41 protein-coding genes, 3 pseudogenes and 1 riboswitch are annotated in these 46,397 nt (G+C 65.4%); of the genes and pseudogenes, 30 read left to right on the top strand and 14 right to left on the bottom strand.

What is annotated here, in order from left to right; genetic code table 11:
* Nucleotides 1-800, top strand: an 800-nt coding sequence (locus B3T59_RS09095; RefSeq protein ID WP_287002055.1) for a 3-deoxy-7-phosphoheptulonate synthase, incomplete at its 5' end; no start/stop codon positions are given.
* An 89-nt stretch (nt 801-889) separates the two neighbouring features.
* A complete protein-coding gene (locus B3T59_RS09090; protein WP_287002054.1) occupies nt 890-1,321 on the top strand; it encodes a helix-turn-helix domain-containing protein in 432 nt (143 codons plus the stop codon).
* Between the two features lie 92 nt (nt 1,322-1,413).
* On the opposite strand, the gene B3T59_RS09085 is transcribed toward B3T59_RS09090, so the two are convergent.
* The 3 genes from B3T59_RS09085 to B3T59_RS09075 all read right to left on the bottom strand — a co-directional run bounded on the left by B3T59_RS09085 (nt 1,414) and on the right by B3T59_RS09075 (nt 4,368).
* Nucleotides 1,414-2,016: a ClpP family protease gene (locus B3T59_RS09085; protein WP_064862427.1), complete on the bottom strand. Its 603-nt coding sequence runs from the start codon at nt 2,014-2,016 to the stop codon at nt 1,414-1,416.
* Complete coding sequence (locus B3T59_RS09080; RefSeq protein WP_064862426.1) at nt 2,013-2,630, bottom strand: ClpP family protease; 618 nt, start codon at nt 2,628-2,630, stop codon at nt 2,013-2,015. Before B3T59_RS09080 ends, B3T59_RS09085 begins: the two co-directional genes overlap by 4 nt.
* A gap of 85 nt (nt 2,631-2,715) precedes the next feature.
* Nucleotides 2,716-4,368, bottom strand: a complete 1,653-nt coding sequence (locus tag B3T59_RS09075; RefSeq protein WP_287002056.1) for an alkaline phosphatase D family protein — start codon at nt 4,366-4,368, stop codon at nt 2,716-2,718.
* Between the two features lie 115 nt (nt 4,369-4,483).
* Nucleotides 4,484-4,692: riboswitch (cobalamin riboswitch) on the top strand.
* 114 nt (nt 4,693-4,806) lie between these two features.
* On the opposite strand from B3T59_RS09075, the gene B3T59_RS09070 reads away from it, so the two are divergent.
* From B3T59_RS09070 to B3T59_RS09060, 4 genes and pseudogenes are all read left to right on the top strand, one after another.
* Entirely contained in the window at nt 4,807-5,868 is a 1,062-nt protein-coding gene (locus tag B3T59_RS09070) for a FecCD family ABC transporter permease (RefSeq protein WP_287002053.1), read from the top strand.
* 80 nt (nt 5,869-5,948) lie between these two features.
* Nucleotides 5,949-6,356, top strand: a pseudogene (locus tag B3T59_RS24585) (ABC transporter ATP-binding protein); the annotation flags it as partial.
* Complete coding sequence (locus B3T59_RS24580) at nt 6,268-6,663, top strand: hypothetical protein (RefSeq protein ID WP_414652083.1); 396 nt, start codon at nt 6,268-6,270, stop codon at nt 6,661-6,663. The pseudogene B3T59_RS24585 and the gene B3T59_RS24580, both read left to right, overlap by 89 nt.
* Nucleotides 6,664-6,728: 65 nt before the next feature.
* Nucleotides 6,729-7,690 (top strand): annotated as a pseudogene (locus B3T59_RS09060) (ABC transporter substrate-binding protein).
* 40 nt (nt 7,691-7,730) lie between these two features.
* On the opposite strand, the gene trhA reads toward B3T59_RS09060, so the two are convergent.
* The 3 genes from trhA to B3T59_RS09045 are packed head-to-tail and all read right to left on the bottom strand — an operon-like array spanning nt 7,731 to nt 9,884.
* Complete coding sequence (gene trhA, locus B3T59_RS09055) at nt 7,731-8,399, bottom strand: PAQR family membrane homeostasis protein TrhA (protein ID WP_287002052.1); 669 nt, start codon at nt 8,397-8,399, stop codon at nt 7,731-7,733.
* A gap of 37 nt (nt 8,400-8,436) precedes the next feature.
* Entirely contained in the window at nt 8,437-9,447 is a 1,011-nt protein-coding gene (locus B3T59_RS09050) for a TIGR03617 family F420-dependent LLM class oxidoreductase (RefSeq protein WP_287002051.1), read from the bottom strand.
* Nucleotides 9,444-9,884, bottom strand: coding sequence for a MarR family winged helix-turn-helix transcriptional regulator (locus tag B3T59_RS09045; RefSeq protein ID WP_049699657.1), 441 nt, complete (start codon nt 9,882-9,884; stop codon nt 9,444-9,446). The genes B3T59_RS09050 and B3T59_RS09045 overlap by 4 nt, the downstream gene beginning before the upstream one ends.
* Nucleotides 9,885-9,970: 86 nt before the next feature.
* On the opposite strand from B3T59_RS09045, the gene B3T59_RS09040 reads away from it, so the two are divergent.
* Both B3T59_RS09040 and B3T59_RS09035 read left to right on the top strand, forming a co-directional pair.
* Nucleotides 9,971-11,050, top strand: a complete 1,080-nt coding sequence (locus tag B3T59_RS09040) for a hypothetical protein (RefSeq protein WP_064865294.1) — start codon at nt 9,971-9,973, stop codon at nt 11,048-11,050.
* 40 nt (nt 11,051-11,090) lie between these two features.
* Nucleotides 11,091-11,873: an isoprenyl transferase gene (locus tag B3T59_RS09035; protein ID WP_005202034.1), complete on the top strand. Its 783-nt coding sequence runs from the start codon at nt 11,091-11,093 to the stop codon at nt 11,871-11,873.
* On the opposite strand, the gene B3T59_RS24500 is transcribed toward B3T59_RS09035, so the two are convergent.
* Both B3T59_RS24500 and B3T59_RS09030 read right to left on the bottom strand, forming a co-directional pair.
* Nucleotides 11,840-12,118: a hypothetical protein gene (locus B3T59_RS24500; protein WP_313318137.1), complete on the bottom strand. Its 279-nt coding sequence runs from the start codon at nt 12,116-12,118 to the stop codon at nt 11,840-11,842. The genes B3T59_RS09035 and B3T59_RS24500 overlap by 34 nt on opposite strands.
* Nucleotides 12,119-12,205: 87 nt before the next feature.
* Entirely contained in the window at nt 12,206-13,327 is a 1,122-nt protein-coding gene (locus B3T59_RS09030) for a PLP-dependent aminotransferase family protein (RefSeq protein ID WP_313318134.1), read from the bottom strand.
* 131 nt (nt 13,328-13,458) lie between these two features.
* Here B3T59_RS09030 and B3T59_RS09025 point away from each other — a divergent pair, with 131 nt between their 5' ends.
* Both B3T59_RS09025 and B3T59_RS09020 read left to right on the top strand, forming a co-directional pair.
* A complete protein-coding gene (locus tag B3T59_RS09025; RefSeq protein ID WP_287002050.1) occupies nt 13,459-14,232 on the top strand; it encodes an SDR family oxidoreductase in 774 nt (257 codons plus the stop codon).
* Entirely contained in the window at nt 14,229-14,708 is a 480-nt protein-coding gene (locus B3T59_RS09020) for a carboxymuconolactone decarboxylase family protein (RefSeq protein WP_287002049.1), read from the top strand. The genes B3T59_RS09025 and B3T59_RS09020 overlap by 4 nt, the downstream gene beginning before the upstream one ends.
* 119 nt (nt 14,709-14,827) lie before the next feature.
* Here the strand turns inward: B3T59_RS09020 and coaA are convergent, their stop codons facing one another.
* Nucleotides 14,828-15,769: a type I pantothenate kinase gene (gene coaA / locus B3T59_RS09015; RefSeq protein ID WP_005202029.1), complete on the bottom strand. Its 942-nt coding sequence runs from the start codon at nt 15,767-15,769 to the stop codon at nt 14,828-14,830.
* A gap of 98 nt (nt 15,770-15,867) precedes the next feature.
* Here coaA and B3T59_RS09010 point away from each other — a divergent pair, with 98 nt between their 5' ends.
* The 4 genes from B3T59_RS09010 to B3T59_RS08995 all read left to right on the top strand — a co-directional run bounded on the left by B3T59_RS09010 (nt 15,868) and on the right by B3T59_RS08995 (nt 21,020).
* Nucleotides 15,868-17,106 carry a DUF885 domain-containing protein gene (locus B3T59_RS09010; RefSeq protein WP_287002048.1) on the top strand — a complete coding sequence of 413 codons (1,239 nt, stop codon included), beginning with the start codon at nt 15,868-15,870 and terminating at the stop codon, nt 17,104-17,106.
* 55 nt (nt 17,107-17,161) lie between these two features.
* Nucleotides 17,162-18,439 carry a serine hydroxymethyltransferase gene (gene glyA / locus B3T59_RS09005; protein WP_039854270.1) on the top strand — a complete coding sequence of 426 codons (1,278 nt, stop codon included), beginning with the start codon at nt 17,162-17,164 and terminating at the stop codon, nt 18,437-18,439.
* A gap of 74 nt (nt 18,440-18,513) precedes the next feature.
* Entirely contained in the window at nt 18,514-19,386 is an 873-nt protein-coding gene (locus B3T59_RS09000) for an acyl-ACP desaturase (RefSeq protein ID WP_064865311.1), read from the top strand.
* A gap of 326 nt (nt 19,387-19,712) precedes the next feature.
* Nucleotides 19,713-21,020, top strand: a complete 1,308-nt coding sequence (locus B3T59_RS08995) for a PhoH family protein (protein WP_005202022.1) — start codon at nt 19,713-19,715, stop codon at nt 21,018-21,020.
* Nucleotides 21,021-21,181: 161 nt separating this feature from the next.
* Here B3T59_RS08995 and B3T59_RS08990 read toward each other — a convergent pair whose 3' ends face one another.
* Complete coding sequence (locus B3T59_RS08990) at nt 21,182-22,573, bottom strand: NAD(P)/FAD-dependent oxidoreductase (RefSeq protein ID WP_251723130.1); 1,392 nt, start codon at nt 22,571-22,573, stop codon at nt 21,182-21,184.
* A 200-nt stretch (nt 22,574-22,773) separates the two neighbouring features.
* Between B3T59_RS08990 and B3T59_RS08985 the strand changes: the two genes are divergently transcribed.
* The 8 genes from B3T59_RS08985 to B3T59_RS08950 all read left to right on the top strand — a co-directional run bounded on the left by B3T59_RS08985 (nt 22,774) and on the right by B3T59_RS08950 (nt 32,631).
* Nucleotides 22,774-24,444 carry an amidohydrolase gene (locus tag B3T59_RS08985; protein ID WP_287002047.1) on the top strand — a complete coding sequence of 557 codons (1,671 nt, stop codon included), beginning with the start codon at nt 22,774-22,776 and terminating at the stop codon, nt 24,442-24,444.
* Nucleotides 24,441-25,556 carry an ABC transporter ATP-binding protein gene (locus B3T59_RS08980; RefSeq protein WP_287002046.1) on the top strand — a complete coding sequence of 372 codons (1,116 nt, stop codon included), beginning with the start codon at nt 24,441-24,443 and terminating at the stop codon, nt 25,554-25,556. Before B3T59_RS08985 ends, B3T59_RS08980 begins: the two co-directional genes overlap by 4 nt.
* Nucleotides 25,553-26,737: a polyamine ABC transporter substrate-binding protein gene (locus tag B3T59_RS08975; protein ID WP_064862236.1), complete on the top strand. Its 1,185-nt coding sequence runs from the start codon at nt 25,553-25,555 to the stop codon at nt 26,735-26,737. The genes B3T59_RS08980 and B3T59_RS08975 overlap by 4 nt, the downstream gene beginning before the upstream one ends.
* Entirely contained in the window at nt 26,734-28,587 is a 1,854-nt protein-coding gene (locus tag B3T59_RS08970; protein WP_064862237.1) for an ABC transporter permease subunit, read from the top strand. Before B3T59_RS08975 ends, B3T59_RS08970 begins: the two co-directional genes overlap by 4 nt.
* Before the next feature lie 84 nt (nt 28,588-28,671).
* On the top strand, nt 28,672-29,496 hold the full coding sequence (locus B3T59_RS08965) for an SDR family oxidoreductase (RefSeq protein ID WP_064862238.1): 825 nt from the start codon (nt 28,672-28,674) through the stop codon (nt 29,494-29,496).
* Between the two features lie 43 nt (nt 29,497-29,539).
* On the top strand, nt 29,540-30,805 hold the full coding sequence (locus B3T59_RS08960) for an acyl-CoA dehydrogenase family protein (RefSeq protein WP_005202013.1): 1,266 nt from the start codon (nt 29,540-29,542) through the stop codon (nt 30,803-30,805).
* A gap of 8 nt (nt 30,806-30,813) precedes the next feature.
* Nucleotides 30,814-31,851 (top strand): phosphotransferase family protein, encoded by a 1,038-nt coding sequence (locus tag B3T59_RS08955; RefSeq protein WP_231894984.1) that lies wholly within the window; start codon nt 30,814-30,816, stop codon nt 31,849-31,851.
* Between the two features lie 72 nt (nt 31,852-31,923).
* Nucleotides 31,924-32,631 (top strand): TetR/AcrR family transcriptional regulator, encoded by a 708-nt coding sequence (locus tag B3T59_RS08950; protein WP_064862240.1) that lies wholly within the window; start codon nt 31,924-31,926, stop codon nt 32,629-32,631.
* Between the two features lie 62 nt (nt 32,632-32,693).
* Here the strand turns inward: B3T59_RS08950 and B3T59_RS08945 are convergent, their stop codons facing one another.
* On the bottom strand, nt 32,694-34,226 hold the full coding sequence (locus B3T59_RS08945) for an AMP-binding protein (RefSeq protein WP_251723127.1): 1,533 nt from the start codon (nt 34,224-34,226) through the stop codon (nt 32,694-32,696).
* Between the two features lie 73 nt (nt 34,227-34,299).
* Nucleotides 34,300-35,259 (bottom strand): phosphotriesterase family protein, encoded by a 960-nt coding sequence (locus tag B3T59_RS08940; protein ID WP_251723126.1) that lies wholly within the window; start codon nt 35,257-35,259, stop codon nt 34,300-34,302.
* A gap of 210 nt (nt 35,260-35,469) precedes the next feature.
* Here B3T59_RS08940 and B3T59_RS08935 point away from each other — a divergent pair, with 210 nt between their 5' ends.
* From B3T59_RS08935 to B3T59_RS08900, 8 genes are all read left to right on the top strand, one after another.
* The gene (locus B3T59_RS08935; protein WP_064862242.1) at nt 35,470-36,426 is read left to right on the top strand and encodes a L,D-transpeptidase family protein; all 957 of its coding nucleotides are present in this window, start codon (nt 35,470-35,472) and stop codon (nt 36,424-36,426) included.
* Nucleotides 36,427-36,626: 200 nt separating this feature from the next.
* Nucleotides 36,627-37,427: an alpha/beta fold hydrolase gene (locus B3T59_RS08930; RefSeq protein WP_287002045.1), complete on the top strand. Its 801-nt coding sequence runs from the start codon at nt 36,627-36,629 to the stop codon at nt 37,425-37,427.
* Nucleotides 37,428-37,433: 6 nt separating this feature from the next.
* A complete protein-coding gene (locus B3T59_RS08925) occupies nt 37,434-38,738 on the top strand; it encodes a hypothetical protein (RefSeq protein ID WP_376782650.1) in 1,305 nt (434 codons plus the stop codon).
* Nucleotides 38,735-39,940, top strand: coding sequence for a GNAT family N-acetyltransferase (locus B3T59_RS08920; RefSeq protein ID WP_287002043.1), 1,206 nt, complete (start codon nt 38,735-38,737; stop codon nt 39,938-39,940). Before B3T59_RS08925 ends, B3T59_RS08920 begins: the two co-directional genes overlap by 4 nt.
* A gap of 79 nt (nt 39,941-40,019) precedes the next feature.
* Nucleotides 40,020-41,297, top strand: a complete 1,278-nt coding sequence (locus B3T59_RS08915) for an acyl-CoA dehydrogenase family protein (protein WP_251723121.1) — start codon at nt 40,020-40,022, stop codon at nt 41,295-41,297.
* Nucleotides 41,298-41,310: 13 nt separating this feature from the next.
* On the top strand, nt 41,311-42,207 hold the full coding sequence (locus tag B3T59_RS08910; protein ID WP_287002042.1) for a N5,N10-methylene tetrahydromethanopterin reductase: 897 nt from the start codon (nt 41,311-41,313) through the stop codon (nt 42,205-42,207).
* Between the two features lie 24 nt (nt 42,208-42,231).
* A complete protein-coding gene (locus B3T59_RS08905; RefSeq protein WP_287002041.1) occupies nt 42,232-43,518 on the top strand; it encodes an LLM class flavin-dependent oxidoreductase in 1,287 nt (428 codons plus the stop codon).
* A gap of 159 nt (nt 43,519-43,677) precedes the next feature.
* The gene (locus tag B3T59_RS08900; protein ID WP_313318110.1) at nt 43,678-45,255 is read left to right on the top strand and encodes an APC family permease; all 1,578 of its coding nucleotides are present in this window, start codon (nt 43,678-43,680) and stop codon (nt 45,253-45,255) included.
* Here the strand turns inward: B3T59_RS08900 and B3T59_RS08895 are convergent.
* Nucleotides 45,242-45,937: a PIG-L deacetylase family protein gene (locus B3T59_RS08895; RefSeq protein WP_287002040.1), complete on the bottom strand. Its 696-nt coding sequence runs from the start codon at nt 45,935-45,937 to the stop codon at nt 45,242-45,244. The genes B3T59_RS08900 and B3T59_RS08895 overlap by 14 nt on opposite strands.
* Before the next feature lie 3 nt (nt 45,938-45,940).
* Nucleotides 45,941-46,397: pseudogene (locus tag B3T59_RS08890) on the bottom strand (lyase family protein); the annotation flags it as partial.

Here is a 46,397-nt window from a genome sequence, read left to right as displayed (position 1 = left end):
TCGTCATGCGCGTCTACTTCGAGAAGCCGCGCACCACGGTCGGTTGGAAGGGACTCATCAACGATCCCGGCATGGACGGCACCTACGACGTCGAGCGCGGTCTGCGTACGGCACGGTCGCTACTGCTCGACATCATCGACCTCGGTCTCCCGGTCGGGTGTGAGTTCCTCGAGCCGACGAGCCCGCAGTACATCGCCGACGCCGTCGCATGGGGTGCCATCGGTGCACGGACGACGGAATCGCAGGTGCACCGCCAGCTCGCATCCGGACTGTCGATGCCCATCGGGTTCAAGAACGGTACCGACGGCAACGTCCAGGTCGCCATCGACGGAGTGAATGCCGCTGCCGCGCAACACGTCTTCTTCGGTATCGACGACTTCGGTCACGGTGCGCTCGTCGAGTCGGCGGGCAACGAGGACTGCCACATCATCCTGCGTGGCGGGACTGCCGGACCCAACTTCGACGACGAGTCCGTGGCATCCGCGGTCGCCGCACTCGACAAGGCGGGTCTGCCCGCACGGGTCATGATCGACTGCAGCCACGCCAACTCCGGCAAGGACCACATCCGGCAGGCGCAGGTCGCCGCCGAGATCGCGGCGTCGGTCCGGACGCGTCGCGCTGCGGGAGACACACCGTTGATCAGCGGTGTGATGCTGGAGAGCTTCCTCGAAGGCGGTGCCCAAACTCTCGATACCCAGTCGCCCGACGCCCAGCCGCTCATCTACGGCAAGTCGGTCACCGACAAGTGCATGGACTGGGAGTCGAGCGCGCGCGTCCTCGCCGACCTCGCACGCAGCTGACGGGCAGGGTCGCGTTCTGCTGTTGTCGCCGTTCTGCCCAGAGCAGAAGGGACGGCTGCCCGCAGCAGCGGTGACCTACGCTCGATGGCATGGCATCGAGGAACGACTCGCACACGCAGCCGGCGCCTGAGCCGCTCTGGCGTGAGGTCACCGGGCGCGTGCTGCGTCGACACCGCCACGAGCGCGGCGAGCGACTCGTCGAGACCGCGCGTCGCGCGGGCGTCTCGAGCCAGTACCTGTCGGAGATCGAACGCGGACGCAAGGACGCATCGTCGGAGTTGCTTGCGGCCGTCGCGGGAGCTGTCGACCTGAGCCTGCTCGACCTGGCTCGCGAGGCTGCCGCCGAACTCGCCCGCGTCGAGAGTGTTCTCGGCGCCGCACGCAGGCCGGGCGCGTCCCGCGGCCCGGTCACGCTGCGTTCGATTCCCGCCGGTTCGATTCCCACCGCTTCCATTCCCGCCACCGCGCAACCGCTGCGGCCGCTCTCGCGCATGCGTGGCCCGGTCGCGCTGGCGGCGTGACCGACGTCGGCCGAGCGGGCGTTCAATACCGTCGACTGGGCGCTCCGTTCAGCCGATTGGGCGCTCCCTGGCGTCGAGCGTGCGCCTGACGATCACCGGGCCGCTTTGGCCCTGGTGTCGATGACCTGATCGGCGAGTCCGTACTCGACGATCTCCTCTGCCCGCAGCACGCGGTCACGGTCGGTGTCGTGACGCAGCGTTTCGATGTCGCGGCCGGTGTGCCGACTCAGTGCCTGTTCTATTTCCTCACGGATGCGCAGGATCTCCTCGGCGGCGAGGATCAGATCCGGTATCGTACCGCGACCCTGACCCGACGGCTGGTGGAGCAGAACCCTGGCGTGGGGGAGTACCGACCTCTGGCCCGGCGAGCCCGCGGCCAGCAGGAGTGCCGTCGACGAGAGTGCTTGTCCCACACAGGTGGTGGCGATCGGCGCATGGCAGTACTGCATGGTGTCGTAGAGCGCGAAGGTCGCGGTCACCGACGCTCCCGGCGAGTTGATGTACAGCTCGATCGGGATGTCGGGGTTCTCGGAGTCGAGATGCAGGATCTGCGCGATGAGCGCATTGGCGACGCCGTCGTCGAGTTCGGTTCCGAGGTAGAGGATTCGGTCGTCGAGCAGCCGACTGTAGACATCCATGACTCGCTCGCCCTGCGGAGTGCGGGTGATGACGTTGGGAATGGTGTACGTGCTCATGCGTGACTCACCTCGAAACCCGTCACGGCAGGCGACAACGGTCGTATCTGTGCGATGTCGGTGACGATGTGGTCGACGAATCCGTAGTCGACCGACTCGGAGGCGGTGAAGACGTGATCGCGTAGCGAGTCGTCGAAGATCTTCTCGCGGGTTTGTCCGGTTTGCTCGGCGATGATGGTGAGTACGGTGTCGCGGACGTGTCGCAGGTCGTCGGCCTGCAGTTCGATATCGGGTGCGTAGCCGCCGATGCCCGCCGATCCCTGGTGCAGCAGGACTTTGGCATGCGGCGTGATGAACCGCTTACCCCGGGTGCCATTACATAGCAGGAATTGTCCTGCACTGTAAGCCATTCCGAGGTTGACGGTGATCACGTCGTTCGGAACAAGGCGCATGATGTCGGTGATTGCGAGCATCGCGGGCACCGAACCGCCCGGTGAGTTGATCCAGAGCGCGATGTCGGCGACGGGATCGTCGTCGGAGAGCATGACGAGTTGCGAGCACAGTTGCGTGCCGATCTCGTCGTCGAGCGCGGAGTCGAGTGTCAGGATGCGTTGCCCGAAAAGGCTTTCCGCAGTGCGCTTGCGTAGTGGCAGTGGTCGTTGTTCATCGGTCATGCACTGATCGTCGGTGGTCGTTGTGCATCGGTCACGTCGGTTCCGCCCAGAGCGGCACGATTCCGCACAGAGCAGAGAAGCCGGGTCAGAGCACGTCGATGTCGGGCCGACCGGACGGGATGGTGATCTGCGCCCGGCGGTGCAGCGAAACATCCGGCGCGGCAATCGAATCGCTCACCCGATAGTCTGCTTCCCAGCGGTCGGCCGACAGTCTGTTGAGGACGTAGCCGCGCTGAGCGTTGCCGAAGCGGATGTGGGGTGATGCGGCCTTGAGTTGTTTGTCGCTGCTGTCGCTGTCCTCGCCGTCTGCGCCAGACGCGATCGAGGTGCCCGCGAGTTCGACGCCGACGGTCGGGGACGGTCGTGAATAGGTGGAACGCAACTCAGAGACCACGTTGCGGTGGATGTCGCCGACGATCGAGACGAGGTTGTGCACGCCGCGCTCACGCGCGCCGTCGAGAATCCTTGCGCGAGAGGCTTCGTAGCCGCTCCACCCGTCCATGCTGACCGCCCGCTCGCCGTTCTTTCGGCGGGCGAGATCAGCGATGGTGGTCTGATGCGCGAGAACATTCCAGCGGGCACGGCTGGCGGCCAGTCCGTCGAGCACCCACTTCTCCTGTGTGGCACCGGTGATGGTGCGCCGGGGGTCGGCGGTCGCGGCATTTTGTGCGGTGTCGTTGTCGCCGTTGGCCTGATCGCTGCGGAAGGTCCTGGTGTCGAGGACGCTGAACTCGACGAGGTCGCCATAGCTGAACCGACGATAGGCGCGCAGGTCGTAGAGGTCCGCTGTCGGTGCGGGGCGAGGCCGCTGCGCGACACGCACCGGTGTGTTTTCCCACCACGCTCGCATCGCCTGGGCACGGCGAGCGAGGAACTCGGGGATCGGTTGATCATCTTCGGGAATCCGTGCGGCCCAGTTGTTGTCGACCTCGTGGTCGTCGAAGATCGTGATGAACGGACTCGCCCGGTGCGCGGCCTGCAGTTGGGGGTCGAGTTTGTAGAGCGCATATCGATCGCGATAGTCGTCGAGCGTCGCGCACTCCCGGTGCGCCGACACCGGTGTTGCGGCGGTCTTGCGTCGGCCGCCGTCGACCGGGATCGGCTTTTCATAGATGTAGTCGCCGAGATGGAACACGACGTCGGGTGCGTGTGCCGCCATGTCTGCGTACGCGGGATAGTGGCCGTCAGCCCACGATTGGCACGAGGCGAATGCGAAAGTCAATGCACTCAGCCGACTTCCGTGCGACGGAGCGGTACGTGTGCGCCCGATCGCCGACATGCAACCGCCCGCACGGAATCGGTAGAAGTAGTCCGCCGCCGGCCGTAGGCCACGTACGTCGGCGTGCACGCTGTGTCCGTTCTCCGGTGTCGCCACTTCGACGCCGCGCGCGACGACGTGGCGCATCGCATGGTCGGTGGCGATCTCCCACTCGACCGGCACCGGAAGCAGACCCATCCCTCCGCCGCGGGCGAGCGGATCGGCGGCCAGCCGTGTCCACAGGACCACGCCGTCGGGAAGCGGATCGCCTGATGCCACACCGAGCGTGAACAGGTCACTGCCACGGCGTGGCGGGGGAGCCGACGCCGCGTCGGTCGTGAAAAGTGCGGGGACGGTTGCGATACCGGCCGCGACGCCCGCCCAGGTGAGAAAGCGTCGGCGGGTGGTGCCGGCGTGCAGGGTCTTGTCCCGATCGATCCGGAGGTCGGCCAGTGACGGGCGAGGTGAGATGTTCGGCATGCCGCCACCCGACCAAGAGAGGATGGACGTCGACCTACCCGCCGTCGGCATCGCGGTGATGGGATGGTGAAGTTCGTGAAACCGCATGCGCCATATGTCCGATTCGAGACCGTTGTTACACTGCAGCGGCGTCGGTTCTCCAGCCGAGATCGTCGGTGAGAGCCAAGAGGGAATCTGGTGAGAATCCAGAGCTGCCCCGCAGCGGTAACGGAAACGAAGGCGTTCAACAGCACTGGGCCTGCGGCTCGGGAAGCGATCGTCGGTAGGTGGCACATCACGTGCCGTGTCCGAAGTCCGAAGACCTGCCGACGTGGCCGCCGGGCGTAGGCGGTCCCATCGACTTCGCGGGACATGGTCGGTGTTGAACTCGCGTGGTCTTCGTCGACCCCGCGTGGCGACATCTGCTGTACCCGCTCCGGGCTGATCAGGAGGGCGGACATGTCGGCGCGCAGTGCGAACCCTCGGGATACCTGGGCGCGACCGGTCTCCGTGGTCATCGGCTGCGGTGTGGCGCTCGTCGTGGCCGCCGCGTGCGGCGTCGCATACGGAACCGTGGGGATCGGTTGGTCCTTATCGCTGCGGATGGTGTGGGCAGCTATCACCGGGGGACCGGTCTCGTCGGTCGACGCCGCGTCGTACTGGATCGTCGTGGACTCGCGTGTGCCACGGGTGCTGACGGGAGCGCTGGTGGGTGCCGGTTTGGCGGTGGTCGGCGTGATCGTGCAGGCGATGGTGCGCAATCCACTGGCGGATCCCTATGTGCTCGGGATCTCGTCGGGTGCGTCGGTCGGAGCCACCGCCGTCGTGCTGTTCGGGGTCTTCTCGGGTCTCGGCCTGTATGCGTTGCCGACCGCGGCATTCCTCGGCGCACTGGTGGCGACGTTGCTCGTCTTCGGAATTGCACAGCGTGGCGGAGGTCTCACACCACTGCGGCTCGTGTTGACGGGAACCGCTCTGGGATACGGGTTCTCGGCTCTGACCACTGTGCTCATCTTCTTACGTCCGGTGGGTGATGCCGCACGGAGTGTCATGTTCTGGCTGCTCGGCAGTCTTGCTGCGGCAACATGGCATTCGGTTGCGCTGGTCGCGGTCGTGGTGGTCATCGGGATAGGTGTGGTCGCAGCGAGAGCACGACAACTCAACGCGCTGGCGATGGGCGACGAGGTCGCCGCGTCGCTCGGCATACGGGCGTCACGGTTTCGGCTCGAGCTCTTCGTCATCGCCGCGCTGATGACCGGGTTCATCGTCTCTGTCTGCGGCGCAATCGGATTCGTCGGTCTCATCGTGCCGCACGTGACCCGTATGGTTGTCGGTGCGGATCACCGCAAGATCATTCTCGTCGCCCCGGTGCTGGGGGCGCTGTTCCTTGTCGTCGCCGACCTGATGGCGCGGATTGTCGTTCCACCGCAGGAGATTCCGCTCGGGGCGATCACGGCTGCGGTGGGTGTGCCGGTGTTCCTCGGGCTGATGCAACGTCGACGTACCCGGATCGACTCATGAGTGCCGTCGAGTACGACGCGGTCACAGTCGATATCGATGGCACCGTCATCGTTCGCGACGCATCGTTTTCGGTCGACTCCGGGGAGTTCCTCGGGGTGATCGGACCGAACGGCAGCGGTAAATCGACCCTGCTTCGATGCGTTTACCGCGCGCTGGCACCGTCGGGTGGCAGTGTGCGAGTCGACGGCCGCGACGTGCGTGCGGTGAGTATGCGGGAGAACGCACGACGAGTCGCCGCGCTCACCCAATCAACCTCGCTCGACTTCGATTTCACCGCGTCAGAGGTTGTCGCGACGGGACGGCTGCCGCACCGCGAACTGGGTGCGGCGGCCCGTGCCCGCGACCGCCAGGTGTGCGAGGCGGCGATGTCCACGGCCGGCGTCGAGATGTTCGCGGATCGTGTGTTCACCACGCTCTCCGGCGGAGAGGCGCAGCGCGTACTCATCGCGCGCATTCGCGCAGGAGCCCAACGTACTGATCCTCGATGAGCCGACCAATCACCTTGATATCCGCCACCAGTTCGACATCCTCGGTGCGGCGCGCGGACGCGGGGTCACCGTCATTGCGGCGCTGCACGACCTCAACATGGCGGCACAGTACTGCAGCACGCTCGCTGTTGTGCTCGACGGGACGATCGCATGCATCGGGCCACCGGACGAACTCCTCACCACGACGAACATCGCCAAGTGGTACGGCGTTGGTGCGTACGTCGTCGCCCACCCCCGCACGGGCGTTCCGCAGATCATCTTCGACGACCAAGTCCCACAAGCCATCTCCGAGGAAGAGCACTCATGACAGCGCCTACGACCAGGACAACACTCAGCAGACCGCGCGCACTCGTCGTGTCTGCGCTTGCCGCGATGACCGTGGTCTCCGGTTGCGGCGCTGACGTCGAGTCGTCGACTCCGGAATCGTTGGGAGAGCAGGTCACGGTAACCAATTGTGGTGCACCGCTTAGGGTTAGCGGTGTACCGGATCGTGCGGTGACGAACGACACGGGGATCACAGAGCTGATGTTCGCGCTCGGATTGGGCGACCGGATGGTCGGCTACACCACGTACGAGGGCAAAGAGCGAGATATCGAATCATCTCCGTGGCGAGCGGATTTCGAGAAGACAAGGTCACTGGGCACGGCGTTCTCCCGGGAGATCATCGCCGCTGCGCGGCCCGACTTCGTCTTTGCGGGCTGGAACTACGGGTTCAAGGAATCGACCGGCGTCACCCCCGACTGGGTGCGTTCGACCGGTGCCGTGCCATACCAGCTGACCGAAGCCTGTCGCCAGGCAGGCACCACCAAGCGCGGCGTCTTACGACCCCTCGATGCGTTGTACGCGGACCTGTCGAATCTGGGGCAGATCTTCGGCGTTAGTGGTCGGGCCGCGGCGCTGACTATCGCAAGCAAGTCGAGGCTGCGCGTGTGGGGGCGCCTGCCGAGTCCGCAGCAGCGCGGGTCTTCCTCTTCGACAGCGCCGATCCGACGCCGTACACCTCGGGTCGGAATGCGGCACCGGATCAGATCATCGCCGAAGCCGGTGGACGCAACATCTTCGGCGATATCGACGACTCCTGGACGTCGGCATCATGGGAGGCGGCTGCGCAGCGCGATCCGCAGGTCATCGTGATCGTCGATTACGGGGCGGGGCCGCAGAACATCGTCGAGGCCAAGATCCGACAACTCGAGTCGCAACCGTTGATGGCGCAGACAACCGCAGTGCGAGAGCGCCGCTACATCTCGTTTCCGTATGCGGCGCTCGTCGAGGGGCCGCGTAACCCGCAGACCATCACGGCGCTTGCCGAGTACTTGCGATCGCAGTCGCTCTGACCAGGCCGTCGGCAGACGGTGGCTCGGAGGTGAGGTGCGCTCAGGCCGCGACGACCAGCCAGACCGCGATGTAGTGCAGTAGCGCGGCGATGGCTGTGCAGACGTGGAACACCTCGTGATGGCCGAACGTCGTCGGCCAGGGATTGGGCCAGCGCAGTGCGTAGAGCACTCCGCCGACGCTGTAGAAGACCCCGCCGACCGCGAGGAGGATCAGTACGAGCCAACCGACATGTGCGACGAGCGTCGGGGCGACGACGATGATGACCCACCCGAGCAGAATGTAGAACGTGACTCCGAGCCAGCGGGGCGCGCCAGGCCACGCGATCTTCAGTGCGACCCCGGCGAGCGCGCCGACCCAGACGATGCCGAGCACCCACCACCGCATCGGACTCGGCAGACCCATCAGACAGAACGGCGTGTAGGTACCAGCGATGAACACGAAGATCATCGAGTGGTCGGCACGCTTCATGTGTACCTGCGCGCTCGGCGATTTCCACGCGATCCGGTGATACGACGCCGAGGTCGCGAAGAGTCCCACGACGGTTGCCGCGTAGACGGCGCAGGCCACCGCGGCTCCCGATCCACGTAGCCAGCCTGCGCCGATGACAAGGGCGATGCCCGCGACCACTGAGACGTAGGCCGACCACTGATGAATGACGCCGCGGAGGCGAGGTCTGTCGGCGACAGCGGTCACCAGGGCTGAGTTCACGTAAGCTACGGTACCGTAACTTTGTGTGAGAACGCTGTCAGCCGAGTGCGGCGATGATCGCTGTGAGCTGGTCGACGTCGATAGGCGTCGGCTGATAGATGCACACCTCGTCGACGCGGACGTCGAGATCGCGTAGCGCGTCGAATGCGTCGACGCGGGCCCGGATCTGCTGTGCGACGTCTGCGGGACCACCGACAGCGGCGATCGTGTGCAGTAGCTCGTCGTCGATGAGATCGGCCATCTCAGCCCACCGCCCCTGCTTCGACAGCGCATTGAGTTCTGGCTGCAGCCGCTCGGCGCCATGCGCTGCGAGGACGGGCCGGTAGGCGGGCGTCGAGCCGTAGAAGGCGAGGAGTCGTCGCGCGGCGCTGTGGTCGGTGCCCACCGACACGATCACCTCGGGGATCACGGTAAAGCCGCGGCTGTGATCGCGTGCGGCGAGACCGCGTCGAATGTTCGGGACGGTCGTCGATGCCAGAAAGTCGGCGGTGGAAAACGGCATCACCAACACCCCGTCGGCGTGCTTTGCCGCGGCGCGGGTCATCAACGGTCCGAGTGCGCCGACGAATACCGGCGGCCGACCGAACGGGTTGGGTCCGGGGTTGAAGGTCGGCGTCATCAAGGTGTGACGGTGATAGGCCCCTTCATGGCGCAGCGGAGCTCCGGTCTCCCACGTATCGAAGATGGCGTTGATGGCGCCGACCTTGTCGGCCATGCGGCCCACCGGGTCGTCGAAATCAGCGCCGAACCGCTTCTCGATCTGCGGGCGTATCTGCGTACCCAAGCCGAGTCGAAATCTGCCGCCGGAGAGCAACTGAAGGTCGTTGGCCGCGTGTGCGAGGTGAATCGGGTTGCGCGGGAACGCAATTGCGACGTTGGTCAGCAGGGTCAATTCCGGCACCGACGCCGCAACGACGAGCGGCGTGAACACATCGTGTGGACCCTCGAAGGTGAACACCCCCGCTGCACCCGCGCGGGCGAGATCGGTGGCACGCTGTGCTGCGCCCGTCGGCTCGAACAGGGCGGTCGTCACGGCTATCGAAGTCATGTCGCGTCGGCGTCGTTGTAGCGGCGCAACAGCGTTGCGAACAGTTCGAGATCATCCTGCGTCCACGCGTCGAGCCTGCGTGCGATGGCGTCTCCACTGCGTCGGCGGATCTCGCCCAGGGTGTCGAGAGCCTCCTGCGTCACCTCCAACGACTGCGACCTCGACGACGTCGCGTCCTGCGTGCGGCGCAGCAGGCCACGGCGACGGAGTTCGCCGAGTTGGCGGCTGGCCGTCGACTTGTCGATGTTCGCTGCCCGAGCCAGCGATGCCGCGTTGATTCCCGGGTTGTCCGAGATCAGCGCGAGGAGGGAGAACTCGACGAAGGTCAGGCCGCCCTCGGCGTAGATGTCGCGGGCGCCGTTGCGCAGCCGCCGCGACAGCGTGACCAATTCCTGCCCGACCACTTCGGCGGCATCGGGTTGCTCGGGTGAAGCCATAGTTGTATATTACAACCTATCTAAGTTGCATTCTGCAACCATCCCTGATGAACGATCGTGTTCCCGACTAGCCCAGAAGGTAATCGATGTCTGCTGCTCCCACCCATGCGTTGTCGGTCAAGACCATCGCGTCGCACGTCGCCGTTCCGCTCGTCATCGGTGCCGTGATGGCACTCGCCTATCTCGGCGGATTCCACAAGCCCGATCCGCACGATCTGCGCATCGATGTGGTCGGTGCCGGTACATCGACCCAGGTGACCGCACAGACTCTCCAGCAACAACTCGGCGACCGCGTCTCGATCCGGACCGTTGCCACCGCCGATGAGGCGCGCGGGGCCATCGAGCGCCGGGAGATCGCGGCGGCTTTCGAGCCGAAGGCCGACACTCCGGTCCTCTACGTGTCGACAGCGGCGTCGGATCCCACAGCGGTCACGGTCGAACGGATCTTCAACGGCATCACGATCGCCAAGGACCAACCGCTGAAGATCGTCGACGTCGTGCAGGCCGATCCGCAGCGCGATCCATCCGGACAGAGCATCTTCTTCTTCCTGGTGGCACTCACCGTCGGCTCGTACGGATGTGGAATCGCGATCGCCGTCGCCGCAGGTGGACGCAGGATTCGCGTGCGTCTCGGATTCGCGGCGGTCTGCTCGGTGATCTCCGCCGCGGTGACCACGGCGATTGCCGTGTGGGTGTTCGACGCCCTGCCGGGTGCACAGTGGCAGATCTTCGGGCTTTCGATCCTCTACGCGCTGGCCACCATGCTGTTCGCGATCGGATTGCACCCATTCATCGGTCGATTCACGACGCTGGCGATGGTCACGATCTTCGTCGGGTTGAACTTCACGACCAGCGGCGGGGTGTTCGCGCCTGCCTTGCAACCGAAGTTCTTCGCCGTCCTCCATGACTTCTGGATCGGTGCGGGTCTGAACGAGGCATCGCGCAACCTGGCCTATTTCCCCGAGGTCTCCAGCGCGGGCGACATCGCGAAGATCATCGGCTGGCTCGTCGTCGGTGCCGCGCTGGTCGGCATTGTCGCGCTGCGGGACCGTCGAAACGTCGGAGATGGCGCGGTAGAAGCGAGTCCGGCCGCTGCCGGGCGGCACGAGGGCGACCAGCTCACCGAGGAGGAGGCCGAAGAACTCGCCGAGGATGTCGTGGCCTGATTCAGTGTGCCCTTACAGGTGAGGTCTAATCTGGTTCGCGATGAAACTCCTACCCGATCGTCTGCGTCGGCCGATGCTCTCCGTGTACGAGCGGCGGCTGATCCAGTTGACGGACGAGAACCGCTTGCCCCAGCATGTGGCGATCATCTGCGACGGCAATCGACGATGGGCCCGCGAGGCGGGCTTCGAAGATGTCAGTCACGGACATCGGGTGGGCGCACAGCGCATCGCCGAGATGCTCGAGTGGTGCGCCGAGCTGGGCATCGAGACGGTCACCATCTATCTGCTGTCCACTGAGAATCTGCAGCGCGCCTCCGACGAACTCGACGCGCTGATGGAGATAGTGCCCGACATCGTCGACGAGATCGCCACCCCCGACGGGCACTGGCGGGTTCGCATCGTCGGAACCCTCGATCAGCTCCCCGATACCGCGGCCCAGCGTCTGCGCAACGCCGCTGAACGCACTCTCGACAGGTCGGGCATGAACGTCAACGTGGCGGTCGGATACGGGGGCCGGCAGGAGATCGCCGACGCCGTGCGCGCGGTCCTCGTGGAGAAGGCCGAGGCGGGTGCGACCGTCGACGAACTCGTCGACGCGGTCACCGTCGAGGCGATCGACCGCAACCTGTACACCAAGGGACAGCCCGACCCCGATCTGGTCATCAGGACGTCGGGGGAGCAGCGGCTGTCCGGATTCCTGCTGTGGCAGAGCGCGTACTCGGAGATCTGGTTCACCGACGCCTATTGGCCCGAGTTCCGTCGGGTCGATTTCCTGCGTGCGCTGCGCGACTACTCCGCGCGCAGTCGGCGATTCGGCAAGTGATCTTCGAGTAGCTCGATGAGCGCTGTCACGTCGGCGTCGAATGTCGAGACCGGCGGCGTGCCGAAGCCGACGAGGATTCCTCCGGTCGGCTCACCATGGGCGTCGTGAAGTCGCGGGGCATCCGGATGGCGCAGCACGTCGAGTCCACCGAGCGAGAATCCCCGTTCGTAGGTTGCCGCGAGTACCGACGCCTCCACATCGACGGGAACGGGTATCACCGCATGGAGCCCGGCGGAGATGCCCATCGTCGCGATCCCGTGCGCGCCCAGCCGCTCGATCAGTGCCTGCCTGCGGCGTCGATAAAACTGTCGACTGCTTCGGATGTGCTTGTCCTAGGAGCCGGTCTCGATCATGTCGGCCAGGGCAAGCTGATCGACGATGCTCGCATCCGGTTCGCGCATTCCCTTGGCCCACATCACAGTTGAGACCAGCGCCGGTGGTAGGACCAGCCAGCCGATGCGTACCGAGGGTGACAAGCTCTTGCTGACCGACCCCGTGTAGATGATGTGGTCGGGAGCCAGTGCCTGCATCGCGCCGACGGGTTCGCGGTCGTAGCGCAGTTCGCCGTCGTAGTCGTCCTCGATCAGGAATGTGTCTGTCGTCCTTGCCCACTCGGTTACAGCCGCACGTCGATGTGGAGCAAGCGACACCCCGATCGGGGACTGGTGGCTGGGGGTGACGAGGACGGCCTGAGGCTTCACCGCGAGGTCGGTCAGCGCTGTCACGTCTGCGCCGTTGTGGTCGACCGGAATGGGTGACACGACCGCGCCGTACTGTGTGAACGCGTCTCGAAAGAAGGGCAGACCGTACGCCTCGGTCGCGACGGAGTCACGAAAAAGACTGCGTCCCAGTAGCTCCAACGCCGAGAGTACCGATGTGGTCAACACGATCTGGTCGGGATGTGCACGAACGCCACGCGCTCGGGCGAGATAGCCGGCGAGCGCGACGCGTAGCCGTTCACTGCCGTTGGGCAGCGTCGGACCGAAGGCGGAGTCGTCGGCGCTCGAGATCGCTCGTCGCATCGACCTGATCCATGCGGTGCGCGGGAACTGCGACGCGTTGGGCTGGCCGAGGGAGAAGTCATGTGCGACGCGCGGTGCGGACACTACGGTCGTGAACGATGCGCCTGCGGAACTCGGCGAACCGAAACCCGTTGCGACCGTGGTGCCTGCGCCCTGGCGCGCGGTCAGCCAACCTTCTGCGATCAGTTCGGAGTACACCGTCGAGACGGTTCCGCGAGCCAGGCCGAGATCGGCGGCGAGTGACCGGTAGGGAGGTAGGCGCGTGCCGGGTGCGAGGCGGCCATCCGCGATGGCGCTGCGCAGTTCGTCTGCGAGCCGAGATCGGAGTTGCGCACTGCGGCCTCGAGTGGGTGCGTCGGGATCGGGCTGCAGATCGAGATAGAGGTCGGTCCCGAGTCGCTCGGCGAGCGCAGACCATCGATCACCTGTCATCACGCCTCCCGAATTGACGCAGAACACTACGTGTTGATTGAACCTCATTTCTGGATCAATCTGCCACTAGCGTTGACGGTGTTGCCCTTGGAGAAGGCAGGCACACAGACGATCCGCGAGAGGTAGGACTGATGACGACGGTGGTATTCGGCGCTAGCGGTGAGATCGGTGCGCTTCTCGCCCACGACCTCGAACGGCGAGGCGAGAAAGTGGTTCGCGCGCAACGGTCGTCGGGAGTCGACGCGTATGCGGGAACCGGCGTGCGGGAGGCGTGCGCGGGTGCCGACACGGTGATCGACTGCACCAACGTGATGACGACGCGCGGTTCGACAGCCGTCGACTTCTTCTCGACCGTTGCGCGCACGATCGCCGAGGCGGCCGTGGCGGCGGGTGTGCAACGAGTCGTGTGCGTGTCGATCATCAATGCCGCAGATCCGGCGGTGAACGCGAACTTCGGGTATTACCAGGGCAAAGTTGCCCAGGAGCAGACCTACGCCGACAACGTCGACGCCGGGCATCTGCAGATCATCCGGTCGGCCCAGTGGTACGAACTAGCCGATCAGATGCTCACCCGCGCACGACTCGGTCCGATCGCCATGGTTCCGCGCATGGTGTGTGGCCCACTGGCCGCCGTCGACGCCGCCGGACTGATCGCAGACGCTGCGCTGTCCGACGACGCGTCGGACCGGCAGATCGCAGGACCCGAGGAGCACGACCTCGCCGATCTTGCTCGCGCCGTCGCCCAGCGCGCCGGATCGCCCCGATGGGTTGTGGCGATCCCGTTCGGCGGGAAAGCATTTCGCGACGGCGGACTGATGCCGCGCGGGGAGTTCGAGAAGGGCAAGACCACGTTCGACGAGTGGCTCGAGGCAACTCCACCCACTACAGAAAGGGTCAACCGATGATCACCACGGCAGAAGGAACCGCCACCACGCGCAGGCTCTGGATGCCCGCGCGAAATCCGAACGTCTACAAGGCGCTCGTCGCGTTGCAGCGTGCGTCGTCGGAGGGTCTGGACCCCGAGCTGATCGAGCTCATCAAGATCCGAGCCTCACAGCTCAACGGGTGTGCATACTGCCTGCGTATGCACGTCTCCGATGCACTGGAGATGGGAATCGACCCGATGGTCATCGGTCTGATCCCGGTCTGGCACGAGGCCGTCAATCATTTCGACGAGCGGCAGCGATCGGCGCTGGAGCTGACCGAATACGTGACCCGGATCGGCGAAGAGGGAGTTCCCGACGCCGCGTTCGACCGTGCGCGCGCAGTGTTCGACGAGGTGCAGCTCGGTCAGGTCGTCGCGTCGATCGTGATGATCAATGCCTGGAACCGCGTCGCCATCGCGTCGAAGTATCCGTACGAGCTGGACGAACGGAAGTAGCGCCGCTGACTCGACGCTGAATGTGTGTCGAACGTAAGGATGTGGGTGCTGCAGCACCCACTTCTTTCGATTCGACACACATCTTCGCGCGGCCCACAGCTTCGCGCAGCCGTGCGAACTCACAACTTGCGCAGCCGGACCCGGTTGATGGAGTGGTCAGAATCCTTGCGCAGCACCAGAGTTGCGCGCGGGCGGGTGGGGAGTATGTTCTCCCGGAGGTTCGGCAGGTTGATCGACGTCCAGATGTCGCGGGCAGCGGCCCGCGCCTGGTCGTCGGTCAGTGACGAGTAGTGGTGGAAGTGCGAGTTGGGGTCGGCGAACGACGTCGACCGCATCTGCAGGAACCGCGAGATGTACCAGTTCTCGATGTCGGTGGTCTTCGCGTCGACGTAGATGGAGAAATCAAACAGGTCCGACACCATCAGCGTCGGACCTGTTTGCAGCACGTTGAGGCCTTCGAGGATCAGAATGTCGGGCTGGTGCACGTAGTGCATGACATCGGGGACGATGTCGTAGGTGAGGTGCGAATAGACCGGCGCTGTCACCTCACGCGCCCCCGACTTGACCTCGGTGACGAAGCGAAGCAGTCCCCTGCGATCGTAGGATTCGGGAAATCCCTTGCGGTGCATGATGCCTCGACGTTCGAGCTCACGCGTGGGCAACAGGAAGCCGTCGGTGGTGACGAGGTCGACCTTCGGGTGCGACTCCCAGCGGGCCAGGAGCGCTGCCATGATGCGGGCGGTCGTCGACTTTCCGACGGCGACGCTACCCGCGATCCCGATGACGAACGGAACCTGCTTGGTGGTCTGCCGATCACCGAGGAAGGTCGACGTCGCTGCAAACAAGCGCTGCCTCGCGGCGACCTGTAGGTGGATGAGTCGCGACAGCGGGAGATACACCTCGGCGACTTCTTGGAGGTCGACGTTCTCGCCCATACCGACGAGCTGGTCGAGCTCGTTCTCATTGAGCACCATCGGCATGGATTCACGCAGGTCACGCCATTGCTTGCGATCGAGTTCCAGATAAAGACTGGGATCGCGGCCGGTGGTGTCGCGCGCCATCAGAGGGCTCGTCCCATCGGCGATCGCGGGTCGCACCTCGTCGTCATGGCCTACAGCTTAGAAGGACGCGTCGACGCCGCTGTCGGTAGCCTTCCACCATGGCAACGGCGTACAGCGGTTCGGCAACCCCCGATACGGATCTGGTCACCGACTATTTGCGGCTCGGCCTCGCCTTCGACCGTCTCGAAGAGGGCTTCGTCGACGCCTACACCGGCGACCCCGCACTGCGCGCCGAGGTCGCGGGAGGCCCGGCCCCCGACCCCGCCGCACTGGCCGACCGTGCGCGCGGACTGCGATCCGAACTCCCTGCGGGTCTGGCCCCCGACCGGGCGGCGTTCGTCGATGCACATCTGCGCGCACTGGAATGTTCGGCACGCAAGTTCGCGGGCGAGCCCATCGGATTCGTCGACGAGGTGCGCGCCTACTTCGACGTCGACATCGCACCCGCCGACACCGACGATTATCGAAAGGCGCACGGCGAGTTGGCTTCTGCGCTCGGCACGCCCGATACGAGCGGGCCGGTGCTCGCTGACGCCTACGCCGCCTACCGTCGCGCCGACGAGATTCCGCCCGAGCGCGTCGACGAATGCGTCCGCGCCTTCAGTGGTGCGCTGCGGGAAAGGGTTCGCGACGTTTTCCCGTTGGCGGACAACGAGATCGTCGAATTCGAGGTGGTGACCGACAAGCCGTGGTCGGGCTTCAACTACTACCTCGGCAACTATCGGTCGCGGGTGGCGATCAATGCCGATTTCACGCAGTACATGTCGTCGTTGCCGCACCTCATCGCGCACGAGGCGTATCCCGGTCACCACACCGAGCACTGCAGAAAAGAGCAGATCCTCGTCGGCGGTGGGCAGACCGAGCAGACCATCTTCCTGGTCAACACGCCGCAATGTCTGATGGCCGAGGGCCTTGCCGACCACGCGCTGCACGCGGCCGTCGGCGACAACTGGGGACTCTGGGCGCAGGAGATCTACGCCGACCTCGGACTGCGATTCGACGGCGAGCGCGCGCAGCGGGTCGGCGCGGCGTCGTCGGGTCTGCTGACCGTACGCCAAGACGCCGCGCTGATGCTGCACGATCAGCACCTCGACGTCGACGTCGTCGCGGGCTTTCTGCAGCGGTGGCTGCTCGCGCCGTCGGAGCGGGCGCGACAGATGCTGCGGTTCCTGACGTCGCCGTTGTGGCGCGCATACATCTCGACCTACGTCGAGGGCTATCGGCTCCTGGGCGAGTGGCTCGAGCAGGTGCCGCAGGATGCGCGGCTCGCGCGATTCGGACGCCTTCTCGACGAACCCCTGACCCCAGCTCTGCTGCGTGCCGAACTGGGCCAATAGACTGGTCGCCATGAGCGAGAATCCCATCTCCGCGAACACCGCGAGCCTGAACTCGATGTCCCTGGCAGAGGTCGATCCCGACGTGGCGGCCGCGATGAACGGCGAACTGAGCCGCCAGCGCGACACACTCGAGATGATCGCCTCGGAAAACTTCGTTCCGCGTGCCGTGCTGCAGGCACAGGGCAGCGTCCTGACCAACAAGTACGCCGAGGGATATCCGGGTCGCCGCTACTACGGTGGCTGCGAGTACGTCGACGTCGTCGAGGACATCGCGCGCAACCGCGCGAAGGAACTCTTCGGAGCCGACTTCGCCAACGTTCAGCCGCATTCGGGAGCGCAGGCCAACGCCGCGGTCCTCATGGCACTCATGAACCCGGGGGAGCGGCTCCTGGGCCTCGACCTCGCGCACGGCGGTCACCTCACCCACGGCATGCGTCTGAACTTCTCGGGCAAGCTCTACGAGAACCACTTCTACGGCGTCAGCAAAGAAGACTTCCGCATCGACATGGACGAGGTGCGCAAGATCGCCCTCGACGTTCAGCCCAAGGTGATCGTGGCCGGCTGGTCGGCATACCCGCGCACCCTGGACTTCGACGCCTTCCGGTCGATCGCCGACGAGGTCGGGGCGTATCTGTGGACCGACATGGCTCACTTCGCCGGACTCGTCGCGGCCGGCCTGCACCCCAACCCGGTGCCTGCGTCGGATGTCGTCTCGTCGACGGTGCACAAGACTCTCGGCGGCCCGCGTTCGGGCATCATCCTGGCCAAGCAGGAGTGGGCCAAGAAGCTCAACTCGGCGGTGTTCCCCGGGCAGCAGGGCGGACCGCTCATGCACGCCATCGCGGGTAAGGCCGTCGCACTCAAGATCGCGGGCACCGAAGAGTTCGCCGATCGGCAGCGTCGTACGCTCTCGGGCGCCAAGATCCTCGCCGAGCGGTTGACCGGCTCCGACGTCGAGAAGTCGGGCGTCTCGGTCCTCACCGGCGGCACCGACGTCCACCTGGTCCTCGTCGACTTGCGTAACAGCACGCTCGACGGTCAGCAGGCAGAAGACCTCCTCCACGAGGTCGGAATCACGGTCAACCGCAACGCGGTGCCGTTCGATCCGCGTCCGCCGATGGTCACCTCCGGCCTGCGTATCGGTACGCCAGCACTCGCGACGCGCGGCTTCGGCGACGAGCAGTTCAGCGAGGTCGCCGACATCATCGCCACCGCGCTCGCAGCAGGGCCCGACGCCGACGTGTCTGCGCTGCGTGGCCGGGTCTCTCGCCTCGCACTCGACTTCCCGCTGTACGACGGGCTCGAGGAGTGGGGGCTGATGAGCCGGGTCTGACCTGGACATCTGGCCAGCTTCGAGATGCCGGGGCGGTTTGAAATCGCCGCCTACGCATCCGTATCCTTGGCGCGGTGAACGTACTGAGCGAAGACGAACTGATCATCGCGCTGGAGAAGGCCCTCCCCGAGGTGGCCGAGGATCACCAGCTCGCGTCTGCCGTGTGGAATCCGCACGAGTACGTGCCGTGGGACGACGGCCGGAACTTCGCCTTCATGGGCGGCGACGACTGGGACCCCTCGCAGCAGACGCTGTCCGACGAGACCGCAGCCGCGCTGCTCGCGTTGCTCCTGACCAAGGACAACCTGCCGTCGTATCACCGCATCCTGGCCAAGTACTTCCCGGCGTTCTCCGATTGGCGTCAGCTCGTCGGCGTGTGGACCGCCGAGGACAACCGCCACGCGGTTGTCCTGCGCGACTACCTCGTTGTCCGCCGCGCAATTGATCCGGTCGACGCCGAGGAGCGTCGTCGAGTCCACGTCACCGCCGGTTACCGCCAGAACGAGGCGCAGGTCGACGAACTCAAGCCGCTCGACGTGCTGGCGCTCATGGCCGTGCACGAGGCGCAGAGCGTGAAGTTCATCGAGAAGATGCAGGCGTCGGTCGCCGACGACATCCTCTCGCAGATCCTGCACAAGGTGGCGGGCGACGACGAGGTGTCGTCGCGCACCTTCGTCAACCTGCTCGGCGCGGGACTCGTCGCCGACCAGGACACGGCCGTGATCGCGCTCGACAAGGCGCTCGCACGCGGACTCGACGAACCGATCGGATTCGACGTCGTCGACTTCGACGAGCAGCGCGCACTGATCGCCGACTACCAGGACGAGGCCACGATCAACGCGATCGCGGCGTCGATCGTCGATCAGTTGAAGCTCGAAAGTGTCGACGGGCTGAACGACGAGGCAGCCGCGGCCAAGGCCAGAATTCTCGCTCGCGCCGGTCGCTGACCGACACATTTTCCCTGCTGACGGACGTATCGTCCCCGCGGCATCGCTTCTGCGCGTCGTGGTTCGACGATACGTCCGTTTACGCATATTTCACGTAGACACACCCGTTTACGACGCGCCGGAACGTCGTCATCCGCGTACGTTGACCAGTGACGGGCCGCGGGGAAGCGGTTCGTCCGGGAGGTTCACATCGTGGGTTGCACCAGCAGCACGAGGGGGCCGGCCCCGGTCCTCGTCCATCTCGGCTGACGCCGGGTAAAGGACAAGAACCAGCCGGTCATCGAAGAACTGGTTTGTGCGGGTGCCGCACAAACGTAGGAGCCCACGTGACCACACGCACCTACGTCCTCGACACCTCCGTGCTGCTCTCAGATCCCTGGGCAGTCACACGATTCGCTGAACACCACGTCATCTTGCCGTTGGTTGTCATCAGTGAACTCGAGGGCAAACGTCACCACCACGAGCTCGGATGGTTTGCACGTGAGGCATTGAGATTGCTCGACGACCTGCGGCTCGAGCACGGCCGACTCGACGTTCCGCTACCGATCGGCGACGAGGGCGGCACCCTGCAGGTCGAGCTCAACCACACCGATCCCGCGGTGTTGCCCGCCGGATTCCGCACCGACAGCAACGACTCCCGCATCCTCGCGTGCGCGCTCAACCTGCGCGCCGAGGGCAAAGACGTCACGCTGGTGTCCAAGGACACGCCGCTGCGCGTCAAGGCGGGTGCTGTCGGACTCGACGCCGACGAGTACCACGCACAGGATGTCGTCGTCTCCGGATGGTCGGGCATGGCGGAGCTCAACGTCGACCAGCCCGTGATCGACACCCTGTTCTCCGACGGGGTCGTCGACCTCGACGCTGCACGAGAACTGCCCTGCCACACGGGAGTTCGGCTGTTGGGCCACGGCTCGGCGAGTGCACTGGGCCGGGTCAACGAGGCCAAGCAGGTCCAGCTGGTCCGGGGCGACCGTGAAGCATTCGGACTGCACGGGCGGTCGGCTGAGCAGCGGGTCGCGCTCGATCTACTCCTCGACGACAGCGTCGGCATCGTGTCCCTCGGCGGCAAGGCGGGTACCGGAAAGTCGGCGCTCGCGCTGTGCGCCGGCCTCGAAGCCGTGCTCGAACGTCGGACGCAGCGCAAGGTCGTCGTGTTCCGTCCGCTGTACGCGGTCGGCGGCCAGCAGCTCGGCTACCTGCCCGGCGGCGAAGCCGAGAAGATGGGGCCGTGGGCGCAGGCGGTGTTCGACACGCTCGAAGGCCTCGCGTCGCCCGAGGTCATCGAAGAGGTGCTCAGCCGCGGAATGCTGGAAGTGTTGCCGCTCACGCACATTCGCGGTCGGTCACTGCACGACTCGTTCGTGATCGTCGACGAGGCGCAGTCCTTGGAGCGCAACGTACTGCTGACGGTGCTGTCCCGACTGGGCACGGGTTCGCGGGTGGTGCTCACCCACGACGTGGCGCAGCGCGACAACCTCCGCGTCGGACGCCACGACGGCGTCGCGGCGGTCATCGAGAAGCTCAAGGGCCACCCGCTGTTCGCGCACGTGACCCTGACGCGCAGCGAGCGCTCGCCGATCGCCGCGCTCGTCACCGACATGCTCGAGGAGTTCGCCCCGGGCGCGACGTACTGATCGCGAAGGTGGTCTCGACAAGCTCGACCAGCGGTTGGGGCTCGACCAGCGGTTGGGGCTCGACCAGCGGTGAAGGCTCGATGAGCGCGGTTCCGGATTGAGCTGCGCGCATCATCTGCTGGTCGAGCAGCCGCGAGGAACCAGCGGCGTGTCGAGACCACCTACGCCCGCCCGGAGATCCGATCCGCCACGCGGGCAATGACATTCGACTTCGACGACGTCGAGGCCAGCTCTCGGCGGTCTGCGGCGCGGTAGGCGCCGTACATCGACGCGACCCCCAGCCAGCGCAGGGGTTCGGGCTCCCACTTCTTCGCGTGGTGTGCGACCCACGGCAGGTCGGTGAGTTCTGTCCGCTGCCCGACGACCAGGTCGCGCAGCGTGCGGGCGGCGACATTCGTCGTCGTGAGTCCTGACCCGACGTAGCCGGATGCCGAGCCGATACCCGTCGTCGGATCGAAGTCGATCGACGCCGACCAGTCGCGGCTCACCCCGAGCACGCCGCACCACGCGTGTGCGATCCCGACGTCGAGCGTCGCGGGGAAGAGCTCGTGCAAGGCGTCGACCAGTGACTGCGCGGTGCGCTCCTGGGTTTCGCCATCGTGGTCGATCCCGGAGCCGTACCGGTAGGGCACGCCGCGTCCGCCGAGCGCGATCCGACCGTCGGCGGTGCGTTGCGAATAGGTGTAGGCATGAGCCGTTTCGCCAAGCAATTCGTCTCCACCCCAACCGATCTCGTCCCATATAGCGTCGGGTAGCACCTCGGTCACGATCATCGACGAGTTGAGTGGGAGCAGCGTGCGGCGTCGACGGGGCATGGTCGCGGTGAAGCCCTCGAGACAGACCAGGATGGTCTCGGCACGAACGGTCCCGCGGTTGGTGCGGACCGATCGCGGACGGATCTCGATGGCGGCGGTGTCCTCGTGAATCGTCACACCTCGACGCTCGACGGCGTCGGCAACGCCGCGCGTGAGCTTCATCGGATTCACCCGTGCGCACTGTGGTGAGAACATCGCGGCCTGTGCACCGCGGATCGAGAGTCGCTCTGCGAGCGCAGCGGCGTCGAGGTACTCCCAATCGGTCGCATCGAGGTGGTGTTCGGCGTCGAGCTCGTCGCGCAGTCGCGATTCCTGCGCCGGGCACCGCGCGATGTGCAGCACGCCCGACTTCACGGCGTCGCAGTCGATGTGTTCGGCGGCGACGCGGGCGAGTACCTCGTCGACGCCCGCGCGCATGGTGACGGTGAGTCGACGATTCGCCTCGAGGCCGTCCCTTCCGCGTGACGCGGCGATGTCGGCGTAGTGCGACCGGTTGCCCGGAACCTCCGCTGACAACCACCCCCCGTTGCGACCCGAGGCCCCGAAGCCGCAGAACTCCTTCTCGAGCACCACGATGCGGGCGTCCGGAAGCGCCTCGCGCAGGTAGTACGCCGACCAGAGGCCGGTGAGTCCGCCGCCCACGATGGCGATGTCGACCTCGAGGTCTCCGCCAAGAGGCGAACGACGCCGGACGGGGTCGATTGTCGAATACCAGAACGAGACATCTCCATTGCGCATGCCACAGACCGTAAGCCACCAAATGTTGCGAGCAGATTAAGAAGCGTCGGTTCAGATGGTGAAAACCTGCGGAATCAGTGACGATTCTCCGCAAGCACATCGAATTTCGGTAGTCGATCCACCGCTTGGGGGAGCTTGTCGCAGTCGTCGGTCGTGAGGCCGTCGGCCCCGGCTGCCGGCACGGAAGGATCGCAACGCTCGTGGCAGTACCGCTTCCGGACACCGTTTTCCATTCGGGTCCGGTCTTCGACGGGCATCGACTTCACGACGACATAGCGGTCGGCGTTCGCTCCGGGCGAGTGGTCGCGGTCGGCGCCGTTGAGCGTGTCGTGGCTCAGATCCCGTGGGCCGAGCGCGTCGACCTGGGTGGACGGCTCCTGCACCCGGGATTCACCGATGCTCACATCCATGCGCTGTCAGCGGGCGTGGATCGCAACGCATGCGACCTGACCGACGCCGACGACGCCGCGCAAACCCTCGACGCGATCGCCGCATACGCACGCGCCACCGACCGGCAGTGGATCGTCGGCTCGGGCTGGACGATGAGTCACTTCGATCGTGGCTGCCCTACCGCGAGCGCACTCGACGCCGTCGTCGCTGACCGACCGGCGTTCCTGCTCAATCGCGATCACCACGACGCCTGGGTCAACTCGCGAGCCCTCGAACTCGCAGGAATCGACGCCACGACGCCGGACCCGTCGGACGGGCGCATCGAGCGAGCAGCAGACGGATCACCCACCGGGACGTTGCATGAGGGCGCGATGGATCTCGTCTCCCGGCTCGTGCCGCAGCCCGACGTCGACGAGCAATACGCGGGCCTGCTCACCGCTCAGGAGTACCTCCATTCGCTCGGCATCACAGGGTGGCAGGAAGCCATCGTCGGTGAGTACCCCGGCATGGCCGACCTCGACTCGGTGTACTCCGCCGCAGAGGAGTCGGGTGACCTCACCGCGGACGTCGTCGGTGCGTCGTGGCTGCCGAGAGACCTCGACCGCCGGGCCATCGACGACGTCGTCACGGGCTTCGCGACACGTCGGGCGAGCACCGCCGGTCAACGCTGGAGCATGCATTCGGTGAAGATCATGGTCGACGGTGTCGTGGAGAACCGCACCGCGGCGATGTCGGAGCCCTACTGCGGGGATGAGGCGACGAGGCACGACTGCGCGTGCGCGCCCGCCGACACCGGGCTGAGCTACTTCGACCAAAAGGTGCTGACCGAAGCGGTCATCGCGTGCGACGCCGCTGGGCTCGACATCCACTTCCACGCGATCGGCGACGCCGCCGTGACCGCGGCGCTCGATGCGGTCGAGTCCGCGCGGGTCGCGAATGGCCTCACAGCCGGCCGACACCACATCGCCCACCTGCAATTGGTTCGCCCTGAAGACCTGGGCCGTTTTGTTCAACTCGGCGTGACCGTCAACATGCAGGCGCTCTGGGCGTGCAACGACGACTCGATGGTGACGTTGGTGCGGTCCGCGATCGGCGACGAGCGTTATCAGTGGCACTACCCGTTCGGGTCGCTCGCACGGTCGGGTGCATCACTCGCGATGGGCAGTGACTGGGCGGTGAGCACCCCCGATCCCTGGGCCGCGATCTCGGTTGCGGTCAACCGCATCCCACCCGGAGAGGACGTCGAACCCCTTCTCCCCGCGCAAGCCCTCGACCTGACCACGGCTCTCGCCGCGTACACCAGCGGGTCGGCGCGCCTGAACAGGCGGGGCCAGGTCGGGACGATTCAACCGGGAACACGCGCAGACCTGGTCATCGCAGACCGTAATCCCTTTGCAGAGCAACCAGATTCGCTTTGGTGTACCAGAGCCGACCTGACCGTCGCCGACGGTGAGATCGTTTATGAGAGGACCAACCCATGACCGCAGTCGAAGCCACGAAGCAGACGGAGGTGAGCGCCGCGCAGCGCGGCGCCATCTCGATGCACGGCGTGACCAAGATCTACGACAACGGCCACGTCGCGGTGACCGACATCGATCTCGACGTCGCCGCAGGCGAATTCGTCTCACTCCTCGGGCCTTCCGGCTGCGGCAAGACGACGCTGCTGCGCATGCTCGCGGGCTTCGAGCGTCCGACGAAGGGCGAGATCACGCTCGACGGCGCGTCGATCGTCAACGTTCCGCCGGAGCGTCGACCCGTGAATACGGTGTTCCAGTCCTACGCGCTGTTCCCGCACATGCCCGTCGCGCAAAACGTCGGATTCGGTCTGCGGCAACGCAAAGTCGCGAAGAAGGAGATCGGCCAGCGTGTCGCCGAGGCCCTCGAACTGGTGCAGATGACGCGGTTCGCCGACCGTAAGCCCGCCATGCTGTCGGGTGGACAGCAGCAGCGCGTCGCGCTCGCACGAGCGCTCGCCAACCGGCCCGACGTCCTGCTGCTCGACGAGCCGATGAGTGCACTCGACCGCAAGCTTCGCGAGGAGATGCAGATCGAACTCAAACTGCTGCAAAAGGATCTGGGCACCACCTTCGTGTTCGTGACGCACGACCAGGAGGAGGCGTTGTCGATGAGCGACCGCATCGTCGTCATGAGCGAGGGGCGCGTCGCGCAGGTCGGTGACGGCAAGGACATCTATGCCAAGCCGGTCAATCGCTTCGTCGCCGATTTCGTCGGCAAGCAGACGTTCTTCGACGTCACCGGCGCGCTGAAAGACGGACGACTGCCCACCACCGACGGACCATTCGCCGTCGCAGACGATCTCGACGGTCTCAGCGGCGATCTCGTCATCGCGATCCGTCCGGAGGCGATTTGGTTCGCCGACGGACAGTCCGACATCGACGCAGCGGACAACGTCGTCTCCGGGACTGCGGCAGGCGTCTCGTTCCTCGGCGACTCCACCCAGGTCGTCGTCACCACCGACGCGGATACCGAGGTGCTGGTACGTGGCGCAACCCGCAACTTCCCGGATCTCCATGAGGGTCAACGCGTCACATGCACGTTCTCGCAGGCGGATACGCGGGTGTTCACCAAATGAGAGCTCAGCACGACATGGACACCGAGTCGACGACGGTGCGCGCGCTCGTTCCCAGGGCAGCGGTCTCTCGCATCACCCGACGGAGCTTTCTGGCCGGTATCGGCGTCACGGTCGCGGGTCTCGCGGTGACGGCGTGCGGTGGCGACAAGACCATCGCACCGTCGAAACCTCTCTCGGACGACGTCGAGGGTCAGCTGAACTACTACAGTTGGGGCGACTACGAGGACCCCGCCGATCTCGACGCCTACCGCGACAAGTTCGGGGTGCGCCTGCAGGTCGACGCCTTCGGCTCCAACGAAGAGATGATCGCGAAACTCGCTGCGGCACGCGGAACCTCGGGTTACGACGTCGTGGTGCCGACCGGGGTCTACATCCCGCAGATGGTCGCGCACGGACTCCTCGACGAACTCGACCACTCCCGCATCCCCAATCTCGCGAATCTGGAAGAGCGGTTCTTCAATCCGCCGTGGAATCCACAGTCTCGCCACGGCGCCTGTAAGAACTGGGGCACAACGGGTTTCATGTATCTGAAGTCGCTGACCGACAAGACACCGACGTCGTGGGCCGACTTCATCAGTCTCGCGCGGGGGCCTGCCAAGGGCAAGGTCAGCGTGGTCGAAGACCCGTGGGAGGTCGTCTCGATCGCGATGGGCGCGATGAACATCGACCCCAACACCACCGATGCCAAAAGCCTGTCGGCCGCGCGCAACATCTTGGTAAACCAACTCGCCCCGACCATCCAGGGCTACAACTCGTCGATCACGTCCATCGTGTCCGGCGGTTCGTACAGCCTGCTGCAGGCATGGAACGGCGACGCCCGGCTGACCTTGATGAACGAAAGCGACCCCGATAGGTGGGGATTCGTCTATCCGTTGCCGACCGCGAATCTGTTCACCGACAACTTCGCGATCGTGCGGGGCACCCAACATCCGGGGGCCGCGTACGCGTTCATCAACCACATGCTCGATCCCGAGGTGTCGTTCCGCGAACTCCAGTACATCGGATATCAGACGGGTGTGAAGGGCATGGCAGAGAAGGGTAAGGCAGCGGATCTACCCTACCCGGAACTGCTGTTCCCCTCGGACGAGATCGTCGACCGGCTGGTCGTCGCGACCGTCGACTCCGCCACCCAGGAACGCACTGAGATCCTCAATCAGATGCAGGCGAGGAGCGCCCGATGACCACCGACATCCTGACGCCTTCACAGACCGGAAACCACCAACCCGACCCCGCTTCGGACACCCCCAAACCGCCACTGCGGCAACGACTCTTCGGAGCCGGAGGGCTGACCTTTCCCGCATGGGCGTATTTGGTCTTCTTCTTCGTCATCCCACTCGCGCTTGTCGTTTGGTACAGCTTCGGTTACAAGCCCGACCAGTTCACCACTTACGCGACCGACCGGCTGTCCCTCGACAACTACGGCGAGGCGTTCGGCGCGGACTATCGCTCGACCTTCACCAACACGCTGCAGATCGCGATCGTCGGCGTGCTGCTCACTCTGCTGATCGGCATTCCCTTCGCGTATTGGCTTGCGGTGAAGAGCAATCCGCGACGTCGACCGTTGTATCTCGCGTTGATCATCGTGCCTTTCTTCACCAATTTCCTCGTCCGCACGATCGGCTGGCAGATCACCCTCGCGCCGTCGGGTTGGTTGTCGAGCGCGATGCAGAGCGCGGGATTCGGCGAACTCGGCATCCTCTACACGCGTGCCGCCGTCCAGATCGGCGTCGTCTACAACTACCTGCCGCTGATGATCTTCCCGCTCTACGTCGCGATGGACCGGGCCGGACTCTCGCTCCGGGAGGCCAGCCGTGACCTGGGCGCCAACCGATGGACGACGTTCTTCCGGATCACGTTGCCACTTGCGGCACCCGGTATCGCGTCGGGCGTGCTCCTGGTGTTCATCCCGCTGATGGGCGACTACGTGACGCCGTCGGTGCTCGGTGGGGCGAAGGGCACCATGGCGGGTCAGATGATCGCCGCGCAGTTCGAGACCGCGCAGAACTGGGCATTGGGTTCGGCGATGACGGTGTCGCTGATGCTCGTCGTGCTCATCTGTGTGGTGATCGCGGGCGTGGTGGTGCGAGCCGTCGTCACACTGCTCGACAGGCGCGTATTCAACGTGCCCGCGGTGGATACGACGGGGGAGAAGTCAGGCCCGTTGGCGCCGTTGACGATGAAACCCCTGCGGACGCAGCGTGATTGGTACACCTTCGCGATCAAGGCGTGGGCGGTGATCGTCTACCTGTTCCTGTTCCTCCCGATCGCGGTGATCGTGGTCTATTCGTTCAACACCGGCCGTCTGCTGCAACAGTTCGACTCGTTCGGCTTCACCGCGTACTCCGACGCCGTCACCAACGACACCATCGTGCGTTCGGTGCAGGTGTCGCTGGAGGTGGGCGTGCTCTCCGCACTGTTGGCAACGGTGCTCGGTGGGTTCGCCGGTATCGGAATCGGCATCTCGCGTCGGCCGCGATGGTGGTCGATCGGCCTGTTGGGGTTGCTCACCGTCACGCTCGTCACCCCCGATATCGCCGACGCCGTCGCCTTCCTGCCGTGGTACGTCACCCTCGGTGTCGACGGTGGCCTGAGCCCGTTCAACAACGGACTCTTCCGGCTCGTGATCTCGCATGCGGTGGTGTCGATGGTCGTGGTGACATTCATCGTCCGGGCGCGAGTCGCGTCGCTCGATCCCGCGCTCGAGGAGGCTGCCGCCGATCTCTATGCTCCGCCACTCGAGCGACTGCGCCACGTGATCCTGCCGGCGGCCATGCCGGGCATCATCGCGGGCATGCTGCTGGCGTTCACCTTCAGTCTCGACGACGTGGTGATCTCGACGTTCGTGCAGCAGCCGGGGTACACGCCGTGGCCGGTCTACGTGTTCTCCAACGTGCGCGTCGCGCTTCGCCCGGAGGTCGCCGCGATGTCAACGCTGATGTTGGCGCTCACGCTGGCAGTACTCGCGATCTCCGCGGTGATCCTTCGTCGCAGCGGCGAGGACTCGAGTTCGATGGTGAAGATGCTGGGCTGACCGGGGTCGGGGAGCCTAGACCGAATCGAAAAAAGATCCACACCGTACTTGAACCTGAAATTGGGTTCAAGTACGGTTTCGTCTATGAACATCGACGGAAATGTTGCGATCGTCACAGGCGCGGCCGGCGGTATCGGTGCCGCCATCACGCGTGCGCTCGTCGCGGGTGGGGCCAGGGTCGTTGCCACCGACCTCGACGACGAAGCGCTCGAGCGCGCAGCGGCCGAGATTGATCCGAGTGGCGAGAACGTGGCGACGCTGGCCGGGAATGCGGGTTCGTCGACGCACATCGATGCGACCATCGCGCTTGCGGAGAGCCGGTTCGGTGCTGTCGACATCTACGTCGCGAACGCGGGCATCGGAGGTCGGCCGGGACTGTCGGCGTCGGATGCCGACTGGGACGTGGCGCTCAACGTCAACCTGCTCGCGCACGTTCGCGCGGCGCGTCGCCTCGTTCCCGAATGGGTCGAGCGCGGCAACGGCTACTTCATCTCGACGGCGTCGGCGGCAGGTCTGCTGACCCAGCTCGGGTCGGCCATCTACTCCACCACCAAACACGCCGCCGTCGCCTTCTCCGAATGGCTCAACGTCACCTACGGCGATGACGGCGTCAAGGTGAGCTGTCTGTGCCCGATGGGCGTCGACACCGCGCTGCTCCGTCCGCCGACGTCGCCGGACAACAGTGACGAAATGCTGATGCAGGCCGCCGTCGAGACCGCCGGCCGGGTGCTCACGCCGTCCGAGGTGGCCGAGGTAGTGCTTGCAGCCATCGCCGACGAGCATTTCCTGATCCTGCCGCACCCCGAAGTACTCGACATGTACCGCAACAAGGGTGCCGACTATGACCGCTGGTTGCGCGGGATGCGTCGGTACCAGAACACGCTCCGCGATCAGCTCACCAACGCGTGACACACCTGTTCTTCCGAAAGCCTCACACCACAAGGAGAATTTCATGAGTCTGTACGAGATGTCGCCGCGCGCAGCGGAATACCGCCAGCGCCTGCTCGACTTCATGGACCAGTACATCTATCCCAACGAGGCGGTGTACGAGCAGCAGATGCGCGAGCTCGACAATCCGCACGCCAACCCGCAGATCCTCGACCAGCTCAAGGAGAAGGCGCGGGCGGAGGGGCTGTGGAACTTGTTCCATCCGCACAAGGAGTGGGGACCGGGCCTGAGCAACCTCGAGTACGCGCCGCTCGCCGAGATCATGGGTCGCGTCGTCTGGTCGTCGGAGGTGTTCAACTGCAACGCACCCGACACGGGCAACATGGAGGTGCTCACGCTCTTCGGTACCGACGAGCACAAGGAGCGCTACCTCAAGCCGCTGCTCAACGGTGAGATCTCGTCGGCCTTCGCCATGACGGAACCCGCTGTTGCGAGTTCGGATGCAACCAATATCGAGCTCTCGATGGTGCGTGACGGCGACGAGTACGTGCTCAACGGGCGTAAGTGGTTCGCGTCCAACGCGGTTCGTCCCGACTGCAAGGTGCTCATCGTGATGGGCAAGACCGACCCGACCGCGCCGACGCACAAGCAGCAGTCGATGATGGTCGTACCCACCGACGCTCCGGGCGTCACCATCGTGCGCAACCTGCCCGTCTTCGGATACGTCGATCGAGAGAGCCACGGAGAACTTGTCTTCGACAACGTCCGCGTGCCCGCGGCCGACGTTCTCAAGGGTGAGGGCGAAGGCTTCGCCATCGCACAGGCTCGCCTGGGACCCGGCCGCATCCACCACTGCATGCGGACCATCGGAATGGCCGAGCGCGCACTGGAATTGATGTGTGCGCGTGCCGCGTCCCGAGTGACCTATGGTGAGCCGCTGGCCGATCGCGCGAACATCCAGGACTGGATCGCGGAGTCGCGCATCGACATCGAGATGGTGCGTCTGCTCACCCTGAAGGCCGCCGACATGATGGACACCGTCGGAAACAAGGCCGCCGCCACCGAGATTGCGGCTATCAAGGTTGCCGCGCCCAACGTCGCGCTCAAGATCATCGACCGTGCGATCCAGGTGTACGGCGGCGCGGGTGTGACCGACGACTTCCCCCTCGCCATGGCCTACGCACACATTCGGACGTTGCGACTCGCCGACGGTCCCGACGAGGTGCACAAGCGCTCGATCGCGCGTCGTGAATTGCGCCCGTACCGCACCGGACCGGTTCCGGAAACCGTTGCAGGCGTTTCGGATCAGGCTCTGGCCGCGCGGTGGTGAGTGCATCGGTGACTGATCTCGCCATTCCCGACGTCGATACCGATGCTTTGCTCACGTGGTTGTCGGACAACGGCATCGGCCTCGACGGCCAGGTCACGGCGACGAGAATCGGTGGCGGACAGTCGAACCTGACGTATCTACTCACCGACGGATCGGGTCGGCGCTTTGTCCTGCGCCGGCCTCCCGTCGGGCACCTGCTCGCGTCGGCCCACGACGTGGCGCGCGAGGCGCGCATTCTGTCGGCGCTCGCACCGACGGATGTGCCCGTACCCGAGGTGTACGGCGTGTGCACCGACGAAGCGGTGGCTCCGGTGCCGGTCGTCGTCATGGACTTCGTCGACGGGATCTCGCTGGAGAAGAAGGAGAATGCGGAGCTTCTTCCCCTGCCCGCGCGCCGTAACGTCGGGACGTCGATGATGGAGACGCTCGCGCACATTCACGCGGTCGATCTCGATGCGACCGGGCTCACCGATCTCGCCAGCCATAAGCCGTACGCGCAGCGCCAACTCAAGCGGTGGGCCGCGCAGTGGGAGAACTCGAAGACGCGAGAGATCCCCGAGGTGGATTCGCTGACCCGCAGGCTCGCCGAGAACGTCCCGGAGCAGCACGAGACGTCGTTGGTGCACGGCGACTTCCACATCCGCAACGTGATGGTCGACCCGAAGACCGGCGACGTGCAGGCTGCTCTCGACTGGGAGCTGTCGACGCTCGGCGATCCGCTCGCCGACATCGGCAGCACCCTGGCGTACTGGCCTGAGGTTGGGGAGGAGATCCCCGGACGATTCAGCGCAGAGACCATGGAGGGTTTCCCAACCCCGGCCGACGTGGCAGCCGACTATCTCCGGATCACCGGACGCGACCCAGAGGCGCTCAAGTACTGGCGGACGCTGGGGTTGTGGAAGGTCGCCATCATCATCGAGGGAGTCGTGCGTCGAATTCAGGACGACCCGACCAACCGCGCCGTCGTCGGCGCCCCTGCCGCAGAGTTGGTCAACCGCTTCGTCGACAAGGCGAGCGAGATGGCCGACGAGGCAGGATTGGCGTGACCGGATACCGTTGATCGATCAGACCGCCCGGCCGGCAGCGACCTGAGGCCCGAGATTGCCGAGGAGACCCAGATGAGTACCGAAACCGACGACACCGCCGCGCATGACACCGCGCTCGAGGTGCCGTCGGTTTCGGCTGCCCCGAGCGCGGTGCGCAAACCCCTGACCGCTCGCGGAGAGAGAACGCGGGCCGCTCTGGTGTCTGCGGCGCGCACGGTCTTCGAGCGCGACGGATTCGCCGACTCACGGCTCACCGACATCACCACTGAGGCCCAGTGCTCGATCGGGTCGTTCTACACCTACTTCGACAGCAAGGAAGAGATCCTCGACGCCGTCCTCGCCGAGGCGCACCAGGACATGCTGCATCCGGGCTTCCCGCACGTGGAGCCGGGTTCCGACGACGACCCCACCGAGATCCTCGCCGCCGCCAACCGGGCCTATTTCGAGGCGTATCGGCGCAACGCCGGACTGCGTCTCGTGCTCGAGCAGGTGTCGTCGACGATGGCGGAGTTCCGTGAGAAGCGGCGCCAGCGGAGCCACGTGTTCGTCGAACGCAATGCGCGCCACATCCAGGAATTGCAGGAACGAGGCATCGCCGACCCAGAACTCGATGCGACGGCAGCGGCCGCGGCGTTGTCGGGCATGGTGTCGCGGATGGCCTACCAGGCGTTCATCGTCGGTGGCGAGCCGCATGACGTCGACGCGATGGTCGACACCGCCACCCGCCTGTGGGTCAACGCGATCGGCCTTCGCCGTCCGGGTTCGGCGTCGCGCGCCTGATCACCCGGACGGCCCTCTCGCACGGTTCATGACATCGGGCGATGAGGTTCCCGACGGTAACCTCATCGAGGTTGCGGTGAACCAGTACCCGTCGAGCTGAGTTGGCGCAGCGAGTCGCGGTCGATCGCGCGCTTGAGGATCTTTCCGGTCGCGCCTTTCGGCAGTGCATCGACGACGTGGACGATCCGCGGGACCTTGTAGGCGCTGAGTCGTTCTTTCGCCCAGCCGCGGAACGAATCGGTGTCGAGCACGGCGTCCGGCCGCAACGCGATGACCGCGGCGATCTCCTCGCCGTAGTGGTCGTCGGGCACTCCGATGACGGCGACCTCGACGATGTCCGGGTGCGTGTAGAGCACCTCTTCGACTTCTCTCGGGTAGACGTTGTAGCCGCCGCGGATGATGAGATCCTTTGCGCGGTCGATGATCCGGAGGTCACCGTCGGCGTCCATCGCGCCGATGTCACCCGTGCGCAGCCACCCGTCGACGAGCTCGGATGCGGTGGCCTCGGGGCGGTTCCAATAGCCCGTCATCACCGTCGGCCCCTTGAGGAAGATCTCACCGACCTCGTCGGCGGCGAGTGGTGTGCCATCGGGATCGCGGATCTCGATGGTGAAGCCCGGCAACGCCGGTCCGACTGTTCCGACCTTCGGTTCGCCGTCGAGGTCGCGGAAGGTCGCGGTGCCCGCGGTCTCGGTGAGGCCGTAGCCTTCAAGGATCGCGCAGCCGAACTTGTCGGCGAACGCACGAATGACCTCACCCGGCATCGACGCCCCGCCCGAGCACGCCAGTCGCAGGTCGACGAAATCATCTGACGAATATCCGGATGCGTTCTGCAACATCGCATTCCACATCGTCGGCACGCCACAGGCGATGGTGACATGCTCGTCGCGGATGCGGTTCATGAACTCGACGGGCGCGAAGGGTGACAGCAGCGACAGGCTGCCGCCCCAGGTGAGTGAGTTGTGCATCACGACGACCTGGCCGAAGCAGTGGAACAGGGGAAGTGCTGTGGCCCAACGCTCTTCGTCGCCGAGACGCAGTGCCGGGCGGAACGCGATAGGCGCAGCGTTGACGTTGGCGATGCTCAGTTGAGCGCCCTTGGGCTTCCCGGTGGTTCCGGAGGTGTACAGGATCACCGCGGTGTCGTGGTCGTTGCGCTCGACATAGGCATCGACCGACGGCGCGTCTGCGGCCGGATCATCCTCGAACGGCTTCAGTTCCACGAACGGAAGGCCACGGTTCGTGGCGACCAGGTCGGCCGCGGCTGCCGACTCGTGCCACGCGACGATCAATGAGGTCCCGGAATCGTCGACCACGTAGTCGATCTCGTGGGTGGTCGACATCGTGTTGACCGTGATGATGGTTGCGCCGATCGTATGGAGTCCGTAGTAGGCGATGACGAACTCGGGAATCGACGGCGCAACAAGCAGTACTCGGTCACCGGGAGAGACTCCCAAGGCCGCGAAACGCGCTGCGCTGCGAGCGATTCGAGCACGCAGGTCGCCGTAATGCAGGATGCGGTCGCCGCTGCGTACCGCAATGCGGTCGGGGTAGGTGTCGGCACCCTTCCACAGGGCGGCTACGGGGTTGGCCATGAGAATTCCTTATGACAGAAGGGTTGTGGAGCTGCATGCGCCCGGGGCGGTAGTCGCCCCGGGCGCGTGGTGGTCACTCGAAGTAGCGGCGCGGGACGTCGACGAGCATGGTGGTGATGTCGGCGTCGCTCACACCCCGTTCACGCAGCGCGGGCAGCACGTCCTCGCTGATGTGGCGGTAGTTCCAGTTCGGGACCGCCTGCTTCTTGGCCTCGGGATCGAACCAGTCGATGAAGCACGACGCGTCGTGGGCAAGTCCCATCCGATCGGCGTAACCGCGTTTGGCCAGTTCGACGATGGTGTTGATGCGGTCGTCGAAGGGCAGCAGCACGTCGAGTCCGAAGCGGTCCATGCCAAGGATCGATCCGTCGTCGGCGAGCTTCATGAGGTAGTCGAGGTCGGTCGAGTCTCCGGAGTGTCCGATGACGACCTTGCTCAGGTCGACGCCCTCCTCGCGCAGAACGCGCTGCGCGACAAGGCCCGAGCCGGTGTGCGGGTTGGTGTGCACGGTGATCGGTGCACCGGTCTGAACGTGTGCCTGGCCAACGGCCCGCATCACGCGTTCGACGCCGGGTGTCAGTCCCTGCTCTTCGATGGCGCACTTGAGGAACGAAGCCTGCACGTCGGTGTCGGCGATGCCCTTCGTGAGGTCGCGGACGAAGAGGTTCACCAGCGGCTCGTCGACGTCGAATAGCAGTCCTGGGCCGGTGTAGTGGAACTGGAAGGGAATGTCGTTGTAGGTGTAGAGGCCCGTCGCCACCACGATGTTCAGGTCGACCTGGTCGGCGATCTTCTTGATCCGGGGGATGTAGCGGCCGAGGCCGAGCACCGTCGGGTCGAAGATGGTGTCGATTCCAAGCCCTTTGAGCTCGCGCAGATCGCGCACGGCGTCGGCGATCCTGCGGTCCTCGTCCCAGTCGTCCTGATAGTTCTCCCGGTACTCCTCGCCGAGGACGAAGATGTGCTCGTGGATGAGAGTCGGGCCCAGGTCGCCCGAGTCCACGGGGCCCGTGACGGTGTTGACAGTGCTCATCTGATGTCCCTTCGAAGTGTGTGAGCAGTCGCCGACGGCGGTCGGTGTGCGCTGCATCACCAGAAGACAATAGATGAGGCTGAGTTCATGTTCAAGTAGCAGTTTTTGCTGCTCTGTCATCCGATCAGTGCAGCACCGTGATGCCCCTGAGACTCACGCCGTCTTGCCATTTGTCACACTTGAGTGGTGCAGAAGTTACTGATGAGGCAAATGAGACTGTTGGGACTTGTAGCGATTGCGGTGATGGCTGCAATCGTTGCCGGTGCCGGCCAGGCATTGGCCGCGCCGGGAACCTCGACAACTCCGACATCGCCCGCTCCGACATCACCCACGACACCCCGCACGGGAACGCCGACGTTGCCCTCCCTCGGTATCCCGCAGGTCGACGGAATCCTCGACACTCTCGCGGGTAACGGATCGTCGAAGCCGGGTACCACGGCGTCGGACACCGGCCAGATGATCGTGGTCACGGCGCCGAAGGCGTCCGACCCCACCGCGACGCTCACCGCGTTCGAGAAGGGTGCGGACAAGTCGTGGAAGCCCGTGTTCGGGCCGACCAAGGCGTTCCTGGGTTCGCTGGGAATGGGGGAGCCCAAGGACAACGTCTATCGCACGCCCGAGGGCACCTTCGCGCTGGACCAGGCATTCGGTAGGCAGGCGAACCCGGGCACCAAGATGCCGTACTTCCAGGCGACGCGTCAGGACTGGTGGGACTCCAACATGAAGTCTCCGACCTACAACACCCACGTCCGCCAGGCGAACAGTCCCGGCGGCGACAGTGAGAACCTCTACGACGCAGGTCCGGTGTACGACTACGCGGTCAACATCGCGCACAACCCGCAGCGCACCCCGGGCAAGGCGTCGGCGATGTTCCTCCACGTCACCAACGGTGAGCCGACTCAGGGCTGCGTTGCCATCGATCGCGACGTGATGCGCAAGATCCTCGCGTGGCTCGACCCTGCCAAGCACCCCAAGATCACCATCGGCGTCAACGCCGCCGCACCCACGGGCGACGGGCCGTCGACTAGTGCGCCGTCGGGAACGACGCCGAACGCGCCCGCGACGCCGAGTCTGCCGGGAGTGTCAGACATCCTGGGCGACAAGGGGCTGAGTGATCTGTTGACGCAACTGGTCAACCTGATTCCGACTCTGCTCGGGTCCAAATAGCGCAACCGCGGCGGTGGCCGCCCGCTGAATATGTGTTGAATCGAAGGACGTGGGTGCTGCAGCACCCACGTCCTTCGATATGACACACGTCCAGGGGTGCGGTCGTGGGCTCAAAATCCCAATGGTTCAAAGCCTGTCGTGAAATGTGGTGGTGCGCGATGCTTCTCGGGCGCATCACATGCCCACAACAGGAGTCAATCATGCCCTTCTTCGACGGCGCGCAGGGTCGGATCTTCTACCGGCACTGGCCCACCAACACCGCGCCGACTGCCGCGCTGATACTTCTGCACGGATTCGGTGAGCACTCGGGTCTCTACCACCGCTACGCCGCGGAGCTGGCAGCGCACGGCGTCGAACTATGGGCGCTGGACCAGCAGGGCCACGGGTTGTCCGACGGTGAGCGTGGCGACGTCGGATCGTACGACGCCGTGGTGCACAACGCGCAAGCCCTGACCGATCTCGTCACGGCACACTCGCCCGAGCTCCCGATCGCGATCAGCGGACACTCGCTCGGCAGTCTCGGTGCACTGTTCGCGGCGCTCGATCAGCCGTCGAGGTACTCCAGTGTGGTGATCTCGGGTGCCCCGTTGTCGCCGCTACCGTGGCTGAGTTCGGTGGCCGAGGATGGCGGCAGTGTTGAACTCGAGCTCGATGCGCTGTCGGCCGATCCGTTCTATCGCGACGAATTGGCCAACGATCCGCTGGCGTTCACCGGCGCCGACGTCGTGAAGGTCTTGAAGGCCCTCTTCGAACCCGCGTGGGCCAGGCTCGACGAGCAAGTGTCGACGTTGTCGACACCCGTTCTCGCAGTGCATGGTTCGGAAGATCAGATCGCTCCGGTGACCGGCGTGCTCGCCTGGCAGGACCGACTGCCGGGACTTCGCGTCGAGATCATCGACGACGCCGCGCACGACGTGCTCAACGAGACAGCCCACCGCGCGGTGGCCGATCACGTCGGCCGCCACGTCGTCGATCACGCGTTGACGGGAGTGAGCGCATGACCTCAACTGCCGCAGCCGCTTTTGTGCTCGACGAGCACAAGCGGAGCGCTTGCCGACCTCAGCAGCTTCCCACTGCTCGGGGCGATCACCGGCCGCCGATCACGCCGTTTCCCGGTCGGCGGTGAAATCCCCTCGGGAGAACTGGCTTTCGCCAGTGACAAACCGGTTCAGCCGCTCAGCGACACTGAGCGCGCGATCGTGCTCGCCGCTGTCACCGGAGTGACCGGCTGGAACTTCGGGATCAGCCACCACCCCGGATACGCGCCGGCGCTGCCGAACTACTCGGGCACCGCAACGGGCCGAACATTCCCGTCCGCGGCCGGGTTTCACACCACCGAGTTCTTCTTCACCGACGACTCGGGTACCTACTTCTTGTCGAGTCGCGACGCGGAACCCCACGGTGAACTGCCAGAGGACGGGTCGGCGTCCGATACCGACATCGAGGCGTGGCTCGCGGAGACGGTTGGTCGGTACCGCAAGCTCTCCGACGAGCGTATCTACCTCCCGCGCGAAGAGCCCTACCTCGAGGGCCACAACACCTGGATCGCCAATCATCCGGGTTCGCTGCTCGTCATTCCGATCGCCGACCTGGCGCAGCACTTCATCGCCAACGTCGCGTTCTTCCTCCAGAACGGCTACGGGCTGTACGACGACATCAGCGAACGCGCAATCCCCGGTGGCACAGACTCGTCGCTGCGTCACGCCGGGGACCCGTTCCCGCTGTCGTTCGTCGAGCAGTACACACTCGCGGAGGCGAGCGCGGAGCTGATCACCGCCGCCTACAACGGTCACCTCGTGCTCGGAGCGTTGGGACTCGGTGGGTGGACCTTCGACGGGATCGACCGGCTGTCGATCCTCGGGGCGTCGGGCGATCCCGCAGTGCCAGGACTCGGCTTCGAGGTGCAGACCGACGACCGTTGGGCCCTACCGAATCCGACGGGACTCCCCGGTGTGTTCGAGACTCTGTCGCGCCCGCACGTCACGGACGCCGCCGAGGCCGTAGCACGGTTTACGGAGCGAAAGTTCGGTCCCGGTGGGCCCTTTCACCCGGACACTCCCGGCCCCTGGAGTGACAACCCACGCGTCCGCGGGTCGGCGGCGCGCCACGACGACGACTTCGTTCGACTGCTCACCGAGCAGATCGCGTACGTCGACGACACCTTCGGGAAGATCCCGGGCACTGTGCCGACGGTGCACATCCTCAATTACCTTCAGGCACAACACATCGACACCGACTTCTACGACCATCACTTCGGGCCGGGGGCCTACCTGGCAACCCACCGCGATCATCAGCGGACGTGGCACCGATGAGTGTCACCATCCGACCGCTGTCCGGCCCGGACGAGGTCAATGCGGCCTTCCGGGTGTTCCTGCGGTCGATGGTCGGGCTTCGCTTCGGACAACTCGACGCCGCGACCATCACCGAGCAGGGTCGGTATCTGGGCGCATTCGACTCCGATGTCATCGTTGCGGGCGCGGACTCGTACTCGAGTCAGCTCGTCGTGCCGGGCGGTGCACGCGTTCCCCACGCGGCCGTCACGCACGTCGGCGTGCTGCCGACGCACCGTCGTCGGGGAATCGTCACCGGGCTCATCGAGCGTCAACTACAAGACATCGCCGACCGGGGAGAGGTCGTTGCGACGCTTCGTGCGTCCGAGGCCGTGATCTACGAACGCTTCGGCTACGGGATCGCGAGTTCGAGTCGGGCCGTGACCATCGACGCGCACCGAGCGAGGCTGCGCGACACCGTGCCCGGTGGTGACAGCAACGTGCGACTCGTCGACGACGCGGTCACGACGGAGCTGCTGGCCGACATCTACGGGCGCGCCGCAACCTGGGTCGGTGCCATCGACCGCCCGGCAGGCTGGTGGCGACTGCAACAACTACGACGCGACGCCTCGCCAGTGCAGCATTACGTCGCCGTGCACAGCTCCGATGGAGTAGACGACGGCTATGTCGTCTACAAGCCGGAGGACCCCGACCATTGGTTCAGTAGCGACGCCAAGACGATCACCGTCGTCGACTTCGTGGCTTCGGGGCCGACCGCGTGGGCAGCGTTGTGGCGTCACCTGTCGACACTCGACCTCGTCGATGTGATCGAACAGCCCGCTGTCGCACTGGACGATTCGCTGCCGCTGGCCGTCACCGACCCGCGTGCAGTCCGGCTGGGCACAGCACACGACGAAACATGGCTGCGGCTCGTCGACGTCGAATCAGCCTTTCGTGCACGGACATACCGGATCGATGATCCGGTACGGCTCGAGGTCGTCGATCCGCTCATCGAGCGCAACAATGCGGTGTTCGAGATCGGACCCAAGGGCACCGAACGCGTGACGGGCAAGGCCGACGCAACGACCGACGTGGCGACGCTCGCCGCAGCGTATCTCGGCGGCACGCGGTGGCGGTCGCTGGCAGACGTCGGCCGCGTCGACGTGTCTGCCGCATCGGCTGTCGACCGACTCGACGGTCTGTTCGCCACCGGTGCGCTGCCCTTCGCAGGCACTGTCTTCTGACGAGACTGTGTTCTGGCCTCGCCGCACGCAACCCGTATGTCATGTGTCGGCCACTGTCGCCGACAGGAAGGATCTCCCGATGACCGAGACCACCACACACGCGCCGTCCGACCGTGAGATCGAGGGTTGGACAACCTATCTGCGCGAGCCAACCGCCGACTACGACCAGCTCGTCGAGCGCTTTGCGCCGGCATTCGAGCGCATCGCGGCCTCCAACGTCGCGCGCGAACACGACCGTTCATTCGGCTACGACGAGGTTGCGGACCTGGTCCGAGAGGGACTGGGCCGCATCAGGATTCCTGTGGAGTTCGACGGTCTGGGCGCCTCGCTGGAGCAGACCTTTCTGCTGCTGTCGAGACTGGCCGCCGCGGACGCGAACATTGCGCACGTATTCCGCAATCATCTGGCGTTTGTGGAGGATCGACTCAACGCGCCGCAGTCAGCGGGCAACGATCGGTGGATCGAGCGTTTCCTCACGGGCGAATTCGTCGGTGGGGGTTGGACCGAGGCGAACAACGGTACGTACGCAACAATCGCGACAACCGTCAGACGGGGTGACGACGAACGCTACTTCGTCAGCGGGGCCAAGTTCTACGCCACCGGGAGCCTTTTCGCCGATTGGCTCGATGTGATCGGCAAGTCCGACGACGGCGGGCTGCTCACCGCGCTCGTGCGCCGAGACGATCCCGGTGTCGAACTCGTCGACGACTGGACGGGATTCGGGCAACAGACAACCGCCAGCGGGAGTGCACGTTACGTCGACGTGCCGGCCGAGCCCGACAACGTCTTCGATATCACCGAACGCTTTGTCTACCAGGGCCACTTCTACCAGGTGGCGATCCTCGCAGTGCTCACCGGAATCATCCACGCATCCCTGCGCGACGGAATCGAGGCGCTCCGGGCGCGCAAGCGCAACTATCCGCAGGGACTGGACCCGGTGCCCGCCAACGATCCTCAGTTGCTGGCAGTCATCGGCGGCGTGTCGGCGCGGGCCCATGCGGCAGACGCCGCGCTGCGTGAGGTGGGTAGGACGCTCGATCGTATCGCCGAGGCACACGCCGCCGGAGACCTCGACCTCCGCAGGGCTCGCGTCACCGAGGCCCAGCTCGCCACCGACCACGCGCAACTGACCATCATCGACGCCGCGCTAGCGGCCACCACCGAGATCTTCGACGCACTCGGCGCGTCCGGAGTGTCCACCGACAAGGCTCTCGACCGTCACTGGCGCAACGCGCGCACCCTGGCCTCGCACAATCCACGGGTCTACAAGGCGCGCATCGTGGGCAACTGGCTGGTCAACGGAGTCGACCCCGTCCCCGACTTCTCGGCATTGGGCCGCGGCGGACAGGGAAACTGAGGGGAGAGGACAGATGAGTGCACCATACGTCGCGGTCGGATTGACCGGCGAGCAGGCGGACGTGCTGCTGGCCGATCGGGCGCTTGTCGCGCGCTGGGATTCGCTGCCGCTGGCGTTCACCGTCGTCGGCATCGATCGGCTCGACAGGGCCCACGACGTTCACGGGGCCACAGAGGCCGACGACGCCGCCCCGCGGCGCATAACGCTGGAATCCTCCGTCGCGACAACCTTTCTCGCAAAGAAGGCCCCGCGGTCACGGTTCCTGTGCACGGCGTCGTCGCGCCGCGATCATCCTTACAACCTCGCGCGACGAGTCGCATCCGCCGGGCATCTCTCGCGGGGGAGAATCGGCGTGCTGCTCGGCCCACGCGACCCTTACGTGCCTGCAGGTGACCAGTGGAGCCACGACGACGTATCCGTCGACGACATCGCCCACGCGGTACGTGTTCTGGAACAGACCTGGCCGTTCGAGTCGGTTGTCGCCGACCGTGCGTCCGGGATCTTCGTGGAGTCGGATCGGATCCAGTTCGCCGACCTCGAGGAGCCCTACCGGATCGCTGGGCCGCTGACGGTGCCGGAGCCCGCGACCGGTCCGTCGGTCATCGCCGCGTACCACTCCGGCGCGCGCGAGATCCGCGCAAACACCGATGTCGACCTCGTCGTCGGTCCGGCCGTCGCCGTCCGTGAGATGTCGTCGACGACAGCGCCGCCGACCGATGTCGCCGGAATTCTGTTGCGCGACGACGACTTGTCGCCCGAAACGCTGGCCGGTGTCGCGGAGAAGCTGCTGGCAACCTCCCAACCGATCGCGCCGGGTCTGTCGCTGCGGGCCGCGCTCGAACTACCCGCTCCGCCCAGGGTCGCACGTCGCGCGGCATTCGCACGGCCTGAACCGCTCGTCGCATCCTGACCTCCACTCCGAGAGGAACACCCCATGACCCGACGCGACGGCCACGTCATTTTGGGCATCAACGCCCTGGTCCTCGGCTACGTGCCCGCCTCCTGGCAGACCCCCGGACTGAGCGCGGAATCGTTTGTCTCGCCCGACTATTGGGAGGAGATCGGTCGGATCGCCGAGCGCGGAACACTCGACGCGGTCTTCCTCGCCGACGCTCCCGCGCTCGGCGACCCAGCCTACGACGCCAATCCGGCGCACCTGGAGCCGACGGTCAATTGGGCACACGTCGCAGCTGCGACGGAGCGGGTCGGGTTGGTGTCCACGGCGTCGACGACGTTCAACGATCCGGTCGAACTCGCCGAGAGATTGCTGACGCTCGATTACCTGTCGCAGGGTCGAGCGGCCTGGAATATCGTGACCACTCGAGGACCCGCTGCGGCCCGAAACTTCGGGCAACCCGACGTTCCACCACGCGATGACCGCTACGAGCGCGCAGGTGAGTTCGTCGATGTGGTTCGTGCACTGTGGGGGTCAGCGGACACGGGCCGCGAGATTCGGCACAGGGGAGTCCACTTCTCGGTCGACGGGCGATTGCGCACACCGTCGCGTGGTGAGCATCCGGTGCTCTTTCAGGCAGGTGGGTCGGCGGCCGGGCGCGAACTCGCCGGACGGGTGGCCGAGGGCGTCTTCGCCGCAGAGCTGACGCGCGACAAGGCTGTCGAACACTATCGTCTCGTGAAGCGAAAAGCGTCGGCATTCGGTCGTTCGTCCGACGATGTGAAGATCCTGCCCGGGTTGCTCGTCTCGCTCGGCAGCACCGAAGAGGAAGCCAGAAGACGCAACGACGAGCTTCACGATCGAAGTCCGGCGTGGTATTCGGTCGGCTGGTTGTCGCACGCGATCGGCGTCGACGCGACGAAACTCGACCTCGACGCCCCGTTCCCCGAGGACGTGCTCGCGGGACCCGTCGACCTCCAGAACTTCAGTGGCAGTATCGGTTTCCGCGAGTCGATCGTCGCGCAGATCCGACGCACCAATCCGACGGTCCGCGAGTACCTGCGGCAGACCCGCTACACGGGTTCGGGCCACGCCGGATTCGTGGGCACCCCGGAGCAATTGGTCGATCGAATCGACGACTGGTTCAACGCGGGCGCGATCGACGGCTTCAATCTGCAACCCGATGCGCTGATCGACGGTCTCGCGGTGATCTCCGACGAGGTGGTGCCACTCCTTCGTCGACGTGGCCTCTACCGCCACGACTACGAGACCGACACTCTGCGTGGACATCTGCGTGCAGCAGCGCCGTCGGCTCCGCTGTGTTGAGAGGGATAGAACCGCAGGGAGAATAAGGGCTGGCAACGACGTCGTCGACCTGCATACTTCACTCGATCAATCCCGTTCGCGCACAGCGCAATACATGAGACATCCAGTTTCCACGGCCGGGTAGCCGTATGTGGCGATGGGTGTCCGAGAGGAATCGAGATGACCACAGACTCGACGTCGACGCGCCCGCCCGAGGCGGCGCACACACCCCTGGCGCCACCGCATACTCCGGAAAGTGCAGCCGCCCAACATGATGCGGCGATCATCGGGCAACCAGGCGGTCTGCGCTCGAACACACTGGGCCCCTGGGAGGTCTTCGCGCAGGGCCTCGCCGCTGCGGCACCGAGCGTCGCTGTCGCGTCCGTTCCGTTCGCGCTCTACACCGCGGCAGGGAAGGGCGCCGCGTGGGCGGCAATCATCGGATTGGTGATCGCCCTGCTGCTCGCGACAACCATCAGTTTTCAAGCGCGGCGGACGGTCTCGTCCGGCTCGCTGGGAACCTACACCGGTAACGGACTCGGACCCGCGTTCGCGTTCGTCGGAGGTTTCAGTCTGCTGATCGGCTACGTCGGATTCTCGGTGACCGGAACCCTCGGCGGTGTGCTCTACGTCGATTCGTTCCTTCTCGAACTCGGAATCGGTTCGGAGGCTTCGTGGTTCCGGCTTCTGCTGGTCTTCCTGGTCGTCGGACTCGCTGTGTACCTACCCATCCGCGGGGCGTCGCTCGCCGCGAAGTACGAGTTGGTCTTCGAGGTCATCGCACTGATCTCCATCGCGGTGATCATCGTGGCCGCCTACGTGTCCTACGGGTGGCACTTCGACGCCGAGCAGTGGAGCATGTCGAATCTGGGCCACAGCTCGACGTTCGTCGCGGCGGTGACGGCCGTCGGTGCCTATGCAGGCTTCGAAAGCGTTGCGTCGCTGGGTGCTGAAGCGCGTGACGCGCACCGGTCGATCTCGAAAGCGCTTTTGCGTGTCGTGTTGATCATCGGTGTGCTGTACATCATCGCGACGTATCCGCAGGTGCTGCATTTCGACGGGATCAACGGAGACAAGGCGATTCTCCCGCAGCTCGCCGACTCGTCCGGTGTGGGTTGGGTGAAACCGGTGACGAGTGCTGCCGTCGCCGTCGCCTTCATCGTCTTCGTCACGGCGGTCACGAGTTCGGCAGCACGGTCGTTGTTCACCTTCGCGCACGAGGGTGCACTGCCGCGTGTGTTCGCCAAGGTCCACTCCAGGTACCACACCCCGTGGGTCGGCGTCGCGTTCGTCGGTGCTGCGGCACTGGTGTTTTCGGTTGTGGCCACCTTCAGTTCCGCAGGCCGCACCGTGTTCGACGTCTACGGTGCATACGTCACCAACTGGGGATTCCTGGTGAGCTATCTGCTCGTGGTGATCGCGACACCGATCTGGCTGTACAAGATCAAGGCGCTCACGCCCTTCCGTACGATCGTGTCGGGTCTCGCGGTGGTGGCGCTCGGTTACGTGATCGTCAACAACCTCTACCCGGTTCCGGAGTTTCCATTCAACATTCTGCCGTTCGTGTACCTCGCGATACTCGCAGCGGGCGTCGCGTGGTACGTCTACCTCCGGGTGACACGACCAGAGATCGCTGCGCGTATCGGCACGATTCAGACCCTGTCGACCGAGGAGCAGGAGCGGCTCGCCGACGCCGACATTGCCGATGAACTGAAGGCCGATGAACCCGAAGGCGACTCGGCCGTCACTCCGAAGTAGTGCGCGTCCTCTTGAGTTCGAAGCACGCCGCGCGACGACCTCCGAAGTCGTCGCGCGGCGCGCTCATGAGTTCGATCTGTGCACGCGCCTGGTCGACGACCGGTGTGTCGGGATCGAGAACCCTTAGGTACACCTCATGTGCCGCAAGGGAATTCACTGCGACATCGATTTGCTCGGTGACGTCGACGGCGTGCGTCGGGTGTGGACCGTTCTCGAACAGCCAGCGCGGAGCGTCGTCGCCGAGTGAGTCGTACGCATCGAGAACCGCTGCGGCGAACTCCATGTGATCGCGCTGGTTGGGTTTACCCGGCGCCCACTCGGCTCCGCCGTAGAGCGAGAGCACCACCTGGGGTCCGACCCGTCGGATCGTCTCTGCGATCGCGGCGCGGAGCTCAGGAGTGTTGCGAATGTTGCTGTCCGGAAAGCCCCAGAACTCCACCTCATCGACGCCGACGATGGCGGCAGACGCGCGTTGTTCGCCTTCTCGAAGCGGACCGGCCTCGGCTGCCGCCATGCCTTCGATGCCGAGCTCACCGCTCGACGCCAGTGCGTATACAACGCGTTTGCCTTCGCTCGTCCACTTCGCGACCGCCGCCGCCATGCCGTACTCCGGATCATCCGGATGCGCCACGAGCGCGAGCGCCGTCTGCCAGTCGGTGGGGAAGGGCGCGAGATCGGTCATGACTCAGCGCTTGTGGTCGAGGTTGGCCATCTTCAACACGTCGAGGCGCTTGTCGAGTTCCTCTTCGCTGAGCTTGTCTGGGACCAGACCACGATCGAGAACGGTCTGCCGGATCGTTTTCTTCTCCTTGAGGGCCTGCTTCGCGACGGCCGCGGCCTCCTCGTAACCGATGGCCGAGTTGAGCGGCGTGACGATCGACGGCGAGCTCTCGGCCAGAGTCCGCAGGCGCTCCTCATCGGCCTTGAGGCCGGAGATGCAGCGGTCGGCGAACAGCCGAGACACGTTGGCGAGGAGCTTCAGCGATTCGAGGACGTTGCGCGCCATCATCGGGATGTAGACGTTCAGCTCGAACGCACCGTTCCCGCCGCCCCAGGTCACCGCCGCGTCGTTGCCGATGACCTGCGCCGCGACCTGCGTAACCGCCTCGGGCAGAACGGGATTGACCTTGCCCGGCATGATC

The sequence above is a fragment of the Gordonia sp. UBA7860 genome, from assembly GCF_002500165.1.
GTDB classification, from domain to species: Bacteria; Actinomycetota; Actinomycetes; order Mycobacteriales; family Mycobacteriaceae; genus Gordonia; species Gordonia sputi.
Note: the sequence above shows the minus strand (reverse complement) of the source record. Positions and strands in the feature narration are given on the sequence as shown.

Coding starts and splice junctions, on each gene's coding strand:
- B3T59_RS09090 (WP_287002054.1), top strand. CDS start 890: ATGGCATCGAGGAACGACTCGCACACGCAGCCGGCGCCTGAGCCGCTC.
- B3T59_RS09085 (WP_064862427.1), bottom strand. CDS start 2,016: ATGAGCACGTACACCATTCCCAACGTCATCACCCGCACTCCGCAGGGC.
- B3T59_RS09080 (WP_064862426.1), bottom strand. CDS start 2,630: ATGACCGATGAACAACGACCACTGCCACTACGCAAGCGCACTGCGGAA.
- B3T59_RS09075 (WP_287002056.1), bottom strand. CDS start 4,368: ATGCCGAACATCTCACCTCGCCCGTCACTGGCCGACCTCCGGATCGAT.
- B3T59_RS09070 (WP_287002053.1), top strand. CDS start 4,807: ATGTCGGCGCGCAGTGCGAACCCTCGGGATACCTGGGCGCGACCGGTC.
- B3T59_RS09050 (WP_287002051.1), bottom strand. CDS start 9,447: ATGACTTCGATAGCCGTGACGACCGCCCTGTTCGAGCCGACGGGCGCA.
- B3T59_RS09045 (WP_049699657.1), bottom strand. CDS start 9,884: ATGGCTTCACCCGAGCAACCCGATGCCGCCGAAGTGGTCGGGCAGGAA.
- B3T59_RS09040 (WP_064865294.1), top strand. CDS start 9,971: ATGTCTGCTGCTCCCACCCATGCGTTGTCGGTCAAGACCATCGCGTCG.
- B3T59_RS09035 (WP_005202034.1), top strand. CDS start 11,091: ATGAAACTCCTACCCGATCGTCTGCGTCGGCCGATGCTCTCCGTGTAC.
- B3T59_RS24500 (WP_313318137.1), bottom strand. CDS start 12,118: ATGGGCATCTCCGCCGGGCTCCATGCGGTGATACCCGTTCCCGTCGAT.
- B3T59_RS09030 (WP_313318134.1), bottom strand. CDS start 13,327: ATGACAGGTGATCGATGGTCTGCGCTCGCCGAGCGACTCGGGACCGAC.
- B3T59_RS09025 (WP_287002050.1), top strand. CDS start 13,459: ATGACGACGGTGGTATTCGGCGCTAGCGGTGAGATCGGTGCGCTTCTC.
- B3T59_RS09020 (WP_287002049.1), top strand. CDS start 14,229: ATGATCACCACGGCAGAAGGAACCGCCACCACGCGCAGGCTCTGGATG.
- coaA (WP_005202029.1), bottom strand. CDS start 15,769: ATGGCGCGCGACACCACCGGCCGCGATCCCAGTCTTTATCTGGAACTC.
- B3T59_RS09010 (WP_287002048.1), top strand. CDS start 15,868: ATGGCAACGGCGTACAGCGGTTCGGCAACCCCCGATACGGATCTGGTC.
- glyA (WP_039854270.1), top strand. CDS start 17,162: ATGTCCCTGGCAGAGGTCGATCCCGACGTGGCGGCCGCGATGAACGGC.
- B3T59_RS08990 (WP_251723130.1), bottom strand. CDS start 22,573: ATGCGCAATGGAGATGTCTCGTTCTGGTATTCGACAATCGACCCCGTC.
- B3T59_RS08980 (WP_287002046.1), top strand. CDS start 24,441: ATGACCGCAGTCGAAGCCACGAAGCAGACGGAGGTGAGCGCCGCGCAG.
- B3T59_RS08975 (WP_064862236.1), top strand. CDS start 25,553: ATGAGAGCTCAGCACGACATGGACACCGAGTCGACGACGGTGCGCGCG.
- B3T59_RS08970 (WP_064862237.1), top strand. CDS start 26,734: ATGACCACCGACATCCTGACGCCTTCACAGACCGGAAACCACCAACCC.
- B3T59_RS08965 (WP_064862238.1), top strand. CDS start 28,672: ATGAACATCGACGGAAATGTTGCGATCGTCACAGGCGCGGCCGGCGGT.
- B3T59_RS08960 (WP_005202013.1), top strand. CDS start 29,540: ATGAGTCTGTACGAGATGTCGCCGCGCGCAGCGGAATACCGCCAGCGC.
- B3T59_RS08950 (WP_064862240.1), top strand. CDS start 31,924: ATGAGTACCGAAACCGACGACACCGCCGCGCATGACACCGCGCTCGAG.
- B3T59_RS08945 (WP_251723127.1), bottom strand. CDS start 34,226: ATGGCCAACCCCGTAGCCGCCCTGTGGAAGGGTGCCGACACCTACCCC.
- B3T59_RS08940 (WP_251723126.1), bottom strand. CDS start 35,259: ATGAGCACTGTCAACACCGTCACGGGCCCCGTGGACTCGGGCGACCTG.
- B3T59_RS08935 (WP_064862242.1), top strand. CDS start 35,470: ATGAGACTGTTGGGACTTGTAGCGATTGCGGTGATGGCTGCAATCGTT.
- B3T59_RS08930 (WP_287002045.1), top strand. CDS start 36,627: ATGCCCTTCTTCGACGGCGCGCAGGGTCGGATCTTCTACCGGCACTGG.
- B3T59_RS08920 (WP_287002043.1), top strand. CDS start 38,735: ATGAGTGTCACCATCCGACCGCTGTCCGGCCCGGACGAGGTCAATGCG.
- B3T59_RS08915 (WP_251723121.1), top strand. CDS start 40,020: ATGACCGAGACCACCACACACGCGCCGTCCGACCGTGAGATCGAGGGT.
- B3T59_RS08910 (WP_287002042.1), top strand. CDS start 41,311: ATGAGTGCACCATACGTCGCGGTCGGATTGACCGGCGAGCAGGCGGAC.
- B3T59_RS08905 (WP_287002041.1), top strand. CDS start 42,232: ATGACCCGACGCGACGGCCACGTCATTTTGGGCATCAACGCCCTGGTC.
- B3T59_RS08900 (WP_313318110.1), top strand. CDS start 43,678: ATGACCACAGACTCGACGTCGACGCGCCCGCCCGAGGCGGCGCACACA.
- B3T59_RS08895 (WP_287002040.1), bottom strand. CDS start 45,937: ATGACCGATCTCGCGCCCTTCCCCACCGACTGGCAGACGGCGCTCGCG.